At 60.7% G+C, this 55,456-nt stretch carries 54 protein-coding genes, 1 tRNA gene and 2 pseudogenes (1 of these 57 cut by a window edge); 38 read left to right on the top strand and 19 right to left on the bottom strand.

Features of this window, described 5'->3' with window-relative positions; genetic code table 11:
- The 9 genes and pseudogenes from AC1DPR_RS22500 to AC1DPR_RS22540 form a co-directional block, all read left to right on the top strand.
- Positions 1–116, top strand: a pseudogene (locus AC1DPR_RS22500) (sugar ABC transporter ATP-binding protein); the annotation flags it as partial.
- A 22-nt stretch (positions 117–138) separates the two neighbouring features.
- The gene (locus AC1DPR_RS22505; protein ID WP_113471410.1) at positions 139–1,674 is read left to right on the top strand and encodes an FAD-dependent oxidoreductase; all 1,536 of its coding nucleotides are present in this window, start codon (positions 139–141) and stop codon (positions 1,672–1,674) included.
- 4 nt (positions 1,675–1,678) lie between these two features.
- Complete coding sequence (locus AC1DPR_RS22510; protein ID WP_113471411.1) at positions 1,679–3,334, top strand: GMC family oxidoreductase N-terminal domain-containing protein; 1,656 nt, start codon at positions 1,679–1,681, stop codon at positions 3,332–3,334.
- A 95-nt stretch (positions 3,335–3,429) separates the two neighbouring features.
- On the top strand, positions 3,430–4,599 hold the full coding sequence (locus AC1DPR_RS22515) for a Gfo/Idh/MocA family protein (RefSeq protein WP_018858683.1): 1,170 nt from the start codon (positions 3,430–3,432) through the stop codon (positions 4,597–4,599).
- Between the two features lie 28 nt (positions 4,600–4,627).
- Positions 4,628–6,709, top strand: a complete 2,082-nt coding sequence (locus AC1DPR_RS22520) for an FAD-dependent oxidoreductase (RefSeq protein WP_018858682.1) — start codon at positions 4,628–4,630, stop codon at positions 6,707–6,709.
- Positions 6,710–7,033: 324 nt separating this feature from the next.
- Positions 7,034–7,549, top strand: coding sequence for a dihydrofolate reductase (locus AC1DPR_RS22525; RefSeq protein WP_018858681.1), 516 nt, complete (start codon positions 7,034–7,036; stop codon positions 7,547–7,549).
- Between the two features lie 153 nt (positions 7,550–7,702).
- The gene (hflK, locus tag AC1DPR_RS22530) at positions 7,703–8,794 is read left to right on the top strand and encodes an FtsH protease activity modulator HflK (RefSeq protein WP_018858680.1); all 1,092 of its coding nucleotides are present in this window, start codon (positions 7,703–7,705) and stop codon (positions 8,792–8,794) included.
- Positions 8,795–8,797: 3 nt separating this feature from the next.
- Positions 8,798–9,727 (top strand): protease modulator HflC, encoded by a 930-nt coding sequence (hflC, locus tag AC1DPR_RS22535; protein ID WP_018858679.1) that lies wholly within the window; start codon positions 8,798–8,800, stop codon positions 9,725–9,727.
- Positions 9,728–9,916: 189 nt separating this feature from the next.
- Positions 9,917–11,512 carry a DegQ family serine endoprotease gene (locus AC1DPR_RS22540; RefSeq protein ID WP_018858678.1) on the top strand — a complete coding sequence of 532 codons (1,596 nt, stop codon included), beginning with the start codon at positions 9,917–9,919 and terminating at the stop codon, positions 11,510–11,512.
- Positions 11,513–11,622: 110 nt separating this feature from the next.
- Here AC1DPR_RS22540 and AC1DPR_RS22545 read toward each other — a convergent pair whose 3' ends face one another.
- Together AC1DPR_RS22545 and serB are read right to left on the bottom strand one after the other, a co-directional pair.
- Positions 11,623–12,189, bottom strand: a complete 567-nt coding sequence (locus tag AC1DPR_RS22545) for a GNAT family N-acetyltransferase (RefSeq protein ID WP_018858677.1) — start codon at positions 12,187–12,189, stop codon at positions 11,623–11,625.
- Positions 12,186–13,076 carry a phosphoserine phosphatase SerB gene (serB, locus tag AC1DPR_RS22550; protein WP_018858676.1) on the bottom strand — a complete coding sequence of 297 codons (891 nt, stop codon included), beginning with the start codon at positions 13,074–13,076 and terminating at the stop codon, positions 12,186–12,188. Before serB ends, AC1DPR_RS22545 begins: the two co-directional genes overlap by 4 nt.
- Here serB and miaA point away from each other — a divergent pair.
- Positions 13,075–13,968, top strand: coding sequence for a tRNA (adenosine(37)-N6)-dimethylallyltransferase MiaA (gene miaA, locus AC1DPR_RS22555; protein ID WP_477817235.1), 894 nt, complete (start codon positions 13,075–13,077; stop codon positions 13,966–13,968). The genes serB and miaA overlap by 2 nt on opposite strands.
- 17 nt (positions 13,969–13,985) lie before the next feature.
- On the opposite strand, the gene AC1DPR_RS22560 is transcribed toward miaA, so the two are convergent.
- Entirely contained in the window at positions 13,986–16,067 is a 2,082-nt protein-coding gene (locus AC1DPR_RS22560; protein ID WP_018858674.1) for an ATP-binding protein, read from the bottom strand.
- A 345-nt stretch (positions 16,068–16,412) separates the two neighbouring features.
- Here AC1DPR_RS22560 and AC1DPR_RS22565 point away from each other — a divergent pair, with 345 nt between their 5' ends.
- Both AC1DPR_RS22565 and ilvN read left to right on the top strand, forming a co-directional pair.
- Positions 16,413–18,206 (top strand): acetolactate synthase 3 large subunit, encoded by a 1,794-nt coding sequence (locus AC1DPR_RS22565; protein ID WP_018858673.1) that lies wholly within the window; start codon positions 16,413–16,415, stop codon positions 18,204–18,206.
- A 25-nt stretch (positions 18,207–18,231) separates the two neighbouring features.
- A complete protein-coding gene (gene ilvN / locus AC1DPR_RS22570; protein ID WP_018858672.1) occupies positions 18,232–18,804 on the top strand; it encodes an acetolactate synthase small subunit in 573 nt (190 codons plus the stop codon).
- Positions 18,805–18,878: 74 nt separating this feature from the next.
- On the opposite strand, the gene AC1DPR_RS22575 is transcribed toward ilvN, so the two are convergent.
- Entirely contained in the window at positions 18,879–19,856 is a 978-nt protein-coding gene (locus tag AC1DPR_RS22575) for a LysR family transcriptional regulator (RefSeq protein ID WP_477817224.1), read from the bottom strand.
- Between the two features lie 85 nt (positions 19,857–19,941).
- On the opposite strand from AC1DPR_RS22575, the gene AC1DPR_RS22580 reads away from it, so the two are divergent.
- The gene (locus AC1DPR_RS22580; RefSeq protein ID WP_018858670.1) at positions 19,942–21,066 is read left to right on the top strand and encodes an alkene reductase; all 1,125 of its coding nucleotides are present in this window, start codon (positions 19,942–19,944) and stop codon (positions 21,064–21,066) included.
- A gap of 54 nt (positions 21,067–21,120) precedes the next feature.
- Here the strand turns inward: AC1DPR_RS22580 and AC1DPR_RS22585 are convergent, their stop codons facing one another.
- Complete coding sequence (locus AC1DPR_RS22585; RefSeq protein WP_018858669.1) at positions 21,121–21,969, bottom strand: aldo/keto reductase; 849 nt, start codon at positions 21,967–21,969, stop codon at positions 21,121–21,123.
- A gap of 161 nt (positions 21,970–22,130) precedes the next feature.
- Here AC1DPR_RS22585 and AC1DPR_RS22590 point away from each other — a divergent pair, with 161 nt between their 5' ends.
- The 4 genes from AC1DPR_RS22590 (at position 22,131) to AC1DPR_RS22605 (ending at position 24,469) form a co-directional block, all read left to right on the top strand.
- Positions 22,131–22,724: a LysE family translocator gene (locus tag AC1DPR_RS22590; RefSeq protein ID WP_018858668.1), complete on the top strand. Its 594-nt coding sequence runs from the start codon at positions 22,131–22,133 to the stop codon at positions 22,722–22,724.
- A 95-nt stretch (positions 22,725–22,819) separates the two neighbouring features.
- Positions 22,820–23,455: a nitrile hydratase subunit alpha gene (gene nthA, locus AC1DPR_RS22595; RefSeq protein ID WP_026371980.1), complete on the top strand. Its 636-nt coding sequence runs from the start codon at positions 22,820–22,822 to the stop codon at positions 23,453–23,455.
- Positions 23,452–24,111 carry a nitrile hydratase subunit beta gene (gene nthB, locus AC1DPR_RS22600; RefSeq protein ID WP_018858666.1) on the top strand — a complete coding sequence of 220 codons (660 nt, stop codon included), beginning with the start codon at positions 23,452–23,454 and terminating at the stop codon, positions 24,109–24,111. The genes nthA and nthB overlap by 4 nt, the downstream gene beginning before the upstream one ends.
- On the top strand, positions 24,098–24,469 hold the full coding sequence (locus AC1DPR_RS22605) for a nitrile hydratase accessory protein (RefSeq protein ID WP_113471413.1): 372 nt from the start codon (positions 24,098–24,100) through the stop codon (positions 24,467–24,469). Before nthB ends, AC1DPR_RS22605 begins: the two co-directional genes overlap by 14 nt.
- A 3-nt stretch (positions 24,470–24,472) precedes the next feature.
- Here AC1DPR_RS22605 and AC1DPR_RS22610 read toward each other — a convergent pair whose 3' ends face one another.
- From AC1DPR_RS22610 to AC1DPR_RS22620, 3 genes are read right to left on the bottom strand one after another with little or no spacing between them, the layout of a single operon-like run.
- Positions 24,473–25,255 carry an anti-sigma factor family protein gene (locus AC1DPR_RS22610; protein WP_018858664.1) on the bottom strand — a complete coding sequence of 261 codons (783 nt, stop codon included), beginning with the start codon at positions 25,253–25,255 and terminating at the stop codon, positions 24,473–24,475.
- Entirely contained in the window at positions 25,252–25,767 is a 516-nt protein-coding gene (locus AC1DPR_RS22615) for an RNA polymerase sigma factor (RefSeq protein ID WP_113471414.1), read from the bottom strand. Before AC1DPR_RS22615 ends, AC1DPR_RS22610 begins: the two co-directional genes overlap by 4 nt.
- A 10-nt stretch (positions 25,768–25,777) precedes the next feature.
- Positions 25,778–26,158, bottom strand: coding sequence for a COG4315 family predicted lipoprotein (locus AC1DPR_RS22620; protein WP_018858662.1), 381 nt, complete (start codon positions 26,156–26,158; stop codon positions 25,778–25,780).
- Positions 26,159–26,304: 146 nt separating this feature from the next.
- Between AC1DPR_RS22620 and AC1DPR_RS22625 the strand changes: the two genes are divergently transcribed.
- Complete coding sequence (locus AC1DPR_RS22625; RefSeq protein WP_018858661.1) at positions 26,305–27,432, top strand: ATP-dependent DNA helicase; 1,128 nt, start codon at positions 26,305–26,307, stop codon at positions 27,430–27,432.
- A 17-nt stretch (positions 27,433–27,449) separates the two neighbouring features.
- Here AC1DPR_RS22625 and AC1DPR_RS22630 read toward each other — a convergent pair whose 3' ends face one another.
- On the bottom strand, positions 27,450–28,139 hold the full coding sequence (locus AC1DPR_RS22630; RefSeq protein ID WP_113471415.1) for a MerR family transcriptional regulator: 690 nt from the start codon (positions 28,137–28,139) through the stop codon (positions 27,450–27,452).
- Between the two features lie 426 nt (positions 28,140–28,565).
- Between AC1DPR_RS22630 and AC1DPR_RS22635 the strand changes: the two genes are divergently transcribed.
- On the top strand, positions 28,566–29,318 hold the full coding sequence (locus AC1DPR_RS22635; protein WP_113471416.1) for a pyridoxine 5'-phosphate synthase: 753 nt from the start codon (positions 28,566–28,568) through the stop codon (positions 29,316–29,318).
- A gap of 54 nt (positions 29,319–29,372) precedes the next feature.
- Here the strand turns inward: AC1DPR_RS22635 and AC1DPR_RS22640 are convergent, their stop codons facing one another.
- Positions 29,373–30,260, bottom strand: a complete 888-nt coding sequence (locus AC1DPR_RS22640) for an SDR family oxidoreductase (protein WP_113471417.1) — start codon at positions 30,258–30,260, stop codon at positions 29,373–29,375.
- Positions 30,261–30,379: 119 nt separating this feature from the next.
- Between AC1DPR_RS22640 and AC1DPR_RS22645 the strand changes: the two genes are divergently transcribed.
- Positions 30,380–30,796, top strand: coding sequence for a winged helix-turn-helix transcriptional regulator (locus AC1DPR_RS22645; RefSeq protein ID WP_018858657.1), 417 nt, complete (start codon positions 30,380–30,382; stop codon positions 30,794–30,796).
- On the opposite strand, the gene AC1DPR_RS22650 is transcribed toward AC1DPR_RS22645, so the two are convergent.
- The 4 genes from AC1DPR_RS22650 to AC1DPR_RS22665 all read right to left on the bottom strand — a co-directional run bounded on the left by AC1DPR_RS22650 (position 30,782) and on the right by AC1DPR_RS22665 (position 34,460).
- Positions 30,782–32,011, bottom strand: a complete 1,230-nt coding sequence (locus AC1DPR_RS22650) for an MFS transporter (protein WP_112661148.1) — start codon at positions 32,009–32,011, stop codon at positions 30,782–30,784. The genes AC1DPR_RS22645 and AC1DPR_RS22650 overlap by 15 nt on opposite strands.
- A gap of 66 nt (positions 32,012–32,077) precedes the next feature.
- A complete protein-coding gene (locus AC1DPR_RS22655) occupies positions 32,078–32,695 on the bottom strand; it encodes a TetR/AcrR family transcriptional regulator (RefSeq protein WP_018858655.1) in 618 nt (205 codons plus the stop codon).
- Positions 32,696–32,756: 61 nt separating this feature from the next.
- Positions 32,757–33,674: a bifunctional helix-turn-helix transcriptional regulator/GNAT family N-acetyltransferase gene (locus AC1DPR_RS22660; RefSeq protein ID WP_018858654.1), complete on the bottom strand. Its 918-nt coding sequence runs from the start codon at positions 33,672–33,674 to the stop codon at positions 32,757–32,759.
- A 66-nt stretch (positions 33,675–33,740) separates the two neighbouring features.
- Positions 33,741–34,460 (bottom strand): aspartate/glutamate racemase family protein, encoded by a 720-nt coding sequence (locus AC1DPR_RS22665; RefSeq protein WP_018858653.1) that lies wholly within the window; start codon positions 34,458–34,460, stop codon positions 33,741–33,743.
- Between the two features lie 160 nt (positions 34,461–34,620).
- Between AC1DPR_RS22665 and AC1DPR_RS22670 the strand changes: the two genes are divergently transcribed.
- Both AC1DPR_RS22670 and AC1DPR_RS22675 read left to right on the top strand, forming a co-directional pair.
- Entirely contained in the window at positions 34,621–35,085 is a 465-nt protein-coding gene (locus tag AC1DPR_RS22670) for an Lrp/AsnC family transcriptional regulator (protein WP_018858652.1), read from the top strand.
- Positions 35,086–35,214: 129 nt separating this feature from the next.
- The gene (locus AC1DPR_RS22675) at positions 35,215–36,486 is read left to right on the top strand and encodes an NAD(P)/FAD-dependent oxidoreductase (protein ID WP_018858651.1); all 1,272 of its coding nucleotides are present in this window, start codon (positions 35,215–35,217) and stop codon (positions 36,484–36,486) included.
- Positions 36,487–36,536: 50 nt separating this feature from the next.
- On the opposite strand, the gene AC1DPR_RS22680 is transcribed toward AC1DPR_RS22675, so the two are convergent.
- Positions 36,537–37,583: an NAD(P)-dependent alcohol dehydrogenase gene (locus tag AC1DPR_RS22680; RefSeq protein ID WP_113471418.1), complete on the bottom strand. Its 1,047-nt coding sequence runs from the start codon at positions 37,581–37,583 to the stop codon at positions 36,537–36,539.
- A 188-nt stretch (positions 37,584–37,771) separates the two neighbouring features.
- On the opposite strand from AC1DPR_RS22680, the gene AC1DPR_RS22685 reads away from it, so the two are divergent.
- The 3 genes from AC1DPR_RS22685 (at position 37,772) to ilvC (ending at position 40,534) form a co-directional block, all read left to right on the top strand.
- Positions 37,772–38,677: an AraC family transcriptional regulator gene (locus AC1DPR_RS22685; RefSeq protein ID WP_113471419.1), complete on the top strand. Its 906-nt coding sequence runs from the start codon at positions 37,772–37,774 to the stop codon at positions 38,675–38,677.
- A 126-nt stretch (positions 38,678–38,803) separates the two neighbouring features.
- Positions 38,804–39,469, top strand: a complete 666-nt coding sequence (locus AC1DPR_RS22690; protein ID WP_026371979.1) for a TetR/AcrR family transcriptional regulator — start codon at positions 38,804–38,806, stop codon at positions 39,467–39,469.
- Positions 39,470–39,514: 45 nt separating this feature from the next.
- Positions 39,515–40,534 carry a ketol-acid reductoisomerase gene (gene ilvC, locus AC1DPR_RS22695; protein WP_477817225.1) on the top strand — a complete coding sequence of 340 codons (1,020 nt, stop codon included), beginning with the start codon at positions 39,515–39,517 and terminating at the stop codon, positions 40,532–40,534.
- A gap of 48 nt (positions 40,535–40,582) precedes the next feature.
- Here the strand turns inward: ilvC and AC1DPR_RS22700 are convergent, their stop codons facing one another.
- Both AC1DPR_RS22700 and AC1DPR_RS22705 read right to left on the bottom strand, forming a co-directional pair.
- Positions 40,583–41,170: a class I SAM-dependent methyltransferase gene (locus tag AC1DPR_RS22700; RefSeq protein ID WP_112661158.1), complete on the bottom strand. Its 588-nt coding sequence runs from the start codon at positions 41,168–41,170 to the stop codon at positions 40,583–40,585.
- 91 nt (positions 41,171–41,261) lie between these two features.
- On the bottom strand, positions 41,262–41,519 hold the full coding sequence (locus AC1DPR_RS22705) for a GlsB/YeaQ/YmgE family stress response membrane protein (RefSeq protein WP_007534948.1): 258 nt from the start codon (positions 41,517–41,519) through the stop codon (positions 41,262–41,264).
- A 152-nt stretch (positions 41,520–41,671) separates the two neighbouring features.
- Between AC1DPR_RS22705 and AC1DPR_RS22710 the strand changes: the two genes are divergently transcribed.
- Positions 41,672–42,121, top strand: a complete 450-nt coding sequence (locus tag AC1DPR_RS22710) for a YidB family protein (protein WP_018858645.1) — start codon at positions 41,672–41,674, stop codon at positions 42,119–42,121.
- A gap of 223 nt (positions 42,122–42,344) precedes the next feature.
- On the opposite strand, the gene AC1DPR_RS22715 is transcribed toward AC1DPR_RS22710, so the two are convergent.
- Positions 42,345–43,445 carry a branched-chain amino acid aminotransferase gene (locus tag AC1DPR_RS22715; RefSeq protein ID WP_113471438.1) on the bottom strand — a complete coding sequence of 367 codons (1,101 nt, stop codon included), beginning with the start codon at positions 43,443–43,445 and terminating at the stop codon, positions 42,345–42,347.
- Between the two features lie 219 nt (positions 43,446–43,664).
- Between AC1DPR_RS22715 and AC1DPR_RS22720 the strand changes: the two genes are divergently transcribed.
- Positions 43,665–44,885, top strand: coding sequence for an aminotransferase-like domain-containing protein (locus AC1DPR_RS22720; protein ID WP_062372441.1), 1,221 nt, complete (start codon positions 43,665–43,667; stop codon positions 44,883–44,885).
- 26 nt (positions 44,886–44,911) lie between these two features.
- Here AC1DPR_RS22720 and AC1DPR_RS22725 read toward each other — a convergent pair whose 3' ends face one another.
- The gene (locus AC1DPR_RS22725) at positions 44,912–45,970 is read right to left on the bottom strand and encodes an aldo/keto reductase (RefSeq protein ID WP_018858642.1); all 1,059 of its coding nucleotides are present in this window, start codon (positions 45,968–45,970) and stop codon (positions 44,912–44,914) included.
- A 163-nt stretch (positions 45,971–46,133) separates the two neighbouring features.
- Here AC1DPR_RS22725 and AC1DPR_RS22730 point away from each other — a divergent pair, with 163 nt between their 5' ends.
- The 11 genes and pseudogenes from AC1DPR_RS22730 to AC1DPR_RS22780 form a co-directional block, all read left to right on the top strand.
- On the top strand, positions 46,134–47,111 hold the full coding sequence (locus AC1DPR_RS22730) for an ABC transporter substrate-binding protein (RefSeq protein ID WP_113471421.1): 978 nt from the start codon (positions 46,134–46,136) through the stop codon (positions 47,109–47,111).
- 17 nt (positions 47,112–47,128) lie between these two features.
- Positions 47,129–48,823 carry an ABC transporter permease gene (locus tag AC1DPR_RS22735; RefSeq protein ID WP_113471422.1) on the top strand — a complete coding sequence of 565 codons (1,695 nt, stop codon included), beginning with the start codon at positions 47,129–47,131 and terminating at the stop codon, positions 48,821–48,823.
- On the top strand, positions 48,811–49,839 hold the full coding sequence (locus tag AC1DPR_RS22740; RefSeq protein ID WP_477817226.1) for an ABC transporter ATP-binding protein: 1,029 nt from the start codon (positions 48,811–48,813) through the stop codon (positions 49,837–49,839). The genes AC1DPR_RS22735 and AC1DPR_RS22740 overlap by 13 nt, the downstream gene beginning before the upstream one ends.
- Before the next feature lie 68 nt (positions 49,840–49,907).
- Positions 49,908–51,017: an endonuclease/exonuclease/phosphatase family protein gene (locus tag AC1DPR_RS22745; RefSeq protein WP_018858638.1), complete on the top strand. Its 1,110-nt coding sequence runs from the start codon at positions 49,908–49,910 to the stop codon at positions 51,015–51,017.
- Complete coding sequence (locus AC1DPR_RS22750; protein ID WP_018858637.1) at positions 51,014–51,760, top strand: NUDIX hydrolase; 747 nt, start codon at positions 51,014–51,016, stop codon at positions 51,758–51,760. Before AC1DPR_RS22745 ends, AC1DPR_RS22750 begins: the two co-directional genes overlap by 4 nt.
- A gap of 68 nt (positions 51,761–51,828) precedes the next feature.
- Complete coding sequence (locus AC1DPR_RS22755) at positions 51,829–52,740, top strand: PhzF family phenazine biosynthesis protein (protein WP_018858636.1); 912 nt, start codon at positions 51,829–51,831, stop codon at positions 52,738–52,740.
- A 124-nt stretch (positions 52,741–52,864) separates the two neighbouring features.
- Positions 52,865–52,940: transfer RNA gene (locus tag AC1DPR_RS22760), tRNA-Lys, on the top strand.
- Positions 52,941–53,131: 191 nt separating this feature from the next.
- Positions 53,132–53,410 (top strand): hypothetical protein, encoded by a 279-nt coding sequence (locus tag AC1DPR_RS22765; RefSeq protein ID WP_210258390.1) that lies wholly within the window; start codon positions 53,132–53,134, stop codon positions 53,408–53,410.
- Between the two features lie 487 nt (positions 53,411–53,897).
- Complete coding sequence (locus AC1DPR_RS22770; protein WP_113471425.1) at positions 53,898–54,080, top strand: hypothetical protein; 183 nt, start codon at positions 53,898–53,900, stop codon at positions 54,078–54,080.
- Positions 54,081–54,362: 282 nt separating this feature from the next.
- A pseudogene (locus AC1DPR_RS22775) lies at positions 54,363–54,748 on the top strand (DUF1236 domain-containing protein).
- Positions 54,749–55,139: 391 nt separating this feature from the next.
- Positions 55,140–55,456: the 5' portion of a BA14K family protein gene (locus tag AC1DPR_RS22780; RefSeq protein ID WP_113471426.1), read on the top strand. 280 nt of this gene lie beyond the right edge of the window; only the first 317 of its 597 coding nucleotides appear in the window; the start codon lies at positions 55,140–55,142; the stop codon falls past the right edge of the window.

Here is a 55,456-nt window from a genome sequence, read left to right on the forward strand (position 1 = left end):
TCGTGGCGCGGCTCAGGGCCGACGCCCGCATCCAGGCCGGCCAGCACGCCCGCCTCGCCTTCAACCTCGACAAGGCCGTGTTCTTCGATCCGCAAAGCCAAACCCGAATCGCTTAAACCAGGAGCCAGGATTCCAAACATGAACAGCTCTCCTGATATCGTCATCATCGGCTCGGGCGTGGGCGGCTCCACGGTCGCCGCCGGACTGGCGGCGACTGGCGCCGATATCCTGGTCCTCGAAGCGGGTGATTTCATCGCCGATCGTCCTGAGAACCGGGATCAACGCGCGATCTTTCAGTGCGGCCATTTTCGGCCGAAGGAAACCTGGTACGAAGCCGACGGCACCGGCTTCAATCCGGGCAACTACTACAATGTCGGCGGCAACTCGAAATTCTACGGCGCCGTGCTCTCGCGCTATCGCCGGGAGGATTTCGAGGAGATGCAACATGGGGAAGGGGTGTCGCCCGCGTGGCCGTTTCCCTACGAGGTTTTGGAACCTTGGTACAGCCGCGCGGAAAGTCTGTACGAGGTTCGGGGAAATCTGGGAGATGACCCGACAGAGCCCGTTCACTCGGGCAACTACGCTTACCCACCGGTTCCCGACGAACCGCCGATTGCCGATGTCAGGGCGCGGCTGAAGGCCAAGGGCCTGCATCCGTTCTCGCTGCCATTGGGAGTGGATATCGACGCCTGGCTGTCGAAGGCGAGAACGCCCTGGGACGCGCATCCCAATTCCCGCGATGGAAAGATGGACGCCGAGACGGCTGCCCTCCTCAAGGCTCTGGAGTATCCGAACGTCCGCCTTGAGACGAACGCGAAGGTCACGAAGCTCGAGGCGGGCGAGAATGGCAGGATCGAGCGCGTCCATTACCGCAAGAACGGTGAGGACCTTACCGTTGCTCCGAAGCTCGTCATTCTCTCGGCGGGCGCCGTTCAGTCCGCTGTCCTGCTGTTGCGGTCGGCCGATGCGCGTCACAAGAATGGGCTCGCGAATTCCTCCGATCAGGTCGGGCGGAACTTCATGAATCATAATTCCTCGGCCGTGATCGCGGTTTCGCCCACCTACCGAAACACGTCGATTTACCAGAAGACGTTTGGATTCAACGATTTCTATCTGTCCGATGGAAGCGGCGGCCCGCCGCTGGGGAACGTGCAGTTGCTGGGCAGGATTTCGGCGAAGGTACTGAAGGGGTCGCTGCCCTGGGCTCCGGAATGGCTGTTGCACACCATGACAAGCCACGCGATCGACTTCTATGCGATGAGCGAGGACGTGCCGAACCCGGAAAGCCGTGTGATGGTCGACGGCGACCGCATCGTGCTGCAGTGGCAGCGAACGAATTGGGACGCGCATCTCGCGCTTGTCGCGAAGCTGAAGGCGGTACTCAAGTCGATTGGATTCCCGATCGTCCTTTCAAAGCCCTTCGACAAGCGCACGCCGTCGCACCAGTGCGGCACCGTCAGGATCGGGAATGACCCGGCGAACGCGGCGCTCGACCCATACTGCCGCGCCTATGATCACCGGAACCTCTTCGTCGTGGACGCCAGCTTCCTGCCGACGTCGGCTGCGGTAAATCCCGCACTCACGGTGGCGAGCCAGGCGCTGCGCGTGGCCGACCATATCGCATCGCAGGATTTGCAAGTCGGCCCATTGTTCTCTCGCATCCAACAGGATTAGCAAAATGCGTTTCGACTACATCATCACGGGAGCTGGTCCGGCCGGATGCGTGCTTGCAAACCGGCTGAGCGAAGACCCGAACGTCAAGGTGCTGCTGCTTGAAGCCGGCGGCGGCGATTGGAACCCGCTGTTCCACATGCCGGCGGGCTTCGCGAAGATGACGAAGGGCGTCGCCAGTTGGGGCTGGGAGACGGTTCCGCAGAAACACATGAACGGCAGGGTGCTGCGCTACACGCAGGCGAAGGTGATCGGCGGCGGTTCGTCGATCAACGCCCAGCTCTACACCCGCGGCAATGCGGCCGACTATGATCTCTGGGCAAGCGAAGACGGTTGCGAAGGCTGGGACTATCGCGCGATACTCCCTTACTTCAAGCGCGCTGAAGACAATCAGCGCTTCTCGGACGACTATCATTCCTATGGTGGTCCGCTCGGCGTATCCATGCCGGCCGCACCTCTGCCCATTTGCGACGCGTATATCCGCGCGGGGCAGGAGCTTGGTATTCCCTACAACCCCGACTTCAACGGCCGCCAGCAGGCGGGTATCGGCTTCTACCAGGTTACGCAGCGCGACCATCGCCGCTCCTCGGCATCCATGGCCTACATCTCGCCGATCAAGAATCGCAAGAACCTAAAGGTGCGCACCGGCGCGCGCGTCTCGCGCATCGTCCTGGAAGGCAATCGTGCCGCCGGCGTCGAGATAGCAAGCGGAAACGGTCCGGAGGTCATTCGCGCCGAGCGTGAAGTGCTTGTTTCCTCGGGCGCGATCGGTTCGCCGAAGCTGCTTCTTCAGTCGGGCGTTGGTCCTGCCGACCACCTGCGTGCCGTAGGTGTAAAGGTGCTCCATGATCTTCCGGGCGTTGGCGGCAACCTGCAGGATCACCTCGATCTCTTCGTCATCTCCGAATGCACCGGAGACCACACATATGACGGCGTCGCGAAGCTGCACCGCACCCTGTGGGCCGGGATGGAGTACGTGCTCTTCCGCACGGGGCCGGTGGCTTCATCTCTCTTCGAAACTGGCGGTTTCTGGTACGCCGATCCGGACGCCCGTTCGCCCGACATCCAGTTCCACCTCGGCCTGGGATCCGGCATCGAGGCTGGGGTCGAGCGCCTGAGGAACGCGGGCGTCACGCTCAACTCCGCGTATCTCCACCCGAGATCGCGCGGCACGGTCCGCCTGTCTTCGTCCGATCCCGCAGCGGCACCGCTGATCGATCCGAACTACTGGTCGGACCCGCGCGACAAGAAGATGTCGCTCGAGGGCCTGAAGATCGCTCGCGAGATCATGCAGCAGGCGGCGCTCAAGCCCTACGTTCTGGCTGAACGTCTTCCCGGTCCGAAGATCATGACCGATGAGCAGCTCATCGAGTATGGCTGCGCGAATGCCAAGACCGACCACCATCCCGTCGGCACTTGCAAGATGGGGACAGGCCCGGACGCCGTCGTCGGCCTCGATCTCAGGGTCCATGGTCTCGAGGGGCTGCGCGTCTGCGATTCCTCGGTCATGCCAAGGATTCCCTCGTGCAACACCAACGCTCCGACCATCATGGTTGGCGAAAAGGGATCGGACCTCATCCGCGGCCTGCCACCGCTTCCATCGACGATCTTCTCGTACGAGCGCAACGATACGCGTCCGAGGGCTCGGGCCGGCGTTCGGTAGGACGGCAAAACACGTCACGCCTGCGCGACAACGCGGAACAGTTGAAACAGCAGTGACCGGTCATGAACGGACCGGCTTTCAGGGGAGTTTTCATAATGGCCGAAGTCAGGGTAGCCGTGCTGGGCGGCTCCGGCTGGATGGGCAAGGTTCATACCATGGCCTACCAGACGTTTCCTCATTTCCTGGGGGTGTCCGGCGGGACCGCGCGCGTGGTCGCCATCGTCGAGGCCAATCCGAAGGCTGCGGAAGATCTTGCCAGACGAGCTCCCGGCGCCAAGATCCTGCAGGACTGGAAGCAGGCGGTAACCGACCCGGACGTCGATCTCATCGACATCTGCCTGCCCGACAGCCTGCACTACGAGGTGGCCAAAGCCGCCCTGATCGCAGGCAAGCACGTCTACTGCGAGAAGCCGTTGGCAAACACCGCCGCTGAGGCTCGCGAACTTGCCGACATCGCCAGGGAAAAGGGCGTCATCACCCGCGTTGGCCATGCGTTTCCTCGTAACCCAGTCCATGACCTCGCCAAGGAGATCATCGAGGCGGGCGAGATCGGCGAGATCAAGATGTTCAAGGGCTGCCAGCATGTAGACATGTATGGCGATCCCATGACGCCCTTCATGTGGCGCGCCGACGGAAAGCTTGCTCCGACGGGCATCGTCGGCGACACCGGGTCGCACATCTTCAGCTTCATGGAGTTTCTCGTCGGCCGCGTCAGCTCGCTGATTGCCGACAACCTGATCGTCACTCCCAAACGCCCTGTTGTCGAGGGGCTTGCCTACGGCGAACAGGTCAAGCTCAAGGGCGACGAGACGTGGGCTGACATCACCAATCCCGATGCCACGAACCTCCTTTGCCGCTTCGAGAATGGCGCAGCCGGTATCGTCGACTTCAGTCGTGTCGCCACTGGCCGCAAGTTCATGCAGACCTACGAAATCTACGGAACCAAGGGCAGCATCGCCTACACCTATGATGAGGTGAATCGGCTCCGCTTCTACACGAACGACGACCGCACCGGCCGGAGCGGATTTCGCGAAATCGACGTCGGCCCGGAAAACTCAACCTTCAGGGCATTCCTGCCGCTTCCGAACTTCGCACTCGGCTACAACGAGAGCAAGATCATCGAAGCCGCCGAGGTGGTGAAATCGATTACTACCAAGACTCCCATGTGGCCGACGTTCGAGGACGGCCATCACATCTGCCAGATCGTCGACGCGTGCATGGAGTCTTCGCGCCTGAGGCGCTGGGTCGACATCCCGCTTGTTTGATCGCACGAAGATCCCAAGGACCAGTCCAATGACCATCGATGTCCCGCAGCACATCCTCGACGCCCTGACTGACGTCGACATGCCTCGGTTGGCGCAGGAAGCCGCACCCTCGGAGACCATTCGGCTCGCGGGTATCGACGTGCCTGTCTACAGGGCGGGATGCGTCGTCGTTGGATCGGGGGCAGCGGGACTGCGGGCCGCCGTGGAGCTCAATCGCCGTGGAGACGACGTCGCAATCATGAGCCAAAGTGCATGGGGTGGGACCTCAGCCTGTTCCGGATCGGACAAGCAGACGCTCCATACGGCGAATACCGCGGATCAGGGCGACAATTACAAGGCGATGGCACGGGCGATCCGGGCCGGCGGCGCGATGGACGAGGACACGGCCTATGTCGAGGCCGTCGGATCGGGCCGAATGATGGCGTCCCTGCAGTTCCTTGGACTGCCGCTGCCGCAGGAGCCGCTCGGTGGCACCCTCCGCTATCAAACCGACCACGACGAAGTGGGAAGGGCAACGAGCTGCGGTCCGCGCACCTCGAGGCTCATGGTCAAGGTTCTGGCCGAGGAAGCCATCAGGCTCGACATCCCGTTCTATAACCATACGACCGCCGTCAAGATCCTGACGGAAGGCGAGCAGGGAAGCCGGCGCGTGGTCGGCGTTCTCGCCGTTCGGGCAAACGACCGGACCGAGACCAATCCGCTCGGCGTCGCGTTGTTCGCCACGGAGGTGATCGTCCTTGCCGCGGGCGGACCGGGCGAGCTCTACCGCGACAGCGTCTATCCGAACGGCTGTTTCGGTTCGCTTGGGCTGGCGCTCGAGGCAGGCGTCGACCTGGTGAACCTGACCGAGAGCCAGTTCGGCATTGGAACGCGCCGGGAAGGCTTTCCCTGGAACCTGTCTGGGACGTACGTCCAGGCCATACCGCACATCTATTCCGTCGATGCCGAGGGCACAGAGCATCACTTCCTCGCCGAATACTACCGGACCACGCAGGAACTGGCGTCGAACGTCTTCCGCAAGGGATACCAGTGGCCGTTCCACTCCACGAGGATGCTCGACTTCGGTTCGAGCCTCGTCGACCTCGCGATCTATCGCGAAACTGCGGCCGGTCGGCGCGTGTTCATGGACTTCAATCGGAACCCGCTCCCGGTGCCAGGCGACCTGCCTTTCGATCTCGAGCGCCTCGATGACGTTGTGAAGCGCTATCTTGGGAATGCGGCGGCGACCCAGGATCTGCCGATCCATCGTCTTCGCCATATGAACCCGCTCGCGATCGAACTTTATCGCCGCTACAAGGTCGATATTGCTGCAGCCCCGCTGGAGTTTGCCGTCAACAACCAGCACATGAATGGCGGCATCATGGTTGACACCTGGGGGCGCAGCAGTCTCGCGGGGTGCTACGCGGTCGGCGAGGCGGCGGGTACGCACGGAGTGACGAGACCAGGAGGCGCGGCCTTGAATGCGGGGCAGGTCTTTGGGACGCGCGTTGCCGAGCATATCGGCGCAAGTGGCAGGGCTAAGAAGGCCCTCTCGAGCGACCTGCGGGTTGTCGCAGGCGCCGGCATCTTCGAGCTGCTGGGGATGCTGAAGGGCGACAGGCCGCTGGCCGCAAAGGCAATCCGTACGGAAGTTCAGGCGCGGATGAGCGACAAGGCTGGCCTGATCTGCGACGGCGAAAGCGTGGCCTCGGCCTTGGTCGAGGCGCGGCGGCTCAATGCCGAAATTCGGGCCAAGGGCATTGCCTACGAGCGCGCTGCCGAGGCAGGGCGGGCACTTCAATGGCGGCAGATGGCGCTCGCCTCGGAAGCCGTGTTGGCCGCGTTGGATTATTTCATTCGAAACGGCGGCGGGAGCCGTGGTGCGCGCGCGATATGCGATACTACTGGAGAGTCGCTTCCGCTTTCCAATGCCGGCCCGCTGGAGGAGTTTCGCTTCCGGAAAGAGCGCGACGCCCATCGCGAGGAGCAGATCGTCGTCCGACTGGAAGGCGACGCGATGCGGATAGCCACTCGCCCAAACCGCAAGTTCGACGAGGGTGCCAAGTCGTTCTTCGAGCGCGACTGGCCGGCATGGCTGACGGGCCGCATCTACGACCTCGACACGGTTTGAGGAGAGCCCGGCGTTTGATGGCACAGGCTGCGATCAGGCTATTGCGTCCGAACAGCCGCCTAGGTGACTGGAACATTGATGTGAGCAATGGCGAGACCGATCACAATCGATACGATGCCATCCTAACTTCCTCGGGATATCCGGAGGAAAGTTTAGACCACGCCAACGATTTTATGACACTATCGAATCGATCCCGACACCTCCGAACGAAGGCTCAATCAAGTGTACCGAGTACCCAGAAAAAATAATGGCGCAGACGGTGCGCCCGGCCACGAAGCCGGCGCCGGCGCCAATGCGTCGATCGTGGCCTGATCGGAGAGCTTGATGTCAGAAATTCGAAAGACCATCGTGGTTGCCGTTTCCGAGAACGGCATCATCGGGCGGGACGGGGACATGCCATGGCGGCTATCCGCGGATCTCAAGCGGTTCAAGGCTCTAACGCTCGGTAAGTCCGTCATCATGGGCCGGAAGACTTATGAATCGATCGGAAAACCGTTGCCGGGGCGGGCCAATGTCGTGATCTCCCGACAGGCCGCTGCAATAGACCATCCGGATGTGCGTATGGCCCGATCCCTGACCGAAGCCATCGGTCTTGCCGAGGACATTGCGAAACGGAGCGGCGAGGACGAAATCTGCATCATCGGCGGTGGGCAGATCTATACGCAGGCGCTCGATCTCGCCGATCGATTGTGCGTGACGCATGTCGAAACATCCGTTGACGGTGACACGTCGTTTCCCACGATTGACCCCACGCTTTGGAGGGCGACGGAGACGATTGAGGTGCCGGCAGGCGACAAGGATAGCTATCCCACGAAATTCGTGGTCTACGACAGGCGCTAAGCGCTGAAAACCAACTATTTTCCAATAAATATTGCCAAGTTCCTCATGCTGCGTTGAAAGCAGATGCGGCGATACCTATAACGGTCACGACTGCCTACGTCCGCCGCCCCCGTGGAGTAGGCGGTCGTGAGTTTAACGAATAACGAGGTTTTGATGCCCTGGAGCAATCAGAATGGCGGCGGCGGCCCTTGGGGCGGTGGCGGCGGTAACAATCAGGGACCATGGGGGCAAGGGCCTAATCGCCCGCGCGGTGGCGGCGGTGGCAAGGGCGGGCCGCCTGATCTCGAAGACATCATCAGGCGCGGCCAGGATCAGCTTCGTAACATAGTGCCCGGCGGGTTGAACGGTGGCGTCCTCGTCATTGCGGCGGCGATTCTTGTGGTGTTCTGGCTCTTCCAGTGCATCTACATCGTCCAGCCGGACGAGCGCGGCGTCGAATTGCGTTTCGGTCGTCCCAAGGAAGAGATTTCCACGCCTGGCCTGCACTTCCACCTGTGGCCGATGGAGACCGTCGAGATCGTCAAGGTGACGATGCAGCAGCAGAACATCGGCGCGGCATCGACGTCCGCCTCTTCGTCAAGCGGGCTGATGCTTTCCGGCGACCAGAACATCCTGAACGTCCAGTTCTCCGTGTTCTTCACGGTTAGCGATCCGAAGGCCTATCTCTTCAACGTCGAGAATCCGGCCGAGACCCTCCAGCAGGTCGCTGAGAGCGCCATGCGCGAAGTCGTTGGTCGCCGTCCGGCCCAGGACGCGTTCCGTGACAATCGTCAGCCGATCGAGACCGAAGTCGCCAACATCGTCCAGGGGACGATGGACCGTTACCGGGCTGGTATCTCCATCGGTGCCGTGACGATCCAGGACGTGGCGCCGCCACGCGAAGTTGCCGATGCCTTCGAAGAAGTGCAGCGCGCCGACCAGGACAAGCAGCGGCTCGTCGAAGAGGCCAATCAATACGCCAACCAGAAGCTCGGTCAGGCGCGCGGTGACGCGGCCCAGATCCGCGAAGCGGCAGCGGCCTACAAGGACCGCGTCGTCAAGGAGGCCGAAGGTGAGGCCCAGCGCTTCTCGTTCATTAACGAACAGTACGCGAAGGCGCCGGACGTAACCCGGACACGCCTTTTCCTCGAAACGATGGAGCAGGTTCTGAAGAACTCCAAGAAGGTCGTGATCGATGAGAAGCAGGGGGTTGTGCCCTATCTGCCGCTCAACGAGATCGGCAAACCGGCACAGCAGGGAGGTTGAGCCATGACATCGAACAGGCTTCCTCTCATCCTAGGCCTTCTCGCCGTCGTCTTGATCGCGCTCTATTCGTCGGTCTTCGTTGTGAACGCGCGCGAGCAGGCAATCGTGGTCCGCTTCGGTCAGATCCAGTCGGTGAAGACCGAGCCGGGCATATACTTCAAGCTGCCATTCGCCTTCATGGATGCCGATCGCGTCCAGATCGTCGAAAGGCAGGCCCTTCGCTTCGACCTTGACAACATTCGTGTCCAGGTTCGCGGTGGTGCGACCTTCGATGTCGATGCTTTCGTGGTCTATGACATCAGGGACGTGCGCAAGTTTCGCGAAACCGTGTCGGGCGATCGCGAGGCCGCGGAGGCGCGCCTTCGCACGCAGCTCGATTCCTCACTTCGCCGTGTCTACGGTCTGCGCGACTTCGATGCCGCGCTGTCGGAAGAGCGCGTGGCAATGATGCTCGAGGTGCGCGACGATCTGCATCGCGATGCCGAGGACCTGGGCCTCAACATTCAGGACGTTCGCATCCGCCGTACGGATCTGACGCGCGAAGTTGCGCCGAAGACCTATGACCGCATGCGCGCCGAGCGCCTTGCCGAAGCTGAACTCCTGCGCGCGCAGGGTACGGAAGAGGGCCAGCGTCGCCGGGCTATCGCAGACAGGCAGGTCGTTGAGATCACTGCCGAGGCGCAGCGCGATTCCGAGATCCTCCGCGGTCAAGGTGACGCCGAGCGCAACAGGTTGTTTGCGGATGCATTCAGCAAGGATCCGGCATTCTTCGAGTTCTATCGTTCTATGGCCGCTTATTCCACGGCACTGACGTCGCAGGACACCACGCTGGTGATCTCTCCGAACTCGCAGTTCTTCCGCTTCTTCAACGACGCAAGCGGTGCGCCAAGAAACGCGCCACCGCCGGCGATGCCGACTGCACCGACGAACTGATCGGGGCATCGGAACCTGGAAAACCAAGTGCGGGCCGGCAGTTTTGCCGGCCCTTTTTTATGTTGCGATTGGATGGCGGCGGCGCCGCGAATAGATTGCACGGGATTTCGCGAAAAGGTGATTTCGCCCTCCATCATTCCGCCGTATGCTGGTGCTCAGAGTGCGTTTTATTTGAAATGAGGATGCTTGATGGCCCCGACGACCCGCCCGACCTTCAGACGATCGCTCGCTCTCCTGGCCGGCGCCGCACTTCTGGTTAATGTTGGTTTCACCGGCTCGGTGCAAGCTCAGGGCACCACACCGCCGCTGAACGGTCCGGCATCCGTTGCCGATCTCGCCGAAGGGCTTCTCAATGCCGTCGTGAACATTTCGACATCGCAGAATGTCAAGGACGATGAGGGCGTCGGCCCGGCGCCGCGCGCGCCCGACGGTTCACCGTTCCAGGAGTTCTTCAACGACTTCTTCAACAAGCAGAAGGGCAACAAGGGCGGCAACCACAACGTCAATTCGCTGGGTTCCGGCTTCGTCATCGATCCGCAAGGCTACATCGTCACGAACAACCACGTGATCGAGGGAGCAGACGACATCGAGGTCAATTTCGCCGACGGCACCAAGCTGAAGGCGAAGCTGATCGGGACCGATACGAAGACTGACCTTTCGGTCCTCAAGGTTGAGCCGAAGGCACCGCTGACGGCCGTCAAGTTCGGCGATTCCAGCGTGATGCGGATCGGCGACTGGGTCATGGCGATCGGCAATCCGTTCGGCTTCGGCGGATCGGTAACCGTGGGTATTATTTCGGGGCGTGGACGCAACATCAACGCCGGCCCCTACGACAATTTCATCCAGACGGATGCGGCGATCAACAAGGGCAATTCCGGCGGTCCGCTCTTCAACATGAAGGGCGAGGTCATCGGCATCAACACGGCGATCATTTCTCCGAGCGGCGGATCGATCGGTATCGGCTTCTCGGTGCCGTCGGAATTGGCTGCTGGCGTCGTCGAGCAGTTGCGCGAATTCGGCGAGACCCGCCGCGGCTGGCTCGGTGTGCGCATCCAGCCGGTGACCGACGATGTTGCCGATAGCCTCGGTCTCTCGAGCGCCAAGGGTGCGCTGGTTGCCGGCGTCATCAAGGGCGGGCCGGTCGATGACGGTTCGATCAAGGCGGGCGATGTCATCCTGAAATTCGACGGTAAACCGGTCAACGAGATGCGTGATCTGCCGCGCGTCGTGGCGGAAAGCCCTGTCGGTAAGGAAGTCGACGTCGTCGTTCTTCGCGATGGCAAGGAGCAGACCGTGAAGGTGAAGCTCGGTCGGCTTGAGGACAGCGATCAGGCTGCCTCCAACGATGCCGATCCGAACAAGGGTGGCATCATCAATCCGGATCCTGATGAGAACCAGGATATGGACGAGCCCGATGATCAGCAGAGCCAGCCGATGCCGGATGCCAAGGGCAAGGCGGATCAGGCAACGCCTGATGCAACGAACCCCAAGAACGTGCTCGGCCTCTCGCTTTCGCAGCTCAGCGCCGAGACGCGCAAGACCTTCGGGATCGCGGAAAGCGTTGACGGGGTGCTGGTTGCCGAGGTCGCGCCCGGCTCGCTGGCGGCGGAGAAGGGCCTGAAACCCGGCGATGTAATCGTTGAGGTGGCGCAGGAGTTCATGCGCTCGCCCGAGGCGGTTGCCGCGAAAGTGCAGTCGCTTAAGCAGGAAGGCCGGCGCAACGCACAGATGATGATCGCGTCGTCGAACGGTGACTTGCGCTTCGTCGCAGTGCCGATGGAATAGCAGGACGCAGCGCGGCCCATCTTTTCACAAACTGCTGAGTGGTGCCTTCGCCGATGATCACAGTCGGCGCCGGGTCTTTCCGGGGTTTCCGTCGCGCACGACAATTGGCGTCAGCCGATTCCACGCTTCCATTGCTCACGGCTGATTGCATAAAGAACGTGGCGTTTCAGCTGCGGATGCGTGTCGGGAACCCTTGGATGGTCGAAATCGCGGGCGGGTTCGTGATGCAGGCCAAGTCGGCGCATGACGGCGGTGGAGCGATGATTGTCCGCCACCGCGAAAGAGACGATTTCGGGAGGATCGAACTCGGTGAAGCCACGCCGAAGGGCTGCCGCTCCCGCTTCCGTCGCATAGCCCTTGCCCCAATGTCTCTTCGCTAGACGCCAGCCCACCTCGATGGTGCCTGCCGGCAGGAAAGGCTCGAGTTCGGGTCGCCAGAGGCCGCAAAAGCCGATCGGCTCGTTGGTTTCCTTCAGAGCCGCTGCATAGAAGCCAAGACCTGTTTCGGCGATGGCATCGCGGATCGTATCCAGCATCGAATCTGCCTCGGTGCGGTCGCGACGGACGGCGAAGAATTCCATCACCTCGGGATCGGAATTGATCTCGTGGAAAAGCGGCCGATCCTCGTCAGTCCAATTGCGCAGAAGCAGGCGATCGGTCGTTAGGATCACTGTCATGGCGTTACGAAATCGGTCTTGCGGTAGCCCTGGATATAGAGGAGAGCGCTAAGGTCGCCGTGATTGATCTGTATTTTCGCCTGTGCGGCGACGGTCGGCTTGGCGTGCAGCGCGACGCCGGATCCGGCGAGTTGAAGCATGCCGAGATCGTTTGCACCGTCGCCGACGGCAAGGGCGTCCTTCGGTGAAATTCCCAGCTTTTCTGAAATGTCGTTCAGCGCATCGACCTTGGCTTGCTTGCCGAGGATAGGTTCGGCGACGTAGCCGGTGAGAACGCCGTTGTCTTCCAGAAGAACGTTCGCCCGGTTTTCATCGAAGCCGAGCGTCTTTGCGATGGGACCGGTGAAGACGGTAAAGCCGCCGGAGACCAGCGCCGTATAATGCCCCTTGGATTTCATGGTGGCGATCAGTCCGCGGCCACCTGGGGTCAGTGTGATGCGCTTGGCAATGACTTCATCCACGACCGATATCGGCAATCCCTTCAAGAGGGCGACACGCTCGCGAAGGGCAGGCTCGAAGGCAATCTCACCATTCATGGCTCGAGCGGTAATCGCGGCGACCCTTTCCTTCAGGCCGACTTCGGCGGCGAGTTCGTCGATGCATTCCTGGCCGATCATGGTGGAGTCCATATCGGCGATCAGCAGTCTCTTGCGGCGCGTCTCTGCGTCCTGGATGACAAGGTCGATCGCAGCGCTGCCGATGACGGCGAGAATGTTGGCGCGGGCGGCTTCCACGTCCGTCCCATCTCTCAGCGCGATATCGCAGGCAACGCCATCGGCAAGCCAGTATAGGCCGGAAGCATTCACGGCGTCGGATGCCTGCTCGGCAATGACAGGCGTGAGAACAGGATTTGACGGATTGGCAACAAGCGTGGCAACGAGAGCCATGATGGAAAACCTTCTAACCGCAGTGAACGCGATCCTGATAACCGGGCCGACCGCCAGCGGCAAGTCCGCCTTGGCCGTCGAGTTTGCGAAACAGCATAATGGCGTCGTCGTCAACGCCGACAGCATGCAGGTCTACGACACGCTTTGCGTGCTGACCGCGCGACCCTCGGACGAGGATATGCAAGGCGTGCCGCATTACCTCTACGGTCACGTCCCGGCGAAGCTGGCCTATTCGACGGGCGCTTGGCTGCGGGATGTCACCGAGCTTTTGCCGCGCCTTCATGCCGACGGGCGCAAACCAATCTTCGTGGGCGGAACGGGCCTCTACTTCAAGGCGCTGACCGGTGGGCTTTCGGATATGCCTGCAATACCGGAGGAGGTGCGAAACCGCCTTCGTTCGCGCTTGCAGGAGGAAGGACGCGACGAACTCTATCGGCAGCTGCGGGAGCGCGATCCATTGGTCGCCGAAAGTCTGCGCCCACAGGATGGGCAGCGGATCGTAAGAGCGCTGGAGGTCCTCGAGGCGACGGGTCGATCGATTGCCGATTTCCAGGCGCAGACCGGCCCTGTGATCGTCGATCCTTCGACTTCTCGCAAGATCGTCGTCGCACCTGATCGGGCCATCCTTCACCAGCGGATCAACGGTCGGTTCGAGAAGATGTTGGAGCAGGGGGCTGAGGACGAGGTGAAGACCCTGCTTTCGCTTTCGCTGCCGCCCGATATGCCGGTCATGAAGGCCATCGGCGTTTCGCAGATTGCGGCGATGTTGAGAGGCGAGCTTAGCCGCGACGAAGTGCTGGAGCGGGGGGCTGCGGCGACGCGGCAATACGCCAAGCGACAGATGACCTGGTTTCGCAACCAGATGGACGAAAGCTGGGAGCGCCTCCCGTAGAACCGCTCGGAGGTCGGCTATTCCTTGTTGTTCAGGCTGCTGAGCGGCTTTTTCAGGATGCTGTCACGAAGAGACACGCCAGGTTCCCGGCGGATGCCGCCCGTGGCAGTTGGTCTGTCACCTGGTCCGGAGGAAGGCTCTCCGCGCATTTCGCGCCTCAGGGCTTCGAGGCGGCTGTCGATAGATGTTTCCGATGCTGCGAGTGGTGCGGGCGACGCGGCGGCCGCAGCCTCGCGCGCAGAGCCCGCCCCCGGCAGCATATCGCGGCGATATGGTTCGATCGGGGCCAGTGGCGGTGTTGTCGCTATGTTGGCCGACGGGTAGGAAGGGGCCGCTACCAATTCGTCGAAGTCGTCACCAAAGCTGTCTTCGTCTTCGTAGGTACCGCTGGGAGAGATGGTGGCCGAATAGCTTTGCTGGAATGCCGAGATGTCGGGACCGGCGACGGCACGCATGCGTGTCACGATCTTGCGCAGGTCGACGTTATCAGGATCCTCCTCGCTGACCTTGACGCTGGCGCCGTTCGCCTTGGGCAGGTACTGCACATCGACGCGCGAGAAGCGCATGCGCATCGGCACGCTGATGGCCTCGCCGAAGGCGATCGCTTCGCCGTTTCCGATCGAGGAGATGAAACTGGTCGTCGAGATCGACGAATTCGGGATGGCCGAGCGAATGATCTCCTGGTCCCGGTCATTGGCAAGGCGCATCGCAAAGAGGGTCGAGCACTGCGACAGGATCGTCTGGTCGAGTTCGCCGGGGCGCTGCGTGATGATCCCGAGCGATACGCCGTACTTGCGGCCTTCCTTGGCGATGCGGGCGATGGCCTGTCTTGTCGGGAAGAAGCCGAGATTCGGGTCGGACGGAATGTAACGGTGTGCCTCTTCGCAGACGACGAGCATGTGGATGGCGCCGTCGCTCCACAGCGCGATTTCGAAGGCCATACGGCAGAGGACCGAGGCAACCGAGTTCACGACTTCAGACGGGATGCCCGATAGCTGGAAGGTGCAGATCGGCCTGCTATCGCCGGGGATACGGAATATTTCCGCCACCGTCTCCATGATGGTGTCGCTGATCGTATTGCTTGAGAACATGAAGTGGTAGCGCGGATCGTTGATGGCGGCGACGATGCGCATCTTCAGCGATCTGAGTAGAGGCTTTTCGTCGCGACCCTCGAGCCTGCCGATGCGCTCGTCGATCAGCGCAAGCAGATCGGCCATGCGATAGGGAACAGGTGTATCAGCGGTAATCGAGCTTTTCTCGGTGGTGCGCCGCACGATCGAGTTGTCGCTGCCGCGAAAGCCGCGCTTGGCCTCCGGCAACAAGTCGCGCAGAATATCGACTTCCTCGGGGATGGGTGTTCGACCCCGGAAGACGACTTCCGCGAACTCTTCCAGTTTCATCAGCCAGAAGGGCAGATCGAGCGTGTCGGTGTCGATAACCACCGAATGTTTTGGGAAAGCGGCCGCGAATTCGTTGTGCGGGTCCAGGATCAGGACACGGAGCTTCGGGTCTGCCTCGATTGCCTTGTGCAGGAGCAGAGAGACGGCCGTCGACTTGCCGACGCCGGTCGATCCGACAATGGCGAAGTGCTTGGACAGCATCGAAGGAATATGAATCGCGGCATCGATGCTCTCGTCCTGAGTGAGCTTGCCGATGACCGCCGTCGTTCCGCTGCCGGCATCGTAGATCCGCATCAGGTCGCTCGCGCGAATGCGGTGGGCGATGGCGCCAAGATAGGGATAGCGCGAAATGCCGGTCGAGAACTGCTCGCGACCGTCCTCGTCGACGCGAACTTCGCCGAGCAACTCGGTCTCGATCTGGAAGTGGTTGTCTTTTCCTTCACCCCAGCTGTGACTGTCGGTGTTCATGGAGTAGACGATGGCGACCACACGATTTCGGCCAACGCTGATCGAAATCAGCTTTCCGACCGACCACAGTTCGGCAAGCTCCGTGCCCCCAGCTTCGGCGACGGCGGCGATGGTTGCGCGAGACCCGCTGCACGCAACAACGCGGCCGAGAAACCGGTTGCCCGGGGTCTGGTCATCGCGGCGGTCATGCTCGCCTGCCTTGCCTGACGTGTGCAAGTCCTTGTTCAGCAAAGGGCTACTCCCTGCGATAGTAAAGGAGGATATGAGCGAACGTTTAAGAAAGTCTTTTTGCGATAGGTGATCATTCCGGCACACGTTCGGCTGGTGCGATCGGGCTCGATTTTTTATTGCGGCATGCGTTGACGATGCGAAATTTTCTGTCTATCACTTCGCCCCATGAAAATCGCAGTAGCTCTTATCGTGGTGGGAAAGCGCATGGGCAGGATGGTGTAACCATCCGGCGATAGCCACCCATGCGCTAGATGACAGGCTCCCTCAGGGGCCTTTTTTTATGCCCGAAATTCGGGCTTCCGGACCACAGAACTCAAATCCCAGCAGTCAAAACGGAAAAGAAACATGACGGGCACGGACAATCAGGCAGCAGGCAATCGGATGACGGGAGCGGAGATCGTCCTTCAGGCGCTGAAGGACAACGGCGTCGAGCATATCTTCGGCTATCCGGGTGGCGCAGTGCTGCCGATCTACGACGAGATCTTCCAGCAGGACGAGATCAAGCACATTCTCGTCCGCCATGAGCAGGGCGCCGGCCATGCGGCCGAAGGCTATGCCCGCTCAACCGGCAAGGTCGGTGTCTTGCTTGTTACTTCCGGTCCGGGTGCGACGAATGCCGTCACGCCGCTGCAGGACGCCTTGATGGATTCGATCCCGCTCGTCTGCCTCACCGGCCAGGTTCCGACCTCGCTGATCGGTTCGGATGCCTTCCAGGAGGCCGATACGGTCGGCATCACGCGCCCTTGCACCAAGCACAACTGGCTGGTCAAGGACGTCAACGATCTCGCGGCGATCATTCACGAAGCCTTCCGCATCGCGCAGTCGGGCCGCCCGGGTCCCGTTCTCGTCGACATTCCGAAGGACGTCCAGTTTGCCACCGGTACTTATACGCCGCCTGCGGCCCATGCGATCCAGAAGAGCTACCAGCCGAAGATCCAGGGTGATCTCAACCAGATCCATGCGGCGGTCGAGATGATGGCGAGTGCACGGCGTCCGATCATCTACACCGGCGGCGGCGTCATCAACTCCGGCCCCGAGGCGACCAAGCTTCTGCGCGAGTTGGTCGAACTGACGGATTTCCCGATCACCTCGACGCTGATGGGCCTCGGCGCCTATCCGGCATCAGGCAAGAACTGGCTGAAGATGCTCGGCATGCACGGCTCCTACGAGGCGAACATGGCGATGCATGACTGCGACGTTATGGTCTGTATCGGCGCCCGCTTCGACGACCGCATTACCGGCCGCATCACTGCCTTCTCACCGAACTCGAAGAAGATCCATATCGACATCGACCCGTCCTCTATCAACAAGAACGTTCGCGTCGATCTTGGCATTCGCGGCGATGTTGGAAGCGTTCTGGAAGACATGGTCCGCTTGTGGCGGGCTCTGCCGAAGAAGCCGGAGAAGAGCCAGATCGCCGATTGGTGGGCCGATATCACGCGCTGGCGGGCGCGCAACTCCTTCGCCTATACCAAGAACAACGATGTCATCATGCCGCAATATGCGCTGGAGCGCCTCTATGCGCTGACCAAGGATCGCGACACCTACATCACGACCGAAGTCGGTCAACACCAGATGTGGGCAGCGCAGTTCTATGGATTCGAGAAGCCGAACCGCTGGATGACTTCGGGCGGCCTCGGCACCATGGGCTACGGCCTGCCGGCAGCGCTCGGCGTGCAGATCGCGCATCCGGAAAGCCTCGTCATCGACATTGCCGGCGACGCCTCGATCCAGATGTGCATCCAGGAAATGTCGACGGCGATCCAGTACGAAGCGCCGATCAAGATCTTCATCATGAACAACCAGTACATGGGCATGGTTCGCCAGTGGCAGCAGTTGCTGCACGGCAATCGCTTGTCGAACTCCTATACGGAAGCGATGCCCGACTTCGTCAAGCTCGCCGAAGCCTACGGCGCCGTTGGCCTGCGTTGCGACAAGCCTGACGATCTGGACGGCGCAATCCAGGAAATGATCGACGTGAAGAAGCCGGTCATTTTCGATTGCCGTGTCGCCAATCTCGCCAATTGCTTCCCGATGATCCCGTCGGGCAAGGCTCACAACGAAATGCTGCTGCCGGACGAAGCCACGGACGAGGCGGTCGCCAATGCGATCGACGCCAAGGGCCGTCAGCTCGTTTGATATCAAAGTAGAGGAAACCAAGACCATGAACGCACACCTTCAGCCGACGGGCTCTGCCTACTTCATCTCGCCCGAGACGGCGGCGGTCGAAAGCCATACGCTTTCGGTCCTCGTCGACAACGAGCCGGGCGTCCTTGCCCGCGTCATCGGCCTGTTCTCTGGCCGCGGCTACAACATCGAGAGCCTGACCGTCTCCGAAACCGAGCACCAGGCGCATCTGTCGCGCATTACCATCGTGACGCGCGGCACGCCCCATGTCCTCGAACAGATCAAGGCTCAACTTGAGCGCATCGTTCCTGTTCATCGGGTGGTCGATCTGACGGTACGCGCCCGCGAACTCGGCCAGGAGCGTCCGATCGAGCGCGAAGTGGCGCTCGTCAAGGTCATCGGTACGGGCGAGACCCGGGCCGAGACGCTCCGGCTCGCGGATGCCTTCCATGCGAAAGTGGTCGATGCCACGGTCGATCACTTCATCCTGGAGATCACCGGCAAGTCCTCGAAGATCGACCAGTTCGTCTCGATCATGAAGCCGCTCGGCCTCATCGAGGTCTGCCGCACCGGTATTGCCGCGATGAACCGCGGCCAGCAGGGGATGTAAGCCAATACAAGTACCGGACGCCAGGGCGCCCGGTACTTCTCCCATTCCGGCAATCCGGTGACAATCCGAGCGATCTATTCGGCGGCGACCAAGGCGATATCGGATCCTGCATTCGCCTGAAGGACCTTGGCGCGGACAGGCTCGAGCGCCGCAAGGACCTGTTGGCGTAGCCAGACGTGCCCGGCGTTGCGGTCGGACGAGGTGTGCCATCCAAGCGAGATGTCATAGGGCGGGATGTCCACCGGTCCTGGGCTGATGGCGAGGCCGAACACCGGCGCCCAGGCACGGGCGAAGCTTGCTGGCACCGCGGCAAGTACGTGCGTATCCCGAACCAGGATCGGCAGCGTGAAGAGGTGCGGCGTCGTCACTGCTGCGCGTCGTTTCAATCCACGCTCAGCTAGCACTTCGTCCACAAGGCGGCAGCGGCCGTCCTTGCTGACGATCACGGCCTGCGGGGTCGCGAGAAACGTCTCGAGGTCGATCATGCCGGAGCGGCCGGTTGTCTCGGGATTGCTGAGGATGACATAATGCTCGGACCAGAGCTTGCGGCGTTTATGGAGTTCGTTGCCGGTTTCCACCTTGCCGATCGTGAGGTCGATCTCGCCGCTGTCCAGTAGATCCGCGGGATAATCCTGGTCGAGCGACCGTATCACGAAATTGACGTGTGGCGCCTGCTCGCGAACGGAAGCGAGAAGCGGCGGCATCAACAGGCTTTCGAGATAGTCGGTCATTCCGAGCGTGAAGGTTCGCTCGTCCGTTGCCGGGTCGAATTGCTCGGGCTCGATCAGGCGGGACTGGATCGTGCACAGGATGCCGCTGACGGTCTCCGCGAGTTCCTGCGCCCTTGGCGTTGGTTCGATCCCACGCGCCGAGCGAACAAAGAGTTCATCCGATAGAAGCGCGCGCAGGCGGCCGAGATTGTGGCTCAAGGCGGATTGTGATGTGCCGATACGCTGCGCCGCCCGCGTGACGTTGCGCTCGCTCATCAGGGCATCAAAGGCAACCAGCAGGTTCAGGTCGAACTTCAATATATGAGCGTGATCGATCGACATCATGATTTCCATCTGTTGGATTTCTGAATGCGGCAGAGATATCTGTTTGGTCGATGATAATCAACCGAATTGAGGAATAGCGCTCATGAAGTCTCTCTTTGAAGTCTACGACCTTCGCGGCCAGAAGCTTCGTAACCGTGTCGTCATGGCTCCGATGACCCGGGCCAGGGCGAAGGACGGTATCGCCGACGAGCAGACCGCCCAGTATTATCGCCAGCGCGCCGGCGCCGGTCTGATTGTTTCCGAGGGAACGCCGATCTCGCAAGAGGGAACGGGTTTCGCCTTTATCCCCGGCATCTGGTCGGACGATCAGGTTCGCGGCTGGCAGGGCGTGACGAAGGCCGTGCACGAGGAAGGCGGGAAGATCTTTGCGCAGATCTGGCACGTCGGCCGCATGTCGCATACCTCTCTTCAGCCGGCTGGCGGCCAGCCGGTCAGTTCCAGCGCCAAGCCGGCGCGCGACGATAAGAGCACGGCCTACGCGTTCAACGACGAAGGTGTTGCCGGTTTCGTTGAAGCCAGCGTGCCGCGACCGCTTGGGACTGACGAGGTCGCAAGGGTCGTAAACGACTTTGCGAATGCTGCGGCCAATGCCGTTGCCGCCGGATTTGACGGCGTCGAGATCCACGGTGCCAACGGTTATCTCCTGGAGCAGTTTCTCAATACTCTGATCAACGACCGCACCGACCGATATGGCGCAGGCAACGTCGAAGACAGGACGCGCTTCGTGCTGGAGATTGTCGACGCGGTGGTGGCGCGGATTGGTGCCGAGAAGGTCGGTATCCGGCTTTCGCCGTTCGGCAAGCTGTTCGACATGCCGCACCATCCTTTGATCGAGGAAACCTACCTGCATCTTGCGACTGCGCTTGCTGAACGCAAACTTGCCTATGTGCATCTGAAGGATCAGGGGCTTGCCAGCGCTCCGGCTCTTTCGAGGGATTTTCTGCGCAAGTTCCGCGAGAGCTATTCGGGCACGCTTATTCTTGCCGGTTCTCTCGACAAGCGCCGTGCAGAGCAGTTCCTGCAGGACGGCCTTATTGATCTCGCTGCTTTCGGCCAGCCGTTCATCGCAAATCCCGATCTGGTCGAGCGATTGCGGCGGGACCTGCCGTTGGCGACGCCGAACCGTGAGACGTACTACGGCGGTGGCGCCGAAGGGTACACTGATTATCCGGTATATGGGGGTAGCCCCGACATAAAAGCCGCCTGATCGCGGCCCTTGCCGGCACTAGTGCCAACCCGCGCCATCAAAATCCGCTGGAGATCAGAGCATCTCCAGCGGCCTTTTTCTTGCCGGAGGCGGGAAAGCGGCATCGAGCGCCGCCCAGTCCTCGTCGGTAATGTCGAGCGAGACTGCGTCCCGGTTTTCGGCGGCGCGGGCAGCGTTCGACGTTTTCGGGATGACGATCACGCCGTCGCGTTCCAGCAGGAAGGCAAGTGCCACCTGCGCCGGCGTTGCCTGATAGGCCTTGGCGACGCGGATCAGTTCCGGATGATGCAGAATGCGCCCCTGTTCGATCGGTGAATAGGCCATGATCGGGATCCGACGTTCCTGACACCAGGGCAGCAGATCATATTCAACGCCTCGGCGTGACAGGTTGTAGAGAACCTGGTTGGCTGCGACGTTCCCTCCGGCGGGAACGGTCCGCAGTTCCTCCATGTCGTCAGCATCGAAGTTGGAAACACCCCAGGCGCCGATCTTGCCGGATGCTTTCAGTTCCTCGAAAGCCTGGACGGTAGCAGCGAGCGGATGGTCGCCGCGCCAGTGAAGCAGATAGAGATCGATCCGATCCGTGCCGAGACGCGATAGGCTGCGTTCGCAGGCTGCGATCGTTCCCGTCCGGGTGGCGTTCCAAGGATACACCTTGCTGACGAGAAACACCTCATCCCGTCTGCCCCGGATCGCCTCGCCAACGATCTTCTCCGCGCCGCCGTCGGCATACATTTCCGCGGTATCGATCAGCGTCATCCCGAGATCGAGGCCTGCGCGCAGGCTTTCGATCTCGCTCCTGGCCTCGGAAGATCTCTCTCCCATGTTCCAGGTGCCCTGGCCGATGGCTGGAACCTCTGCACCATTGGGAAAGCTGATGGTTGGGATGGCGTCGTCTCGCATGATGGTCGTTCCGGTTTTCGAAGAAGATTGGGAGGCGCGCCAATCTTTCAACCAATCGTGTCACCATGACAATGATAGCATGGAGCGGTGGATTTAGGTCAGTTAGATTGACCTAAATCGAAAAGTCCCGCCGGACCAACCGCGGGCCTCCGAGAGGTCTCATGCCGCTGGATACATTTCTGGCACTCGTCCTGTTTGCCTTTACCACATCGATAACGCCTGGCCCCAACAACATGATGCTCTTCGCATCGGGCGTGAATTTCGGTTTCCGGCGCACCGTTCCGCATATGCTGGGGATCGGGGCAGGGTTCTTCTCGCTGCTGATCGGCGTCGGATTCGGGCTTGGGGCGCTGCTGCATGCGGTGCCGGCTCTCTATCTGACGCTGAAATTTGCCGGTGGCGCCTATCTTGCGTGGATCGCCTGGAAGATTGCGACTTCACGGTCGCTAGACGAAGGCAAGAGCGGTGTCAGCCCGATGTCGTTCCTGTCGGCGGCAGCCTTCCAGTGGGTCAACCCGAAGGCATGGGTCATGGCTGTTACCGCGATGGCGACTTACACGATCCCGAATATCTACTTTGCGAGTGTTTTGATCGTTGGCTTCGCTTTCGCGCTGGTCAATCTGCCGAGCGTGTCGACCTGGGCGGGGTTCGGCTCGGCTCTGCGTGATTGGTTGTCGGATCCCGTCCGGCTCAAATGGTTCAACATCACCATGGCCGTGTTGTTGGTGCTCAGCCTTTGGCCGATGCTGAAATAGAGCTTGCGGCAGGCTTCGACGACATCCTGAGTGGGGCTTGGCGCTCCGGCTACAAGCGCTTAAAGATAAGCCGCCAATTGGCGGAGGATTATCTCGTGCACGACGACGATCACCATCACGACCACGACCATGACCATGACAACCGCTATACCGACATGCAGGCGCGGGTGAGGGCGCTGGAGACGGTTCTGACGGAGAAGGGACTGATCGATCCGGCGGCGATCGATGCGATCGTCGAGACCTACGAGACCAAGGTCGGCCCACGAAACGGTGCGCGTGTCGTCGCCAGGGCATGGAACGATCCTGAATTCGCGGAGTGGCTGCGGCGCGGCGCGACGGCGGCGATCGCGAGCCTTGGCTATGCCGGGCGTCAGGGCGAGCACATGCGCGCGGTGTTCAACACGGACGAGACGCATAATCTCGTCGTCTGTACGCTTTGCTCCTGTTACCCCTGGTCGGTCCTCGGCCTGCCGCCCGTGTGGTACAAGGCCCCCGCCTACCGTTCGCGGGCAGTTATCGATCCGCGCGGGGTGCTGGCCGAATTCGGCGTGACCTTGCCCGAGGATAAGAAGATCCGCGTATGGGATTCGACGGCGGAGCTCCGCTATCTGGTCATTCCGGAGCGGCCGGCGGGCACGGATGGATGGAGCGAGGAGCAGCTTGCAGATCTCGTCAGTCGCGATGCGATGATCGGAACGGGATTGGCTGCCGCGCCAGGAGATGCGGCATGAACGGCCCGCACGACCTTGGCGGTCAGATGGGTTTCGGCCCTGTCGCGCCCGAAAGGGACGAGCCGTATTTCCATGCGGAGTGGGAGAAGCGTGCGCTCGGCCTTACGCTTTCCAGCGGCGCCTTTGGCGCCTGGAATATCGACGAGAGCCGGCATACGCGCGAAAGCATTCCACCGGCGAGTTATCTTGGCGCGAGCTACTACGAGATCTGGACGCGGGCGCTGGAGGTGCTGCTGCGGCGCCATGGCTTTGTGACGGCCGAGGAGATCAACGCCGGTCACAAGCAAATGGATGGCGCGACGCCGAAGCGTGTCCTGAAGGCCGACATGGTGGCAGGCGTGCTCGCCAAGGGTGGTCCCTGCGACCGACCGGTGGCGACGCCGCCACGCTTCTCCGTGGGGGACAGTGTTCGAACCAGGAATTTCAATCCGACGACACATACGCGGCTGCCGCGCTATGCACGCTCAAAATTGGGCGTGGTAGAAGCTGTTCAAGGCTCCTTCGTCTTCCCCGACGACAACGCCCATGGGAAGGGCGAGAACCCTCAATGGGTCTATACGGTCTTGTTCGACGGCGGCGAAATCTGGGGTGAGGGAGCGGATCCGACGCTCTGCATCTCGATCGATGCCTGGGAGAGCTATCTTGAGCCAGTGTGAGACGCGGTCGCCGCTGGCGCAATCGCCGCAGCTGCCGAAATCGCCCGATGGAGAGCCGGTCTTTCCTGAGCCATGGGCTGCGGAAGCCTTCGCGATAACAGTGCATCTGCACGAACGGGGCCTGTTTACGTGGAACGAATGGGCTGAGACGCTATCACGGGAATTGCACCAGCCCGGCCGCGCCGAAGACGGCAGCGACTATTTCGATTGCTGGGTGGCGGCGCTTTCGGCAATTCTCGTCAAACTCGGCGTCGCTGACGCCGACATGATCCTCGATCTGCAGAAGAGTTGGCAGCGGGCGGCGGAGGCGACGCCGCACGGCAAGCCGATCGAGCTTGCCAACGACCCGCTGCGCTGAGGCTTACGACGGAAACTGCCTGTAGCATTCCTCGGCGACTTTTCTCAGCACATCGCGCGGAATCTCGCCGGTAACGGCGTAGCCGAGTTCGCCGTCGATCCAGTAGAAGGTTTCGACATTGCCCGATGACGCGAAGCGGAAACTGGTCGACCTGTTATCAGCCTTGCGCCCGACGAGGACCGTCAGTCGTTCGCCGGCCGGATCCTCGTACATGAACATTGCACCCGGCCTGCCCTCGACGGGCAACAGTCGCCCGCCGACCAGCTTGAAGCCGAGTTCCTGCAGGTTCGGAACCCGCAAGTTTTGAATGGCAAGCCGCTTGCCGAGCCAGGTCGCCAGATGGGCTTCCTCATTGGCAAAGACCTCGACGGGATGGCGGACTTCACCGGCATAAACCAGGAAGGCGTTGCGGGCTTCGTTGGGCAGGGTTTCGAGTTCCGTCAGTTGCAGATCCGGTTTTTGAAACAGTGCTGGGCCGTAGTGGCCGCTCAAGGCTCCCAGGCCGAAAGCCGCTATGATCGCAGCCACCGCCGCCAGGCGCTTCGGCCAGTTTGCTGGGCGTGTCCGGCCAGTGACGAGCGCTATGTCGGCGTCCGTGGATTTTTCATAGTCCGCGAAAAGCGATCGGATCTCGGCATTTTGCGCGGACCATTCCGCCACTCTGGCTGCATCGCCCGGATTGTCAGTGAGCCACGCCTCGATGCGTGCGCGGGCCTGCTCGGGAAGCTGCCCGTCGGCAAAGGCGTGAAGATCCGCTTCGGTCACGGTCTGGTTGATCTCGTTCATTTCGGTCTCCGAAGCGTAATGACATTGTCTGCCTTCATGCGCTCTCCCATCCGTTGGCGTGCGCGTGACAGGCGCGACATAACCGTGCCGATCGGGATGTCGAGTGCGGTCGCAACCTCCTGATAGGTATAGCCTTCGATGACAATCAACATCAGCACAGCGCGGTTTTCTTCCGAAAGGCTGTTTAATGCATCCTCCAGCCGCGATCGCTCGAGCGGATCGGGAGCGGGATCGACGGATACGATGTCCTCGGCGCCATCGAGTTCCACGAACGGCGCGCGACCCGTCTGGCGACGGCTGTTGCGATAGAGGTTCGTCATGATCGTCAGCACCCAGCCGCGCAGGTTCAGCCCCCGCCATTGTCCGTGACGGGCGAGCACCTTCTCGAGGCAATCCTGCAGCAAGTCTTCCCCGTCTGCATCGGAGCGGGTGAGGCTCCGCGAGTAACGCCTGAGCGAGGGAAGGAGGGCCAGGATCTGGCCCTCGAACGTGTCGTGACCTGGTGCCTTCACGTCGCTTCGCTCACTGTTTGACGAGATCCCAATTGCCGCCGACACCGTCACCGGTGATATCGCCCATCTTCTTGTCCTTCACCCAGAAATAAAGCGGCATGCCGTCCTTGGCCCACTGCTTGCTGCCGTCTTTCCGTTCGACAATCGAATATGCACCCTCCGGCTTCGCGTCGCTAGCGGCCTTCAGCGGCGGCCAGTTCTTGGCGCAATCGTCGTAGCAATTGGAGACACCCATCTTATCCTTCTTGAAGGTATAGAGGGTCATGCCGTTTTCGCCGGCAAGAACCTCGCCCTTGGTGGACTTTACGGCCTTGACGGGCGGGGCCGCAAATGCGGACGTTGCGGCGGCGGATGCAATGGCAAAGGCGATCAGCATCTTTGCGGATTTCATGGGCTCTCTCCTCACGTGTAGGGCACGCTTGATTGCGTTGCCTGACATGAGACACCATCGATGCCGATTTTATTCCCTTTCGATTGCCCGCTTGCGCGGATTTCAGGGTTGCCTATGTCAGGCGAATCCTGCCAAGTCGATCCACGATGCAATTTGCTCCGCAACAAGATGAAGCCCTCAGGGCCGTTTCCCAATGGCTGAAGGAAGGGCGGACACCGCTTTTCCGTCTGTTCGGCTATGCCGGTACGGGCAAGACGACGCTTGCGCGGCATTTCGCGGAGTATGTGGATGGTGACGTACTGTTTGCCGCGTTTACGGGCAAGGCGGCCCAGGTGCTGCGGTCGCGCGGCGCCAGCAACGCGAAGACCATCCATTCGCTGATCTATCGTCCGCGCGGCGAGGAGGCTGTCGAGGACGAGGAGACGGGCAAAACTTCCATTGCGCCGATGTTTTCCATCAACCGTCAGAGCCCAGTCGCCAAGGCTGCGCTGATCGTGGTCGACGAGTGCTCGATGGTGGACGAGGCTTTGGGCCGCGACCTGATGAGCTTCGGCACACCGATCCTGGTGCTTGGAGATCCGGGGCAGCTGCCTCCGGTGTCGGGCGGCGGCTTCTTCACCAATCAGGAACCGGACTATCTGCTGACGGACATTCACCGCCAGGCGCGCGATAATCCGATCATCCAGCTTGCAATGCAGGTGCGTGAGGGCAACGAAGTCAGCTACGGAGACTACGGTACCGCGCGGGTCATCTCGAAGGGCGAGGTGAACCAGTCGCTGGTCCTCGATGCCGATCAGGTGCTCGTCGGCACGAATCGCACGCGACGCCGATACAATCAGCGTCTTCGCGAGCTGAAGGGTTTTGCGACCGAATATCCGCAAACGGGCGACAAGCTTGTCTGCCTGCGCAACGATCCGGCAAAGGGCTTGCTCAACGGCTCACTTTGGCAGGTGATGACGTCGTCCAAGGAGACGACGAAGCCTGGCATCAACCTGCTGGTCCGGCCCGAGGATGACGACATGGATCGCGGCGCGGCGAAGATCAAACTGCTGAAGCAGGCTTTCGAGGATGTCGAGGGTGAGATTCCCTGGAACACGCGCAAGCGCTACGACGAATTCGACTACGGCTATGCACTGACGGTGCACAAGGCGCAGGGTTCGCAGTGGAACAACGTCGTGTTGTTCGATGAAAGCTGGGCATTCCGCGATACACGCGAACGGTGGCTCTATACAGCGATCACGCGCGCGGCGGAAACCCTGACGATTGTGCGCTAGGCGATTTTCCGGGGGCGTCAGACCTGGACGACGCCGAGCATGACGGCCTTGGCTATGGCTTGAAAACGATTGTTGGCGTGGAATTTCTGGATGATGCCGGCCTCAAGTGACTGTGCATCGTCATTTCGAAGGTCGAGGGTGCGCGCAATACGCTGCGTGGAAAGCCCTGCCGCCATCAGCGCCAGGCACCGCAACTCCTGATCCGTGAGCATCGAGCCGCTCTGATTATCGTTGAGAAGCTGCTCCTCGGCTGCCTCGCGGTCGAGCAGGTCGCTCACCTGCTGCATCTGCCGATGCAATGTGGACATTTCCGCGCTGAGTTCGCGTTTGCGGGTCACGAGCGCGTCACGAAACAGAGCCTCGGCAGCCTCCTGCGATTCGGCTTCTATGAGGTCGCTCATCAAATCCTGGATCACAGCAACCGCCATTCCAGCCTCGCGGCAGGCGTTGATGACAGCCATGCGCATCACGTCGCCCGGTTCATAGACGCGCATCAGGCCGATTCGGCTGGCCGAAATGAGCCCTTTTTCCTCATAGAAGTGGAGTGTGCGGTGGGTGACGCCAAAGGCATTGGCCATGTCGGCGATCGGAACTCGCCCGCGGGGCAAATCTGCGGGGCGGAGCGCCGCAGAAGGAAGAAAACGGTGCCGCGCTCGTGTTTGTGTCGCGAGGTCTGACGTGAAATCCTGCTTGTAACCTTCTGCCATGGTCCCTCCCGTTGTGCTCATTGTGCGTCTGCAAATTGCAAAAAGGGTGCGGTTGAGTGGGGTTCCTTCTTGATCGTTCCTGTTCAGGCATCAAAGCAACTGGCGGTGTTTGCTTCGATATCGCGAGCTTACGTTACTCGTGATTGACGTATTTTGTTAGTATCAAATTTAGTGACTTTTAATTTACAGCGCAATCCGGCGGGAAAGCTGCCCCAGGTGACGCGTTTCTCGCGAGAAATCAGCGCTGGAGAAACGCTTGATCGTTTAAAGCGCGAAGAACAAACCAGATCTACATTCAGCCGCCGCGTTGACGGACCAAACGCTCGCGTCATCACAGATTCACATGCATCCATGTACGAATCTCGTTGGCCGATGCCGACTCGTTGGCTTAGAAACGATCATCCTTCGCTTCAGTGGAATCCCGCCATGCAGACTACGCTTTCCGTCAATCTCAATGCCGTCGCGATGCTGCGCAACCGCCGCGATCTTCCATGGCCCAGTGTAGAGGGGTTGGGGCGGATTGCGCTGCAATCCGGCGCGAGCGGATTGACGGTCCATCCGCGACCCGACCAAAGACACATCCGTTTCTCGGACCTGCCCATCATCCGCAATCTGATCGATGACGAATTTCCAAACGCCGAATTCAATATCGAGGGCTATCCCACCGAGGAGTTTCTCGATCTCTGCGTTGGGGTGGCACCCGAGCAGGTCACGCTGGTTCCGGACGACCCCTCACAGGCGACCTCTGATCATGGCTGGGATTTCCGCAAGCACCGCGATTTCCTGACTGATGTCATTGCGCGGCTGAAGAAGATGGGCACGCGCGTATCGCTGTTTGCCGATGGCGATGGGGACGCCGAGGCCGTCGCGATTGCCAAGGCGGTCGGTGCTGACCGGATCGAGCTTTATACGGGGCCATATGGCGGCTGCTACGATGCGCCTGAACGGGTAGGGCCAATCCTCGAGGCGCTAGGTGAGACAGCGGACGCGGCGCTGGCGATCGGCTTGGGCGTCAATGCGGGGCACGATCTGACGGTTGCGAATTTGCCACCGCTCTTAAAGCGCATTCCGAAACTCGCGGAAGTGTCCATCGGGCACGGGCTGACGGCGGACGCGCTGGAATTCGGCATGGCCGAAACGGTTCGGCGGTTCTGCCGCGCATGCGGCCAGAAGATCTGAGAACTGCATGAGTGAGCCCGCTCCGGTGGTGCGAAGCGGGCTTTATCGACCGACTCAGGCCGTGAGGGCGGTCTTGTGTGCGACGAAGAAGCCCTTGAGCGTTTGAGGCTTGTTGCCAGTCAGCGTCTCGTAATCCGCCGTTACCAGATCAAAGTTGCCGGCGCGGATGTTGGCGTCGGCTGAGACCAGCATGTCCGCGACGAAATCGGGAAGACCCGCGCCGCGAATGCCTTGGCCAAGCTGCTCATCCGTGACGCTGACGGCCTTCAACGGCCTTCCAACCGCATCGGAGAGGACCGCGGCGATCTGGTCGGCGCTCAGCGATTCGGCTCCGGTCAGCGTATAGGTCGCGCTTTCATCGCTGCCGGAGGCAAGGGACGCTGCGATTGCCCGCGCGCAGTCTTCGCGCGAGATGTTCGCAACCTTGCCGCCGTCGCTGCTCGTGTACCAGTTTCCCGACTGGAGATTGTGCGGCATGCCATGGAGATAGTTGTCCATGTACCAGGCATTCCGAAAGATCGTGTAGGGGATGTCAGTGGCCTTCATGGCATTCTCGGTGCCAAGATGATCGGGTGCAAAGGTCACCAGAGATTTATCGGGCGAGGGCATCGAGGTGTAGGCGATGTGCTTCACGCCTGCCTTTGCTGCCGCGTCCACTGCCGCTTTGTGCTGCTTGAGACGTAGGCCGGGGACGGCGAGTGCGTCGGTGCTGATGATCAGCAACCGATCGACGCCCTTGAAGGCAGATTCGAGCGAGGCGGCGTCGTCGAAATCGGCCTTGCGGGTGATGACACCCTTTGTGGCAAGGTCCGCGAGTTTGGCCGGATGGCGCGTCGCGGCGATGATATTTGCCGCTGGAACCTTTTCGGTCTCAAGCAGGTGATGGATGATCCGCTGGCCGAGTTGGCCGGCCGCACCCGTGATGAGAATGGTCTCGCTCATGTGTCTTTCCTCTGGGTTTGCTGTTGGTCTCAAAAAGAGAGTAGCTCTAGATTAGGAATTGACTGCGCGCTGTAAAGAAGGCAGTTTTTTGGCTCTACGTTACCAAAAGGGAACCAAGAATGAGTGGCGCCGTCGTCAACCTGAAGAACAAGGCCCCCGGCATTCGTCGAGACGTCGATCTCAGCAACCTCGACTTCAACAATTGCCCGGTCCGGGACATGATGCAGCAGATTGGCGGCAAGTGGTCGACACTGATGCTCGAGGCGCTGTCGCAACGTCCGTATCGCTTCGGCGAATTACGGCGGATGATTCCGGATATCTCGCAGCGCATGCTGACACAGACCCTAAGGGATCTGCAGCGTGACGGTTACATCGAGCGGGAAGTGTTTCCGACGAAACCGCCGAGCGTCGAGTACCGGATGACTGATCTCGGCCGCTCGCTTTACAGCACGCTCGCCTTGCTACTGAACTGGGCGGAGGCAAACCATGACGCGGTTCGCGCCGCCCGGCTCCGATTCGATTCAGCCAGCCTCTGAGACTGCCTGCCGGCCGCGGCCTTCCGTCAGGAACAGAAGGAACGCAAAGGCTGGGAAGCAGAAGCCGATCCACGCGGTCATCGTCCAGCCGCCGGTCGCGTAGGCCCAGCCGCCCACGGCGGATCCGATCGCACCGCCCGTAAAGAACGTCGCCATGTAGAGACCGTTCAGGCGGCTGCGATGCTCGGCGCTGATCGCGTAGACGGCTCGCTGGCCGCAGACCAGATTGGTGGTTACGCCGAAATCAAGCAGTATTGCTGCAGCGGTCAGCAAAAGCAGCGCCGTCAGCGACCCATCGGTTGCGAACTGGCTGATGAGAAAGGCCGACATTCCAAGCAGCATCGCTAGCGTCGAGGCAGCCTTCGTCAGTCCGCGATCGGCGAGCCGCCCGGCAATTGGCGACGCAATGGCACCAGCCGCGCCAGCCAGCGCGAACAGGGCGATGCCATTCTGCGTCAGCCCGAACTCAGGGCCTGCGAGCAGCAGGGGCGTCGTGGTCCAGAATAGGCTGAACGCACCGAACATCCCGGCCTGGTAGAGCGCGCGACGCTGAAGAATGCGCGAATGGAGGGCAAGATCCGCCATCGAGGCGAGCAGTCTGCCGTAGCTCAGTCTGGTGTGGGGAACACGGACCGGAAGGTTGGCTCTCAGGATGACAACGAGCGCGATCATGAGCGCCGCGGTCACGAAGTAGACCATGTGCCAGGAGGTTGCTTCGGCAACGAAGCTGGCGAAGGGCCGCGCCAGCATGATGCCACAGAGCAGGCCGCTCATGACGTTGCCGACGACGCGGCCGCGCGTAGCGTCCGGCGCCATGTGGGCGGCAAAGGGAACAAGTACCTGGACGGCAACGGATGCAAGGCCGATGCAGAGCGACGCTAGTAGAAACATCATCGGTGTCGAGGACAGTGCCGCGCCGACCAAAGCAACCGCAGAGATGGCGATCAGCGTCAGCACAAGTCTGCGGTTTTCCAGGAGGTCGCCGAGCGGAACGATCAGCAGAAGGCCGAGGCCGTAGCCGATTTGCGTCAGGGTGACGATCAAGCCGGTTGCCGCCGGAGTGAATCCGAGGGATGCGCTGATCGGGCCGGCAAGCGGCTGGCCGTAATAGAGATTGGCCGCGACCAGTCCGCAGGCGGCCGCAAAAAGAAACGTCATTAAAGGCGAGATCGTCTGCGGCGCGACGGTTTCCCGCGTGGTGGTCGAAAGGCTCATATTAGGCTCCGGGGCTATCGGATCATCAAAAAGGTTGCGCGTGAGGCGGGTCGGTCGCAACCCGATTTACGCAAGAAGTTTCATTGCAATCTCGGCGACAGCGACCATTTCTTCCTCGCTACGCCCCGTTTTGCCAACCACTCGCATTCCATTGGTCACGCAAAGCAGGGTACGGGCGGTGGCGGCGACGTCAACGTTCGCGGCGATCGAGCCGTCGCTTTGGCCGAGGCGGAGGAGATCGCGGATCAGCGCCTCGTTGGCTGCAAACGCAGCCGCGACACGGTCTGCGGCCTCTTCGTCGAAAAGCGCCAGGTCGTTCGCACTGCTGACGACAAGACAGCCGCACCGACCGGAGGCACCATGCGAGGAGAGCGCATAGTGGGCCAAGACTTCGCGGATCTTCTCACGGCCGGTTGCGGCCTTCGCCATGCGTGCGTCCAGAAGGCCGCGACGAACAGCGCGGTATCGGTCGAAGGCTGCGAGGAATATGCCGCGCTTGTCCTTGAACGCCTTGTAGACGCTGCCGGAGGCAAGGCCCATGGCTTCGGTAAGCTCGCTGATCGACGCGGCATGATAGCCGCGCTCGGAAAATACCTGGAGCGCCCTGTCGAGCGCTGCGTCGCGATCGAATTCGCGCGGTCTGCCGCGTGTCCTGATCGTTTCAGTGAGGGTCGCCGTGGTCATGGTCGACTTAATTAGGAAATGATCGTTTCCAAATCAAGGGAAACTTTTGCGACGCAGCAAATCAGAGATCAAGAACCCAGGTTTGGCCGTTTTCCTCAGGGCCGAACATCCGGTGTCTCCCCTCGGAGACAAGGCGGAAACCGGCCTTCAAATATATGCCGCGCGCGGCATGCAGGATGTCGTTCGTCCATAGCGATATCTGTCGATACTGCTTTGCCCTGGCAAAGCGAATGCATTCGTCGACCAGCATCTTGCCGAGTCCGAGGCCGCGCGCCGCCTTGTCCACATAGAGCAGGCGAAGCTTCGCAACGCCATCGCCACCATTGGTGACAAGGATCGAGCCGACGTTGATGCCTCCACGCTCGGCAATCCAGCAATACTCCTTCGACGGATCGAAATTCGCCAGGAACTTGCCGGCGACCTCTGCAACGAGGCCCTCGAAGCGCATGTCCCAGCCGTATTCCCCGGCGTAAGCCTTGCCCTGGCTTTGGACGATCCAGCCGATGTCGCCGGGCCGGTGTGCGCGGATGATCAAGGGTGGGCGCGCGGCCTCGGGATCCAATAGCCCCCGAATGGCACTCATCGCGGCTACGACGCTTTGCGGTTCGCCGTCGACGAGGTTAGCGAAGCGCTCTGCTATCTGAGTGTTGGAGCGACGGCCCAGTTCCTCGAATTGATCGTGTCCCTTGGTGGTGACGTTGATGATTTGACTGCGCAGGTCGTCGGGATCGGCCGTTGTTTCAATCAGGCCATTGGAGCGGAAGCGTTTGAGAATTCTGCTGAGATAGGCGGGGTCGAGTTGCAGGTCGCGTGCCAACGCGACCGCGGTGACGCCCTTGCGCGAGCCGATCTCGAAGAGGACGCGCGCGTCCGTCAGCGTGAAATCGGTGTCGAGGTAGGCCCGGTTCAGGACCCCCAGGAAGCTCGTGTAGAAACGATTGAAGTCGCGGGCAGCGTCGATCAAGCCAGGGTCAGACATGGACAAAACCTCCTGATAGGAGATTTTGTCCTGCTTTTATTTGACTGAGTCAACTAATTTGTTGACTCAAGCAGCCGCGATCACGCGTGCTTGTTCGTCGCCAAGTGCGAACTCGACGGCGGCGCGAGCATGGATCTCGGTTGTGTCGAAGCCCGGCAGCGGCAGATGCTTCGGGTCAAGGATCAGGCAGATTTCCGTGCAGCCGAGAATGATACTGTCCGCGCCCTTGGCGCGCTCGCGTTCGATGATCTGCATGAGCTTGTCGCGCGAGCTGTCGAGCACCTTGCCGGCGCAGAGCTCATTGAAGATGATGTCATGGACGGACGTGCGGTCGGCGGCTTCGGGAACCACGACGTCAACGCCCAGGCTCTTCATGCGATTGGCATAGAAACCGTGTTCCATGGTGTATCGTGTGGCGAGCAGGAGCGGGCGCTTGCGCCCGGCTGCCTTCAGAGACTTCGCAGTCTCGTCGATGATGTGGATCAGCGGCACGGAGATGCGGGAGGCGACCTGATCGGCAATCAGATGCATCGTGTTCGTGCAGATCAGCATGCAGCGGGCGCCGGCAATCTGCAGGTGCAGAGCCACGTCGCCGAGCCGGCTTGCTGCAGAGTCCCAGTCACCCGCCTTCTGCATGGAGACGATCTCGTCGAAATTGACGGAATGCATCAGGAGGTCAGCCGACGTGAGCCCGCCGCGGCGCTCGCGTACCATTTCATTGATCAGGCGATAGTAGACCGCCGAGCTTTCGAAGCTCATTCCGCCAATTAGTCCGATTGTCTGCATTTTTGTTATGCTCCCGTCTGGAATTTCGTAGTGGCGAGATCATGCATCGAACCTCGCGCAAATGGTTTGCTTTCTTTGTCTCAAACTCTTCATTGGCGCTGCATTTTTGCGTATAATCTCCAAACTGCGCAAACTGCAGCCGTGAAATTTCCGAGGCACCATGCTTGATGACCGCGATCGACGAATCCTAGAATATTTGCAGACCGATGCGGGCATTTCGGTGACGGAGCTTGCTGAAAGGGTCGCACTATCGGTCTCTGCCTGTTCTCGCCGCATCCAGCGGCTGGAGGAGAGCGGCCATATCGCGCGGCGGATCGTGGTGCTTGACCGCGAGAAAATGGGCGTGCCGACGACGGTATTTGCGCTGATCAAGACGGCACACCATGCCGACGAGTGGATCGAGGCGTTTCGCCGGGCGATCAGCAGCATACCGGAGATCGTCGAGGCGCATCGGCTTACCGGCAACCACGACTATATTCTAAAGATCGTGCTCCCACGCGTCGAGCACTACGACGTGATCTATAAGCAGATCGTCCGCAAGATCGAACTCTTCGATGTGTCAGCGTCCATATCGATGGAATTGCTGAAAAGCGGGACATCGATCCCTGTTGCCTATGCAGACTGAGTGACCCCGACACCAAATTGAGCATTCGTGACTACCGCCCAGAGCAGGCGAGCTATGCCCAAACAGTGATTGAAAGCCGCGCGCGACCAACGACATTGGCTATAACGAAGTGGCACGGAAAGGCAGCTCATGAGCGAACACCATGTTGTGGTTGTCGGCGGCGGCTTCGGCGGCCTGCAGTTGGTCAACGATCTGAAGGGTGCGGGCGTCCGGATCACGCTGATCGACCGACGCAATCATCATCTCTTCCAACCGCTCCTTTACCAGGTGGCGACGACAATCCTTTCCACCTCCGAGATTGCCTGGCCCATTCGCCATCTCTATAGCGACCGCCAGGACGTGACGACGCTGTTAGGCGAAGTCGTAGGTGTCGATACTGACGTAAAGGAAGTTTCCTTACGTAACGGCACTACGTTGCGTTATGACACGCTCGTCCTCGCCACGGGTGCAACGCACGCCTATTTCGGGCGAGACGACTGGGAGTCGGTGGCCCCCGGCCTAAAGACGCTGGAGGATGCAACGACGATCCGCCGGCGCATGTTGCTCGCATTCGAGCGGGCGGAGACCGAAGCCGATCCCGCTGCGCGCGACGCATTATTGACCTTCACTATCGTCGGCGCCGGGCCGACGGGGGTCGAGCTTGCCGGGATCATCGCCGAGCTTGCACGCAGGACCCTGCCGCGCGAATTCCGCAATATCGATACGCGCAAGACACGGGTCGTGCTGGTCGAGGCGGGGCGGCGCGTGCTTCCGACCTTTGCCGAGGAGCTTTCTGACTATGCCAGCAAGGCCCTTCAGGAACTCGGCGTCGAGCTGCATATCGGCGAGCGTGTCCTGGAGTGCACGGCAGACGGTGTCGAGACGAGCGAGGAGTTCATTCCGAGCCGCACGATCGTCTGGGCTGCAGGCGTACAGGCCTCACCCGCCGCTAAGTGGCTGGATGTTCCGGCCGATCGGGCCGGCCGCGTCGTCGTCGAGAAGGATCTGACGGCACCGGGACTTCCGGATGTTTTCGTCGTCGGCGATACGGCGTCTGTCACGCGGGAGGGAGGTGCTCCCGTGCCCGGGATTGCACCGGCTGCCAAACAACAGGGCGCTTATGCTGCAAAGGTGATCCGGGCGCGTCTCGCGGGAAAGCCGGCACTCCCGCCATTTCGATATCGTCATCAGGGCAGCCTTGCGACGATCGGTCAAAGTGCCGCGATCATCGATTTCGGTCGGATCAAGCTGAAAGGCTGGATCGCTTGGTGGATATGGGGCATCGCCCACATCTATTTCCTGATCGGGACGCGTTCGCGTTTTGCCGTGGCTTGGAGTTGGCTCTGGATTTACCTGAGCGGCCAGCACAGCGCGCGGTTGATCACCCAGAAGGAAACGATGCGCGACGATAGCAGCGCATAGAAAGGGCGGCTCAAGGCCGCCCTGCGGCTCAAGGCCGCCCTTTCCCATTATCAAGCTGCCAGCGAGGCGATGTCGATGACGAAGCGGTAACGAACGTCGCTCTTCAGAACGCGTTCATAGGCCTCGTTGACCTGCTGGATGTTGATCGTCTCGATCTCGGAGACGATGTTGTGCTTGCCGCAGAAGTCCAGCATTTCCTGGGTTTCCTTGATTGAGCCGATCATCGAGCCGGAAATGCTCTTGCGGCCCGGGACCAGCGAAAATGCATGAACCGGGATCGCGTTTTCCGGGATGCCGACGACCACAAATGCACCGTCCACCTTCAGAAGGCCAAGATAAGCGTTCCAATCGATCTCGGCGCTGACCGTGCAGATGATCAGGTCAAATGTACCGGCAAGCTTCTTGAACGTCTCCTCGTCGCTGGTCGCATAGTATTCTTTGGCACCGAGCTTGAGGCCGTCTTCCTTCTTGGAAAGGCTCTGCGAGAGGACGGTGATGTCAGCACCCATGGCCGCGCCGAGCTTGACGCCCATGTGACCGAGGCCGCCCATGCCGACGATTGCGACCTTCTTGCCTGGTCCGGCATTCCAGTGACGCAGCGGCGAGTAGAGCGTGATGCCGGCGCAGAGCAGCGGGGCCGAGGCGTCGAGCGGAAGGTTGTCCGGAATGGACATGACGTAACCTTCCTTGACGACGATCGAGTCGGAGTAACCGCCTTGAGTGCGCGTCTTGCCATCGGCTTCGAAGTCGTTGTAGGTGCCGACCAGGCCGGGCATATATTGTTCGCGGTCGAGGTCGCGGGCTGCGCAGCCAACGCAGCTGTCGACGAAGCAGCCAACACCGACGCGGTCGCCGACCTTGAACTTGGTGACGGCCGAGCCGACAGCCGAGACGATGCCGGCGATCTCGTGGCCTGGTACGATCGGATAGACCGCATTCTTCCATTCGTTGCGGACGGTGTGGATGTCCGAGTGGCAGATGCCCGCAAATTTGATGTCGATCACAACGTCATCGGCATTGGGTTCACGGCGCTCGAAGGTGAAGGGCGTAAGGGGCTTGGACGCGTCGGTGGCAGCATAGCCTTTTGCAATGGCCATCTAAGACTTCCTTTCGGGTTGCTGGGTGATGGCAGACCATGCACCGGATCGATGTCGATGCGTTAGAGCGATACTCCGAGCTTCTTGCACGATCCTGCAAAAGTGACAGACGGGCCTATTCTCGCGGGAGCAAAGCTGTCCTAGATAGTGCGCATCTCTCCGAGGCGATACATAAAGGGTTCGCTCGTATGACTCTGCCGTTCAATCCCTACCAAGAAATCGTCTCCATTGCCGCGCGCCATCTTGGCGATGACGGGGAATGCAGGACCGCAATCGAGAGCGTGGGGATCAGTCGGCGCTCTTCACCGAGCGCTCCCTGCCACGGCAGCTACCGCCCTTGCATCGCCCTTGTTATCCAGGGCGCCAAGAGCCTGCGCCTCGGTACCGACGTCATCAATTACGGGCCTGGCGACTACCTGCTGACATCGCTCGACCTGCCGGTGACATGGCGAGTGGTGGAGGCAAGCCCCGAGGTTCCGCATTTCTGCCTGACGCTCGCCATCAACAGCGAGAAGGTTCTCGATCTCCTGAGCCGGGCCGATATCCCGCGGCCAACCGCGCCCGTTGGAGGACGCGGGATCGTCGTAAATGTCGCGACGCCAGAGCTCTTGGACGCGGCAGTGCGGCTGCTACGTTTGCTCGATAGTCCAAAGGACATCGCGGCGATGGCGCCGCTGATAGAGCAGGAGATTCTATATCGGGTTCTTACCGGCCCGGACGGTGGCCGGCTGATCAATATTGCGGTCGCCGACAGTCACGGCAACCGCATTGCACGCGCCATCGCATGGTTGCGGCAGAATTTTGCCCAGCCGCTGCGCATCGAGGACCTCGCGGAGCAGGTCAACATGAGCGTGTCGTCCTTCCATCACCATTTCAAATCGATCACCGCGATCACGCCGGTGCAATACCAGAAGCAGCTGCGGCTGCATGAGGCGCGGCGTCTGATGCTGATCGAGCGGCTGGATGCAGGGACGGCGGGGCATCGTGTCGGCTATCAGAGCCCGTCGCAGTTCAGCCGCGAATACAGCCGCGTCTATGGCATGTCCCCGGTGAGAGACGTCGAGGCGGCACGCGAGCCTTCTGACGACGCCTGAGTAGTGCGCTGTAGGCAGCGACGGTCGCGCCGATAGCGCACAAGGACGCTGAAATTTTCGTGCCATGCCGCTTGACGCGCACAGTGGTTTGCAGCATAAAGCCTGCGAACCGTACCGTACGGTACTATTGGGAGTGAGGCCGTGTCCGTCGATAATTTGGAGCCCAGCGAGTTTTCGCCGCGCCAAAACGCCGTCCTGGAGCAGGCATTGCAGCTGCTCGTCGATGGCGGCGAGAAGGCGCTGACGACATCGGGCGTTGCGCGCGCGGCGAACTGCTCCAAGGAAAGCCTGTACAAGTGGTTCGGCGACCGCGACGGCCTGCTGTCCGCGATGATCGCCTATCAGGCGAGCAAGGTGCGCACCTTCGAGCGCAATGGCGAGCGGCTGACGTCGGCGAGCCTCCACGACCACCTCGTCATCTTCTCAAAGGATTTGCTTGAAGTTCTCGCCGGCGATGTCTCGCTGGCGCTCAACCGTCTCGCCATCGGCCAGTCGCATCGCGACGGCTCCAAGCTCGGCAAGCTGCTTCTGGAGCGGGGTCGCCGTCAGATCGATCGCCGCGCCATGGGGCTGATCGATTCCGGCAAGCGCGCTGGGCTGCTGCGCTTCCATGATGCCGACGAGGCATATCACACGCTTTATGGCCTGATCGTTTCCGATCTGCATGTTCGCATGCTGCTCGGCGAGCCGGGTCTCAAGGATACCGCGCGTCAGGCGGAGAGGGCGGTTTCCGCCTTCCTGCGCCTCTATGGCACGGAAAAGGTTTTGGCGGAGATGCCGCTCGTCGGCTGATCCCCTCTTACAAGTCACAGGACAAGCAAAGGGAAGGAAATTCAAATGCGCGTCTATTACGATCGTGATGCAGATCTCAACCTCATCAAGTCGAAGAACGTCGTCATCGTCGGCTACGGCTCCCAGGGCCGTGCGCACGCGCTGAACCTCAAGGACAGCGGCCATGCCAACGTGGCGATCGCTCTCAAGCCTGGCTCGGCAACCATCAAGAAGGCAGAAGCCGACGGCTTCAAGGTCATGACCGTTGCCGACGCTGCCAAGTGGGGCGACCTGATCATGATGGCAACGCCTGACGAGCTGCAGGCCGACATCTACAAGGGCGAAATCGCCGGCAACATCCGTGACGGCGCTGCAATCGCCTTCGCACACGGCCTCAACGTTCACTTCGGCCTGATCGAGCCGAAGGCGTCGCTCGACGTCGTCATGATCGCGCCGAAGGGCCCGGGCCATACGGTTCGCGGCGAATACCAGAAGGGCGGCGGCGTTCCCTGCCTCGTTGCCGTTCACCAGAACGCTTCCGGCAACGCTCTCGAACTCGCTCTCTCCTACGCTTGCGGCGTTGGCGGCGGTCGTTCGGGCATCATCGAAACCAACTTCCGCGAAGAGTGCGAAACCGACCTCTTCGGCGAACAGGTCGTTCTCTGCGGCGGTCTCGTCGAACTGATCCGTGCTGGTTTCGAAACGTTGGTCGAAGCCGGCTATGCGCCTGAAATGGCCTACTTCGAGTGCCTGCACGAAGTGAAGCTGATCGTCGACCTGATCTATGAAGGCGGTATCGCCAACATGAACTACTCGATCTCGAACACGGCCGAGTGGGGCGAATACGTCACCGGCCCGCGCATCATCACGGCTGAAACCAAGGCTGAAATGAAGCGCGTCCTGCACGACATCCAGACCGGCAAGTTCACGTCCGACTGGATGCAGGAGTACAAGGCAGGGGGGTCGCGCTTCAAGGGCATCCGCCGCATGAACGACAGCCACCAGATCGAAGAAGTCGGCGCGAAGCTGCGCGGCATGATGCCTTGGATCGGCAAGAACAAGCTGGTCGACAAGTCCGTCAACTAAGCGGTTTCACACTGCTGAGTCAGCAGGGCCGGGGCGAAAGCTCCGGCCTTATTTTTGCGTCCGTACCGCAAGCCAGCGGGTCGGCTTTCCGTCGTAGCCGGTCCCATCGCCTTCGCTGATCACAATGTTGTGCCAGCCGCCATTGCTCAGCATTTCCGAAAGCAGTTCCGCCGACGGATAGTTGTAGTAGCGACCGAAGCCGTCGTGCCCCTCGGCCTCGCCCGCCTTGAAGGTGGCGTGAAAGACGCCGCCGGGCCGCAGCGCCGTGCGGATCCGTTCCAGCACATCAGGGAGGTCTGCCCGGGGGACATGCAGCAGGCTGGCCTCGGCCCAGACGCCGTCGAAGGCTTCCTCTTCGTCCAGATCCTCGAAGCGCAACACCGCGACGGGACGCTCAAGAAAGGTTTCGGCCTGCTCCGCGATCGCCGGCGATCCGTCCGTTGGCGTGACATCGAAGCCCTTTGACAGCATGTAGGCGCTGTCCTGTCCGCCGCCGCATCCCAGATCGAGGATGGCTGCACCTGGCGGCAGCATCAACAGAAAAGCGTCTAGGCGTCGAACCGGCAGCGTGCGTTGCCGCGAAGCATAGGTGGCCGCGTTGTCGTCATAGAATGAAGATGTACTCTCGTCTGCCATGATCGTTCGCCCAATGACCCAAGGCCGGAGTTACACGCATAAGGTCGCCGCCTTTGAGGCAGCGCTCATTCCGTCGATACAAAAGAGCGAGCTAGATGGAACGGCGCCCGCTGATGGCGTGGTACAGCCAAAGAACCACGACCGCGCCGATGACGGCGACAACGAGGCTGTAGATATTGAAGCCCGTTATGCCGGATGCGCCGAAGAAGCTGAAGATGACGCCACCGACGATCGCTCCGACGATGCCGAGGACGATGTCCATCAGCATGCCTGCGCCCGACTTGTTCACAATCTTGCTGCCGATGAATCCTGCGATCAATCCAAGGATAATCCACCCGATAACAGACATCTGCCATTCCCCTCCTTGATTGGTTGAATATTCAGACCATCTTCCCGTTTAAGCTAAATAGYTCGTCGGGGAATTCAAGGTTCGCGAGAACCTTGTTCTTTCATTCTACAGTTGTTGTTCAATGAAATGAAGCAACCGAAAAGGAGGATGTCATGGGTATTTTTGATGACGCCGTTCCGGGCGGAAGTATCTCGAAGCCGATCATGGTCGCGCTTGGCGCGTTACTAGTGGGAAAGCTTCTTGGTGCTGGAGGCAGCCAGACGGATCCAGCCGCTCAGCAGGCTAATCCCCAAGCTGGTGACGGCGGGCTTCTTGGTGGGCTCGGCGGTCTCGGTGGTCTTCTCGGCAAGCTGACGGAGGCCGGGCAGGGCGATACGGTGGATTCCTGGGTCCAGCCCGGACAGAACAAACCGATCGCGCCGGGCAGCCTCAACGATGCGCTTGGGTCGAAGACGATCAGCGATCTCGCACGCCAGGCGGGAATCAGTGAGCAAGAACTCCTGAATCAACTTTCGACAGTCCTGCCCGGAGTGGTCGACAAGCTGACACCCAGAGGCCAACTGCCGACACAAGAGCAGATCGCCTCCTTGTTCCGTTCCTGAGCGCGGTACGATCGAGCTGCAGTATCGCAGAAGACTCGCCCCCGTTTCCTGGTCGGAAGCGGGGCAACGAGTGTTTTTTCCATGCCGCCCCTGATGATTTTGCGACCGGCCGAAGCCTCGCGCCTCTCTGCGCTCTTCCTCTGGTCCGGCCACAAAAAAACCGGGCGTTGCCCGGCTTTCGAATTTTTTGAATTGCTGGGCCGACTACTTGCGGCCGCTGACCTCAGATCAGGATGCGRCGTGTCCAGCCACGCTCATCGTTCGTCACGCCCTTCTGCAGGCCGACGAGCTCCTGGCGCAGCTCGGTGGTCAGCTTCCCGGTCTGCCCGTCTCCGATCAGGAATTCGCCACCAGCGTGTCGTACCAGGCCGATGCCCGCGAGTACCGCTGCAGTGCCGCAAGCGAAGGCTTCCACGAGCTTGCCACTGACGGCATCGGCCTGCCATTCCGCGAACGAGTAGGGGCGCTGCTCGACGCGCAAGCCCTTTTCTTCGGCGAGAACGATAACCGAGGTGCGGGTGATGCCCGGCAGGATCGTGCCGCCGAGCGGTGGCGTGACGACGGATCCGTCGTTCATCACGAAGAATACGTTCATCCCGCCGAGTTCCTCGACCCAGCGGTGCTCTGCCGCATCGAGAAAGACGACCTGATCGCAATTCCTCTTCGAGGCCTCGGCTTGCGCGATGAGGCTTGCGGCGTAGTTTCCTCCGCATTTTGCAGCACCGGTGCCGCCGTTGGCCGCCCGCGTGTATTCGGTCTCGACCCATAGGGAGACCGCTTTTGCTCCACCTTTGAAGTAGGCGCCGACCGGAGAAGCGATAATGCAGAAGATATATTCCTGAGCCGGACGAACACCCAGGAATGCCTCGTTGGCGAACATGAAGGGGCGAAGATACAGGCTGGCGTCGCCCGATGGAATCCAGTCCTTATCAACACGGACGAGTTCTTCCACCGCCTTCAGGAAAAGTTCGTCCGGCACCGGAGGCATCGCCATGCGGATGGCTGACTGGGCGAAGCGGCGGGCGTTCTCTTCAGGCCGGAAGAGCAGAATGCGACCATCGTCCGCCCTGTAGGCTTTCATGCCCTCAAAGATTTCCTGCGCGTAGTGCAACACCGCGCTGGCAGGATCGAGTTCCAAGGGCCGCCTGGGCGTTACCTTCGCATTGTGCCACCCTTTGTCAGGAGTCCACCGAGCCAGAACCATATGATCCGTGAAGACCTTGCCAAAGCCGGGCGACTCCAGGGCCTGAATTCGGTCGGCGTCCGAGACCGGCGACGTGTGGAATTCGATCTTGATTTCAGGAGTGTTCGACGACGCGGGCATTGCTGGCACCTTCATAGCATATTTGATAGTGGCGGCGACACTACTGCCACGGAGTGGGTCTTGAAAAGATCGATTTTAGCCAGTTCTGGCTTCTGATCACGGAAGTGACCTTCGCTTCCCAAAATTGTCATGGTAGCAAACAAATAGGTCAGTAATGTTGACTTATTATTTGTTGCGTGGTTCTGTCGCCTAAAGACAAAAAATTACGAGGAAATGCCCATGCTGAATTGGGAAAGCATATTCGCGACGCGTTCTTCCCGTATGCGTGCTTCGGAGATTCGCGAGCTTCTGAAGCTTCTTGACCGCCCAGATATTATTTCCTTTGCCGGTGGTATTCCGGATCCGGCGCTTTTCCCCGATCAGGAATTCAAGGCGGCCTACGTCGATATCTTCGATAGCTCGGCCGTGAACTCGGCGCTGCAGTATTCGGTCAGCGAGGGCTACAAGCCGCTCCGCGAATGGCTGGTCAAGCAGATGGCCGCCATCGGCATCCCCTGCGAACTCGATAACGTCTTCATCGTTTCTGGCTCGCAGCAGGGCTTGGATTATCTCGGCAAGCTTTTCCTCTCGCCCAATGACACGGCGCTGGTCACCTGGCCGACCTACCTCGGTGCGCTCCAGGCCTTCAATGCCTATGAGCCGGCCTACGATCAATTGACGCCGAACGGCAACCGCACGCCTGATTCCTACAAGGCGCAGGCCGCGAGCGCGGGCGGCAAGGTGAAGTTCGCCTATCTCTCGGCCGACTTTGCCAATCCGACGGGCGAGACTGTCGATCAGGCTGGACGAGAGAAGGTTCTTGCCCTGGCAGAGGAACTCGATATCGCAGTCATCGAAGATGCCGCGTATCAATCACTCCGCTACGATGGGACGCCGATCGCGCCGATTCTGGCGACGGAGATCGCGAAGAAGGGGCACATCAACGATACCCGCACGATCTACTGCGGCAGCTTCTCGAAGACGCTTGCGCCGGGCCTGCGCGTTGGCTTCATCGTCGCCAACGCTCCCGTTATCCGCAAGCTTGTTCTGATGAAACAGGCGGCTGACCTGCACTCCTCGACGATCAATCAGATGGCGATCGCGCATGTCGCGGAACGCGGTTTCGATGCACAGGTCGCCAAGATCAAGTCGGTTTATAGTCACCGCCGCAATGTCATGCTGGCGGCGCTTGAGAAGTACATGCCTGCAGGCACGAGCTGGACGAAGCCCGAAGGCGGCATGTTCATCTGGGTGACGCTGCCTGATGGCATGGATGGCGCGAAGCTGCTAGCCAAGTCGCTGGAAACGGCCAACGTCGCCTTCGTCCCGGGCAAGGCCTTCTTCGCGGATGGTTCGGGTGAGAACACCTTCCGCGTCAGCTTCTCCTGCGCGAACGATCAAATGATCGAGGAGGGAATCAGCCGCCTTGGTGCGTTGATCGCCGGTGAAATCGGCGGTTGATCAGCCGCCGACCTCTTCAGAGCCAACTATCGATTGAGGTGTGGGCCGAGCAATTCGAGGTCCGCCTCACTCAGCCGGTCGCTGGCCGTGTTCAGCTGGTGCCAATACGGATAGAGCACGGGCGGCAGGCTGACCGCGTCCAGTCGACTGCGCTCCTGCTCGGTCAGCTTCAGCTCGGCCGCGGCGAGATTGTCCTTGAACTGGGCTTCGGTGCGCCCTCCGATGATGACAGACGTGACCGCCTTGCGGCCGATCAGCCAGGCAAGCGCCACCTGGGCTGCCGAGACACCGCGCTCATCGGCGATCGCCACCAGCGTTTCCACGATATTCCAGAGGCGGTTTTCATCGCGGATCGGCGGCTCGGTCCAGCCTGAGAACTGCCGCGAACCCTCAGGTGCTGCCCGGTTGCGTCGATGCTTGCCCGAAAGCAGGCCGGCAGCAAGCGGGCTCCAGACGAGGACACCGAGGCCCTGGTCGATGCTGATCGGAAGGAGTTCATATTCCGCATCGCGTGCTTCGAGCGTGTAGTGGATCTGCTGGCTGACGAACCGCTCCCGCTTTTCCCTCGCGCTGACGCCGAGCGCCTTCATGATATGCCAACCGGAGAAATTGGAGCAGCCGACATAGCGGACCTTGCCCTGGCGCACGAGTGTATCGAGCGCCTCCATGGTTTCCTCCAGTGGCGTCTGCCCGTCCCACTCGTGAAGCTGGTAGAGGTCGATGACGTCAGTCTTCATGCGCCGCAGGCTGGCCTCGCAGGCGCCGATCAAGTGATAGCGCGACAGGCCGGTGTCGTTCGGGCCGTCTCCCATGCGAAAGCGCGCCTTGGTGGCGATGAGAACGCCGTCCTTGCGCGGCCCGCCGATGATCTCGCCGAGGATTTCCTCGCAAACACCCTGCGAGTAGACGTCGGCAGTGTCGATCAGGTTGACGCCGGCGTCTATGCACAGGTCGACAAGCCTGCGTGCCTCGGTAACGCCGAGATCGCCAACCATCTTTGCCCAGCCTTGGCCACCGAATGTCATGGTGCCCATCGTCAAGGTCGAAATCTTCAGGCCAGAACGGCCAAGAAGCCGGTATTCCATTTGCGCTCCTCCAAAATGCACAAGTCAAAACGTGCGGTAGAAGATAGGGGCGGGGAAGGTGGGTCAAGGGCAGAGGTCCGACGTCTTGGTACCGAAGCCGACTGTCACAATCATGTTATCCGCGATGGCTAAGGAACGGGTCTCCCACCACCGAGGACCAATCATGAAGACGATCGTTTCCGCCGCCGCGCTACTCGCAGCGAGCTTGCTTGCAATCCCAGCCTCCGCCGCCAATCTCGTCCTCTATACGAGCCAGCCGAACGAGGACGCGCAGGCAACCGTGGATGGCTTCATGGCAGCCAATCCGGACGTCAAGGTAGACTGGGTGCGCGATGGCACGCCCAAGATCATGGCGAAGCTGCAGGCGGAGATCGAGGCCGACAATCCCGTCGCCGACGTCCTGCTGATCGCCGACACGGTGACGCTCGAGCGTCTGAAGAAAGCCGGCAAACTGCTCGCCTACAAGTCGCCGGAAGCTGCCGGCTACGACCCGGCACTCTACGACGGTGACGGCTACTACTATTCGACCAAGCTGATCACGACAGGCATCGTCTACAACACCTCTGCCGCGTTCAAGCCGACCAGCTGGAAGGACCTGACGAAGGCCGAAGCCAAGGGTCTCGTGACCATGCCGAGCCCCTTGACGTCGGGTGCAGCCCTCATTCATGCGCAGACGCTGGCCGGCGTCAGCAGCCTCGGCTGGGATTTCTACAAGGATCTTGCCGCCAATGGCGCGACCGCCGCAGGTGGAAACGGTGCTGTGCTCAAGTCGGTTGCCTCGGGTGAAAAAGCCTTCGGCATGATCGTCGACTACATGCCGATCCGCGAAAAGGCCAAGGGCGCGCCGGTCGCATTCGTCTTCCCGACGGAAGGCGTCTCCGCCGTCACGGAGCCGGTCGGTATTCTCGCAAGTTCGAAGAATGCCGATGCGGCGAAGAAATTCGTCGATTACGTGCTCTCTGAAAAGGGGCAGGAAGGCTTCCTCAAGCTCGGCTATATCCCCGCCCGCAACGGCATGAAGCTGCCGGAAGGCTTCCCGGCTCGTGACAGCATCAAGGTGCTGCCAGTCAATGCCGCGGAGGCGCTGAAGACTACCGATCAGGACCTCAAGACCTTTTCCGGCATTTACGGCTCGAACTGATCGCCGCCGGAAAGCAGATGCGCGGATATGTTCGTCCTGGAAACAGCCAGCCTGCTTGGCTGTTTCCTTTTGTCGTTATCATTGTCCTGATACTTAGCGTGCTGCCGCTAGCGCGGCTCGCGATGACAGGCATTGCGGCGCTCGCAAAGGGCGGCGTCGGCGCGGTGCTCAGCGATCCTGCCCTTTGGTCGGCAACCTACTACACGCTCGCCACGGCCATTCTTGGCACACTGATCTCGCTTGCCATCGGCTGCGCCTTCGCGTTCCTGCTGACGCTGACGGATATCAGCGGCAAGGGAGCGCTAAGCTTCCTGTTCGTCCTGCCGATGATGATCCCGCCGCAGGTGACGGCGCTTGCCTGGGTGCAGATGTCCGGGCCGTCAAGCCCACTGCTGAAGGCGTTGCACCTTGCGCCTCCGCTTGGATCGCCGCAGCCGCTTTATTCGGTCGGGGGCATTTCGCTGCTCTACGGAGTACAGCACGCGCCGCTCGTTTATCTCGCCCTCCGTGCAGGCCTGATGGCGTTGCCTCGCGATGGTGTCGAGGCGGCGCGTCTTGCTGGGGCGGGCAGCTTTCGGGTCTTCCGCGATATCATCCTGCCGCTTTCGTTGCCGGGCATCATTGCCGGTGCCGCAATCTCTTTCGTATCCTGTACAGGCAACTTCGGCATTCCCGCCATTCTCGGCATACCCGCCTCGATCTACACGCTTCCGACACTTATCTTCACTAAGTTCTCCGCCTTTACGAGCCGTACTTTCGGCGACGTTGCAGTGCTTTCGGCACTGATCGCGATCATTTCCGTTGCCGGGCTTGCCATTCAGGATCGCGCCCTGCGCGGACGCGACTACCGCGTCCTCGGGCTTTCGGGCGCGACCGCGGCCTTCGAGTTGGGGCGCTGGAAGCTCCTTTTGCAGCCGCTGCTCTGGCTCTGCATCTTCTTCATGCTGGTAGCGCCATTCTTCGCTCTCCTCGCCGGTGCACTCGTGCCGGCCTATGGCGTGCCGTTGACCTTCAAGACCCTGTCGGCAAGCGCCTTCTACGAAATTCTCTTCCGTCAGGCGGTCACGCGCACGGCTTTCGCCAATTCGCTCTCTCTCGCGGCGGGGACGGCGCTATGTCTCCTCTTGGTGACCGTGCTGACGGCTTACGCGTTGACCCGGCGGAAGGACCTGCTGGGCCGGATCGTTTCGAGCCTGATCGAGATTCCCTATTCGCTGCCCGGCATCGTCATGGCCGTGTGCTTCATTCTGGTGTTTGCCGCACCGATTCCGATCCTGCATGTGACGCTCTACGGAACGATCTGGATCATTCTGATCGCCTACCTCTCCAGTTTCTTTGCCGTTAGCCTGAAGCCTGTCGTCAGTGCGTTCCATCAGCTCGATCCGGCACTGGAGGAGGCGGCAAAGCTTTCGGGAGCGGGCTTCTTCCGGCGGCTCGCCGACATCATAGTGCCCTTGATCGCGCCCGCTGCCGGCGCGTCGGTGATCCTGGTCTTCCTGATCGCTTGCAATGAGCTGACTATTTCCGCGCTTTTGTGGTCGGCCGGGACGCAGACGCTTGGCGTCGCCATCTACAATCTCGACGACAGCGGTAGTTCCGATCTCGCGTCGGCGCTCTCCGTGCTCGTCGTTCTTATGGTCGTCTTCATGATGCTTCTCCTGGAATTGATGGCAAAACGCCTGCCGAGAGGAGTTGTACCGTGGCGGAACTGATCCTCAACCATCTTGCCAAGGACTTCGGTACCGGGCGCGCGGCGGTCGCCGACTTCTCCCTGAAAGTGCGGCATGGCGGCTTCCTGGCGCTGCTCGGACCGTCTGGCTGCGGCAAGACAACTGTTCTGCGCATGATCGCCGGTTTCGAGGCGCCAACCGACGGCTCTATCCATCTTGGCGAGCGGCTGCTTGCAAACGCCTCGAGGTCGCTACCACCGGAACGGCGCAACATGGCAATGGTGTTCCAATCCTATGCGCTGTGGCCGCATATGAGCGTCGCAGACAATGTCGGCTATCCTCTGAAGGTGCGCGGCATCTTCGGCGAGTCCTACAGACAGAAGGTCCGCGAGGCACTGGCGACGGTGAGGCTCGCCGACCATGCCGAGCGGCGTCCCGCCGATCTCTCCGGCGGCCAGCGACAGCGCGTGGCATTGGCCCGCTGCCTTGTCTCGTCACCTGATGTCGTGCTGCTCGACGAGCCGCTTGCCAATCTCGACCGGCACCTGAAGCAAGAGATGGAGGAAACGTTCCGCGAATTCCACCAGCGCTCCGGAGCGACCATGGTTTATGTGACGCACGATCAGAGCGAGGCGATGGCACTTGCGACTGATGTTGCGGTCATGTCCGAGGGCCGCCTTCTGCAGGCTGCGGCGCCTGCGGAGATCTACGCCCGGCCAGAGGGCCGGCTGGTCGGTGGGCTGATCGGTCGCGGTGCGATCCTCTCGCTTTCATCTCCAGTTGGTGACATCAGGCTTCTCGATTGGAACGCTCTCGAGCCCATGCTGTCTCACGAGGCGAGGCACCAGCCGAGAGTGGATGTGTTGGTGCGCCAGGAAGACGTCTTGATTGCTGGTGAAGGCGTTCCAGCACGCGTCGAGTCGATCCTCTACGAAGGCGAACGCTACGCCGTGAAGTTGCTGCTTGGTGACGGACAGGTGCTTCGCGCATTCAACCGTGAGCGCTTGCGGGTCGGCGAAAGCGTGTGGGTCGTTGCGCGCGCCGCCTGGCGTCTCTGATCGCGAAACGTCTTTCCGAAGCGGGGCTTAGCCACTACTAATGGCATAACGCCAATTGGAAATGTTCGATGTCGCTTCGCATTGCCACCTTCAACGTCGAAAACCTCATGACGCGTTTCGACTTTACCGGCTTCCGCAACCAGTTGCGCCAAGACCGGGTCATCAAGCTTTTCGAAGTGCGCAGTGAAGGCGTCTACCAGCAGCTCGAGCAGGCGAGGGTGATCGCTTCCACCGACGATACCCGACAGATGACGGCGCTCGCGATTGCCGACGCCGACGCCGACATTCTCTGCCTGCAGGAAGTCGACAACATGGAGGCGTTGCAAGCCTTCGAATACGGCTATCTCTTCAGGATGGTCGGCAACGGTTACCGGCAAAAATATCTCGTCGAGGGCAACGACAGCCGCGGGATCGACGTCGCAGTCCTGATGCGGGAAGAGACACGTGACGGGCAGAAGATCGAGCTCAAGCAGATCAAGAGCCATGCAATGCTCACCTATCGCGATCTGGGGCTTTTCAACGACCAATTGGCGCTGACCAACCGCATCGACGACAAGATCTTCAAGCGCGACTGCCTGGAACTGGAGCTCGAGATCGGTGGCGTCGCGCTGTCGCTCTACGTGGTCCATTTTAAGTCGATGGACGGGCCGCGCACGAATGGCGTCGACAGCAGGCTCGGCACCATGCCGATCCGGCGGGCCGAGGCGCTGGCGGTTCGCCGTATCATCGAGGACCGCTTTCACGGTCATACCGATGACAAGAGGTTCGTTATATGTGGTGACATGAACGATTATCAGGAGCGCGTCGACGTCATCGGGCGCCGCCAAACGGGCTACCGCTTCGAGCATCAGGTCGAGAGCATCAGCGCGCTCGACGTCTTCAGTCGCGACGGCTTTTTGGAGAATGTCGTGCGCCGCCGTGATCCGCTCGACCGCTGGACGCTCTACCATGCCCGTGGACCCGAAGAGCAATGGCTGTGTCAGCTCGACTACATCTGGCTCTCGAAGGCGCTCGCCAGAACGAATGTCGGACGCCTGCCGGAGATCGTTCGACATGGACAGCCTTACCGCACGGCCTTCCCGCCCGGCCAGGAGGTCGAGCGTTATCCTCGCACCGGCTGGGACCGGCCAAAGGCCTCCGACCATTGCCCCGTTGTCATGACACTGGATTTGATATGAACCTGCATTTCTCCGAGGATTTCGCCGGCTGGCCGCCGGAGCAGACCGTATTTCCGATTGCTGGGCTGGACCTTCGCGTTCTCGCCGGGGACCATTCCTTTTATGTCGCGGAGCACGAGGCGATCCGGGAGAACTGGGCGAAGGAAACGGCTGCAAACCCGGCGCTGTTCGACGGCCGCATGGTCTTTCAGGAGCGGCTGGCTCTAACCGATGCCGGCATAGCAGGCGAGGGCCATGTCATCCCGTTTTCTACATTCATGTGGTGGCGTCGCCAACCGAGCCGGCAAGGCGGCATCCATCTGTTCGCCTATCCGGTCCTCGAAACCTCGGACGGCGCGCTGGTGGCTATCCGCATGGGGAGCCATACGGCCAATCCCGGCCAGGTCTATTTCGCTGCCGGTTCCCTCGAACCCGAGGACGTCAGCGAAGGTCGTTGCGACGTCGAAGGCAATATGCGTCGCGAGGTGATGGAGGAGACGGGGCTTGACCTCAACGAGGCCAAGGCCGGCGATCGCTACTACGCGAGCCATGTCAGGCGCACGGTGACTGTGCTGCGTCTCTTCCGCTTCGACCTGACCGCCGATGACATGATAGAGAAGATCCACGCACACATGCTGGTTGCCGACGACAAGGAGATTGCCGGCGCGGTTGCTATACGTTCGGCCGACCCGAAGGCACACCCCTACAATATTGCGATGCTCCCCGTCATCGACTGGTACTTCCGGGAACGGCGCGGCGCTTAACGCCTTGCGCTCGGTCGTCCGGTCGGGCAGGTTGGCGAAACGAGGATCGAGACCATCAGGAGGCCGATGTGGGGCGAAGCTACAGCGTCTATGACGTGTTCACCGACCGCAAGCTCGCCGGAAATCCGCTCGCCGTTATCTTCGATGGTGACGATTTGAGCGATGACGCCATGCAGGCGATCGCCAAGGAAATGAGCCTCTCGGAAACGGTCTTCGTGCAGCCGTCGGGTAATCCCGCTTACACGGCGAGAATCCGCATCTTCACGCCCGGGCGGGAGCTTCCCTTTGCAGGGCATCCGACCGTTGGAACGGCGATCGCTCTCGCCGAGCAGGCGCATGGCGGCTCGAGCATCGATCTCGTTTCGGTGCTGGAGGAAAATGTCGGACCGGTGCGTTGCGCCGTTCGCCTGCGGGAAGGCGAGGCGAGTTTTGCCGAGTTCGACCTGCCGCGGAAGTCGCAGCAGATCACGATGCCGCTCGACAAGCTTGGAATCGCCAATGCTTTGTCGTTGAAGACGACCGAGATCGGCTTTGAGAACCACGTACCGTCGTTGTGGAGCGCCGGCGTGCCGTACCTGATGGTGCCGGTGCACGACGTCGGCGCCGCGCAGCACATGGAGTTCGACCCGCAACTTTGGGAAGAGACCGTTCCCTTCGTGGATGGCGCGCTTGCCTCGGCCTATATCTACTGCCGGGGCGGCGTGAACCATGTGGCGAAATTCCATGCGCGGATGTTTGCGAGCGGCATGGGGATCGTGGAGGACCCTGCGACCGGGTCGGCTGCCGCCGCGCTCTCCGGCACCATTCACTATTTCGACCGTCTGACGGACGGGCACCATGGCATGACGATCGAGCAGGGCGTGGAAATGGGCCGGCCATCCTTCATTCATCTGCACATGGATGTTGAAGGCGGAACGATCTCAAATGCCCGGATCGGCGGGCAGGCTGTGCGCATCGCAAGCGGAACGCTGGACCTTTGATTTCATTGCATTTCAGCCATGCGCAAAAATCTTCGCATTTAACCAAAGAATTTTCAGGCAGGCGCTAGACAAGCCGAACGATCCTGTTTATACGCCCCCTCACACCGCGCAACACGGCGGTTACGGGTGATTAGCTCAGTTGGTAGAGCAGCTGACTCTTAATCAGCGGGTCGTAGGTTCGAGCCCTACATCACCCACCAAAAACCTCAAGAAAAGTAAGCAGTTAGAAAAAAACTCCCAAGCGGGAGTTCTGGCCATTCTGCCAATTCTGTCACAAACTTTGTCACAAAATCGAAAGTAGCTTCCGTCATCCAAGCCCCGCGCCGGGACACAGGCGCGTGCATCCCGTCGGCGTTAAAGCAGCGAGTTCTCATTAGAGCAGCGTGGAGGTTTGCAGCTATCGCCGGCGGCTAATGCGGTGCATGTCGACAATGCGGCCGTCAGTTCGACGGATTGCGATCTCGAAGCGGGTGTTGCCTCGCCACGCACGATAGATGAAGAACCTGCCACGGCAGTCGACCCGACGAACATCGCGGAAGCCGCGATTGCGAAGCAGTCGTTCACCCTGACTACAGGTTATCCCTCGACCTCTATTGAGGCTGCTACCGATCCCGATGTGTATGCTGATGTCGGTTTGGGCAATCGCTTCACGGGGAAGCGCCACCGGTGACGCCACTATTGCAAAGGCGAGTACTGATGAGACGAGCGAAGATCCACGCATTATTGTGACGATACTCATAATCATCCTCACTGTTTGACTCATGCCGGTCCTGAAAAACGCCCGACATGACCGTTTCGGCCAGACCATCACGAGGAAAAGAACGCGATAGTTGCATAGGGCGAGGCCGGATAGGCCTGACCGTGGCGGCTCCCAGATTATCAGCAAATGTCAGAATCCGTAATCGTGTCGGTGGGTTGCAAACCAGAGACTGGTTCGGCGAGCGATGAAATGGACGATAATTGCGTCAGCGACTTTGAGATGACGAGCTTTCAGCTTGACACGGTGTCAATTGGCAGCCACCGGTTCGAGGCAGAGGCATTGATCGGCGCATGGGTTGTGTGAAGCTTGAATGGAAGCAGGGGACAGCGGTTTAGCGCGGGGCCGCTTTCGTCTAACATCTCTTTCTCGTAAACCGCTGCAGCCAGGAGAAGCATGAATGAGCAGATTTCGGGCATTTGTAGCAGCTGGAGCGATGATCAGTCTTTCCGCGCTCCTGTCGGCCTGCGGGACGCCCCCGAACTCGATGGGCAATGCGTCAGGCTATGAGCCGGGAGATTCAATGAATCGAGCCTGCTCCGACGGCTTCAGGCCCAGCGACGGCCGGTCCTGCAGTTACTGACGGGCGGTAGTGCATGCCGAAGGGCGATCCGCCCGACGGGTGTGCCCTCGTTGCACGGGATCCTCTCGTCGTTTCTCCAGCAATGGTTTGCGCGCCCTCATCGGTTAGATGACCTTCGCCCGCTGCCATTCCATCACCAATTCCCCATCCGTCCACCTGAGACGACGATCGGACCGAAGTCGGGTTTCGTCTCCGACCGAGGTCTGACAAGTGGAACCGGGAGGATTTTGCCTCGTTGGTTTCAAGAGCGGCCCGTCGGGTCGCCTTTTCAAGGAGGAGAATATGCTTATTAAACAATCTATTGGCGCGGTCGCAGCATTGATCTTTGCGTCTGGCGCGGCATTCGCACAATCGTCCACTGTCAATGGCGCCGTTGGCGGCGCGGCCACCGGCGCGATTGTCGGTGGACCGGTGGGCGCGGCTGTTGGCGGTGTGACCGGTGCGGCAGTTGGCGCCATGCTTGAGCCGCCGCAGACGGTTGTCACCTATGTCCGCGAGGTCCCGGCTCCGCAGGCACGGGTCGTCGTCGAGGAAAAGATCGTCGTCGGTCAGCCGCTTCCGGAGACCGTTGTCCTAACACCAATCCGAAGTTTGCATACGCGGTCGTGCACGACGAGCGTTTGATCGTCGAGCCTTCATCGCGCAAGGTTATCCGGGTTCTCAACTGATCCTGGTTCGAGAGCGCGGCTATGCTGCGCGCAACCAACCCCAATCAAATTGACGTCAAGGACATATGCTGCGGCTCGATGCCGTACGTTGCGTGCGCCTTGTCGTCCACGGAGAAGAGACATGGAACACAAGAAACTATCCATGATTGTTGGGCAGCGGCGATCGGATAGACGCCGCCGGCGGCGCTTGGCTCGGGTATTGCCGGCAAGACGATAGTGACGCGGAACAAAGTTCCCTCGCACGGGTTTCTTGGCTGATCGCGATTATCTCGACCAGACCTGCGCCGCCTCGCCATGGGGCATCCGCAAGGCGCCATTTTAAGGCGTCGTGCGGCTCCGCAGATCGAGCGCAGAGGGCGCATGCATCAGTCATGAGGGTAGGGAAGCTGTCATGAGAGCGATTGCAACGATGCTGTTCGGCATTGCCTCGGCTGTCGGGGCCTGTTTCATCGGGGCTGCGGCCGCCACCTACATCCTCGCCGTGCCTGATGGGCGGCAGTTCGCGAATCTGGATACACCGAACCTTTGGACTGCATCTCCCGAGCGGGTTGACGCACGTAGTCAGAAGTTCGAGCGGATTGCGCCCCTTGTGTCAGCGGCCTATCCCGTTACATCCGCAGCACCCAAGCCCAAGGCGGACGTGGTAGCAAATTCCGCGTCCGAGGACTCATCGACGGACGCCGCCTCGGCGTCACTTCGTAACGAGCA

This window comes from Rhizobium sp. 01T417 (assembly GCF_056398905.1).

What these genes read in the sequence shown, in the direction of transcription:
- AC1DPR_RS22545 (WP_018858677.1), bottom strand. Translation starts at nt 12,189, where the DNA reads ATGACAGTGATCCTAACGACCGATCGCCTGCTTCTGCGCAATTGGACT.
- AC1DPR_RS22750 (WP_018858637.1), top strand. Translation starts at nt 51,014, where the DNA reads ATGAACCTGCATTTCTCCGAGGATTTCGCCGGCTGGCCGCCGGAGCAG.
- hflC (WP_018858679.1), top strand. Translation starts at nt 8,798, where the DNA reads ATGACATCGAACAGGCTTCCTCTCATCCTAGGCCTTCTCGCCGTCGTC.
- AC1DPR_RS22575 (WP_477817224.1), bottom strand. Translation starts at nt 19,856, where the DNA reads ATGTCGATCGATCACGCTCATATATTGAAGTTCGACCTGAACCTGCTG.
- AC1DPR_RS22705 (WP_007534948.1), bottom strand. Translation starts at nt 41,519, where the DNA reads ATGTCTGTTATCGGGTGGATTATCCTTGGATTGATCGCAGGATTCATC.
- AC1DPR_RS22640 (WP_113471417.1), bottom strand. Translation starts at nt 30,260, where the DNA reads ATGAGCGAGACCATTCTCATCACGGGTGCGGCCGGCCAACTCGGCCAG.
- nthB (WP_018858666.1), top strand. Translation starts at nt 23,452, where the DNA reads ATGAACGGCCCGCACGACCTTGGCGGTCAGATGGGTTTCGGCCCTGTC.
- AC1DPR_RS22620 (WP_018858662.1), bottom strand. Translation starts at nt 26,158, where the DNA reads ATGAAATCCGCAAAGATGCTGATCGCCTTTGCCATTGCATCCGCCGCC.
- AC1DPR_RS22630 (WP_113471415.1), bottom strand. Translation starts at nt 28,139, where the DNA reads ATGGCAGAAGGTTACAAGCAGGATTTCACGTCAGACCTCGCGACACAA.
- AC1DPR_RS22645 (WP_018858657.1), top strand. Translation starts at nt 30,380, where the DNA reads ATGAGTGGCGCCGTCGTCAACCTGAAGAACAAGGCCCCCGGCATTCGT.
- AC1DPR_RS22725 (WP_018858642.1), bottom strand. Translation starts at nt 45,970, where the DNA reads ATGGAATACCGGCTTCTTGGCCGTTCTGGCCTGAAGATTTCGACCTTG.
- AC1DPR_RS22585 (WP_018858669.1), bottom strand. Translation starts at nt 21,969, where the DNA reads ATGCGAGACGACGCCATCCCAACCATCAGCTTTCCCAATGGTGCAGAG.
- AC1DPR_RS22565 (WP_018858673.1), top strand. Translation starts at nt 16,413, where the DNA reads ATGACGGGCACGGACAATCAGGCAGCAGGCAATCGGATGACGGGAGCG.
- AC1DPR_RS22515 (WP_018858683.1), top strand. Translation starts at nt 3,430, where the DNA reads ATGGCCGAAGTCAGGGTAGCCGTGCTGGGCGGCTCCGGCTGGATGGGC.
- AC1DPR_RS22650 (WP_112661148.1), bottom strand. Translation starts at nt 32,011, where the DNA reads ATGAGCCTTTCGACCACCACGCGGGAAACCGTCGCGCCGCAGACGATC.
- AC1DPR_RS22665 (WP_018858653.1), bottom strand. Translation starts at nt 34,460, where the DNA reads ATGCAGACAATCGGACTAATTGGCGGAATGAGCTTCGAAAGCTCGGCG.
- AC1DPR_RS22540 (WP_018858678.1), top strand. Translation starts at nt 9,917, where the DNA reads ATGGCCCCGACGACCCGCCCGACCTTCAGACGATCGCTCGCTCTCCTG.
- AC1DPR_RS22590 (WP_018858668.1), top strand. Translation starts at nt 22,131, where the DNA reads ATGCCGCTGGATACATTTCTGGCACTCGTCCTGTTTGCCTTTACCACA.
- AC1DPR_RS22635 (WP_113471416.1), top strand. Translation starts at nt 28,566, where the DNA reads ATGCAGACTACGCTTTCCGTCAATCTCAATGCCGTCGCGATGCTGCGC.
- serB (WP_018858676.1), bottom strand. Translation starts at nt 13,076, where the DNA reads ATGGCTCTCGTTGCCACGCTTGTTGCCAATCCGTCAAATCCTGTTCTC.
- AC1DPR_RS22735 (WP_113471422.1), top strand. Translation starts at nt 47,129, where the DNA reads ATGCGCGGATATGTTCGTCCTGGAAACAGCCAGCCTGCTTGGCTGTTT.
- AC1DPR_RS22505 (WP_113471410.1), top strand. Translation starts at nt 139, where the DNA reads ATGAACAGCTCTCCTGATATCGTCATCATCGGCTCGGGCGTGGGCGGC.
- AC1DPR_RS22720 (WP_062372441.1), top strand. Translation starts at nt 43,665, where the DNA reads ATGCTGAATTGGGAAAGCATATTCGCGACGCGTTCTTCCCGTATGCGT.
- AC1DPR_RS22680 (WP_113471418.1), bottom strand. Translation starts at nt 37,583, where the DNA reads ATGGCCATTGCAAAAGGCTATGCTGCCACCGACGCGTCCAAGCCCCTT.
- AC1DPR_RS22510 (WP_113471411.1), top strand. Translation starts at nt 1,679, where the DNA reads ATGCGTTTCGACTACATCATCACGGGAGCTGGTCCGGCCGGATGCGTG.
- hflK (WP_018858680.1), top strand. Translation starts at nt 7,703, where the DNA reads ATGCCCTGGAGCAATCAGAATGGCGGCGGCGGCCCTTGGGGCGGTGGC.
- AC1DPR_RS22770 (WP_113471425.1), top strand. Translation starts at nt 53,898, where the DNA reads ATGAGCAGATTTCGGGCATTTGTAGCAGCTGGAGCGATGATCAGTCTT.
- AC1DPR_RS22675 (WP_018858651.1), top strand. Translation starts at nt 35,215, where the DNA reads ATGAGCGAACACCATGTTGTGGTTGTCGGCGGCGGCTTCGGCGGCCTG.
- AC1DPR_RS22685 (WP_113471419.1), top strand. Translation starts at nt 37,772, where the DNA reads ATGACTCTGCCGTTCAATCCCTACCAAGAAATCGTCTCCATTGCCGCG.
- AC1DPR_RS22655 (WP_018858655.1), bottom strand. Translation starts at nt 32,695, where the DNA reads ATGACCACGGCGACCCTCACTGAAACGATCAGGACACGCGGCAGACCG.
- AC1DPR_RS22730 (WP_113471421.1), top strand. Translation starts at nt 46,134, where the DNA reads ATGAAGACGATCGTTTCCGCCGCCGCGCTACTCGCAGCGAGCTTGCTT.
- AC1DPR_RS22710 (WP_018858645.1), top strand. Translation starts at nt 41,672, where the DNA reads ATGGGTATTTTTGATGACGCCGTTCCGGGCGGAAGTATCTCGAAGCCG.
- AC1DPR_RS22525 (WP_018858681.1), top strand. Translation starts at nt 7,034, where the DNA reads ATGTCAGAAATTCGAAAGACCATCGTGGTTGCCGTTTCCGAGAACGGC.
- miaA (WP_477817235.1), top strand. Translation starts at nt 13,075, where the DNA reads ATGATGGAAAACCTTCTAACCGCAGTGAACGCGATCCTGATAACCGGG.
- AC1DPR_RS22625 (WP_018858661.1), top strand. Translation starts at nt 26,305, where the DNA reads ATGCAATTTGCTCCGCAACAAGATGAAGCCCTCAGGGCCGTTTCCCAA.
- AC1DPR_RS22580 (WP_018858670.1), top strand. Translation starts at nt 19,942, where the DNA reads ATGAAGTCTCTCTTTGAAGTCTACGACCTTCGCGGCCAGAAGCTTCGT.
- ilvN (WP_018858672.1), top strand. Translation starts at nt 18,232, where the DNA reads ATGAACGCACACCTTCAGCCGACGGGCTCTGCCTACTTCATCTCGCCC.
- AC1DPR_RS22520 (WP_018858682.1), top strand. Translation starts at nt 4,628, where the DNA reads ATGACCATCGATGTCCCGCAGCACATCCTCGACGCCCTGACTGACGTC.
- AC1DPR_RS22745 (WP_018858638.1), top strand. Translation starts at nt 49,908, where the DNA reads ATGTCGCTTCGCATTGCCACCTTCAACGTCGAAAACCTCATGACGCGT.
- AC1DPR_RS22610 (WP_018858664.1), bottom strand. Translation starts at nt 25,255, where the DNA reads ATGAACGAGATCAACCAGACCGTGACCGAAGCGGATCTTCACGCCTTT.
- AC1DPR_RS22660 (WP_018858654.1), bottom strand. Translation starts at nt 33,674, where the DNA reads ATGTCTGACCCTGGCTTGATCGACGCTGCCCGCGACTTCAATCGTTTC.
- ilvC (WP_477817225.1), top strand. Translation starts at nt 39,515, where the DNA reads ATGCGCGTCTATTACGATCGTGATGCAGATCTCAACCTCATCAAGTCG.
- AC1DPR_RS22670 (WP_018858652.1), top strand. Translation starts at nt 34,621, where the DNA reads ATGCTTGATGACCGCGATCGACGAATCCTAGAATATTTGCAGACCGAT.
- AC1DPR_RS22700 (WP_112661158.1), bottom strand. Translation starts at nt 41,170, where the DNA reads ATGGCAGACGAGAGTACATCTTCATTCTATGACGACAACGCGGCCACC.